The 57,671-nt window shown below is 38.2% G+C and carries 43 protein-coding genes (1 of these 43 cut by a window edge); 26 read left to right on the forward strand and 17 right to left on the reverse strand.

Annotated features, from left to right (window positions below; genetic code table 11):
- The 6 genes from QNI15_RS06340 to QNI15_RS06365 form a co-directional block, all read right to left on the reverse strand.
- On the reverse strand, positions 1 to 39 hold the 5' portion of the coding sequence (locus tag QNI15_RS06340; RefSeq protein WP_314031063.1) for an ATP-grasp domain-containing protein. 678 nt of this gene lie to the left of the window's left edge; 39 of the gene's 717 nt are visible here — the first part of the coding sequence; its start codon is at positions 37 to 39; its stop codon lies off the left edge, out of view.
- A gap of 10 nt (positions 40 to 49) precedes the next feature.
- Positions 50 to 421 carry a VOC family protein gene (locus tag QNI15_RS06345; RefSeq protein ID WP_314004070.1) on the reverse strand — a complete coding sequence of 124 codons (372 nt, stop codon included), beginning with the start codon at positions 419 to 421 and terminating at the stop codon, positions 50 to 52.
- Between the two features lie 40 nt (positions 422 to 461).
- Positions 462 to 1,256 (reverse strand): amidohydrolase, encoded by a 795-nt coding sequence (locus QNI15_RS06350; protein WP_314031064.1) that lies wholly within the window; start codon positions 1,254 to 1,256, stop codon positions 462 to 464.
- Positions 1,257 to 1,414: 158 nt separating this feature from the next.
- Positions 1,415 to 4,036, reverse strand: coding sequence for an ATP-dependent chaperone ClpB (clpB, locus tag QNI15_RS06355; RefSeq protein ID WP_314004065.1), 2,622 nt, complete (start codon positions 4,034 to 4,036; stop codon positions 1,415 to 1,417).
- Positions 4,037 to 4,378: 342 nt separating this feature from the next.
- Positions 4,379 to 5,704 carry an ABC transporter permease gene (locus QNI15_RS06360; RefSeq protein WP_314004062.1) on the reverse strand — a complete coding sequence of 442 codons (1,326 nt, stop codon included), beginning with the start codon at positions 5,702 to 5,704 and terminating at the stop codon, positions 4,379 to 4,381.
- 61 nt (positions 5,705 to 5,765) lie between these two features.
- Positions 5,766 to 6,704, reverse strand: a complete 939-nt coding sequence (locus QNI15_RS06365; protein ID WP_314004059.1) for an ABC transporter ATP-binding protein — start codon at positions 6,702 to 6,704, stop codon at positions 5,766 to 5,768.
- A 349-nt stretch (positions 6,705 to 7,053) separates the two neighbouring features.
- Between QNI15_RS06365 and QNI15_RS06370 the strand changes: the two genes are divergently transcribed.
- The 5 genes from QNI15_RS06370 to QNI15_RS06390 all read left to right on the forward strand — a co-directional run bounded on the left by QNI15_RS06370 (position 7,054) and on the right by QNI15_RS06390 (position 12,755).
- Positions 7,054 to 7,656, forward strand: a complete 603-nt coding sequence (locus tag QNI15_RS06370) for an RNA polymerase sigma factor (RefSeq protein ID WP_314031065.1) — start codon at positions 7,054 to 7,056, stop codon at positions 7,654 to 7,656.
- Between the two features lie 51 nt (positions 7,657 to 7,707).
- A complete protein-coding gene (locus tag QNI15_RS06375) occupies positions 7,708 to 8,553 on the forward strand; it encodes an anti-sigma factor family protein (protein ID WP_314004055.1) in 846 nt (281 codons plus the stop codon).
- A gap of 81 nt (positions 8,554 to 8,634) precedes the next feature.
- The gene (locus QNI15_RS06380; RefSeq protein ID WP_314004052.1) at positions 8,635 to 10,029 is read left to right on the forward strand and encodes a hypothetical protein; all 1,395 of its coding nucleotides are present in this window, start codon (positions 8,635 to 8,637) and stop codon (positions 10,027 to 10,029) included.
- A 65-nt stretch (positions 10,030 to 10,094) separates the two neighbouring features.
- Positions 10,095 to 10,550: a hypothetical protein gene (locus tag QNI15_RS06385; RefSeq protein WP_313985867.1), complete on the forward strand. Its 456-nt coding sequence runs from the start codon at positions 10,095 to 10,097 to the stop codon at positions 10,548 to 10,550.
- 678 nt (positions 10,551 to 11,228) lie between these two features.
- Positions 11,229 to 12,755, forward strand: coding sequence for a tetratricopeptide repeat protein (locus QNI15_RS06390; RefSeq protein WP_314004049.1), 1,527 nt, complete (start codon positions 11,229 to 11,231; stop codon positions 12,753 to 12,755).
- A gap of 69 nt (positions 12,756 to 12,824) precedes the next feature.
- On the opposite strand, the gene QNI15_RS06395 is transcribed toward QNI15_RS06390, so the two are convergent.
- Entirely contained in the window at positions 12,825 to 16,871 is a 4,047-nt protein-coding gene (locus tag QNI15_RS06395; RefSeq protein WP_314031066.1) for a PKD domain-containing protein, read from the reverse strand.
- Between the two features lie 344 nt (positions 16,872 to 17,215).
- Between QNI15_RS06395 and QNI15_RS06400 the strand changes: the two genes are divergently transcribed.
- Both QNI15_RS06400 and QNI15_RS06405 read left to right on the forward strand, forming a co-directional pair.
- Positions 17,216 to 17,656 (forward strand): YbjN domain-containing protein, encoded by a 441-nt coding sequence (locus tag QNI15_RS06400; RefSeq protein WP_314031067.1) that lies wholly within the window; start codon positions 17,216 to 17,218, stop codon positions 17,654 to 17,656.
- Positions 17,657 to 17,906: 250 nt separating this feature from the next.
- A complete protein-coding gene (locus QNI15_RS06405; protein WP_314031068.1) occupies positions 17,907 to 18,608 on the forward strand; it encodes a sulfite oxidase-like oxidoreductase in 702 nt (233 codons plus the stop codon).
- 104 nt (positions 18,609 to 18,712) lie between these two features.
- Here QNI15_RS06405 and QNI15_RS06410 read toward each other — a convergent pair whose 3' ends face one another.
- Complete coding sequence (locus tag QNI15_RS06410; protein WP_314004974.1) at positions 18,713 to 20,605, reverse strand: toxin-antitoxin system YwqK family antitoxin; 1,893 nt, start codon at positions 20,603 to 20,605, stop codon at positions 18,713 to 18,715.
- Positions 20,606 to 20,682: 77 nt separating this feature from the next.
- Positions 20,683 to 21,654, reverse strand: a complete 972-nt coding sequence (locus tag QNI15_RS06415) for a tryptophan 2,3-dioxygenase family protein (protein WP_314004972.1) — start codon at positions 21,652 to 21,654, stop codon at positions 20,683 to 20,685.
- A 669-nt stretch (positions 21,655 to 22,323) separates the two neighbouring features.
- Between QNI15_RS06415 and QNI15_RS06420 the strand changes: the two genes are divergently transcribed.
- Entirely contained in the window at positions 22,324 to 22,749 is a 426-nt protein-coding gene (locus QNI15_RS06420; protein WP_314031069.1) for a hypothetical protein, read from the forward strand.
- Between the two features lie 5 nt (positions 22,750 to 22,754).
- Here QNI15_RS06420 and purU read toward each other — a convergent pair whose 3' ends face one another.
- Positions 22,755 to 23,603 (reverse strand): formyltetrahydrofolate deformylase, encoded by an 849-nt coding sequence (gene purU, locus QNI15_RS06425; protein WP_314004969.1) that lies wholly within the window; start codon positions 23,601 to 23,603, stop codon positions 22,755 to 22,757.
- Between the two features lie 228 nt (positions 23,604 to 23,831).
- On the opposite strand from purU, the gene QNI15_RS06430 reads away from it, so the two are divergent.
- The 7 genes from QNI15_RS06430 to QNI15_RS06460 all read left to right on the forward strand — a co-directional run bounded on the left by QNI15_RS06430 (position 23,832) and on the right by QNI15_RS06460 (position 32,858).
- Entirely contained in the window at positions 23,832 to 25,067 is a 1,236-nt protein-coding gene (locus QNI15_RS06430) for an exonuclease SbcCD subunit D C-terminal domain-containing protein (protein WP_314031070.1), read from the forward strand.
- 89 nt (positions 25,068 to 25,156) lie between these two features.
- Positions 25,157 to 28,261: an AAA family ATPase gene (locus tag QNI15_RS06435; protein ID WP_314031071.1), complete on the forward strand. Its 3,105-nt coding sequence runs from the start codon at positions 25,157 to 25,159 to the stop codon at positions 28,259 to 28,261.
- Between the two features lie 596 nt (positions 28,262 to 28,857).
- On the forward strand, positions 28,858 to 29,109 hold the full coding sequence (locus QNI15_RS06440) for a hypothetical protein (protein WP_314031072.1): 252 nt from the start codon (positions 28,858 to 28,860) through the stop codon (positions 29,107 to 29,109).
- Positions 29,110 to 29,352: 243 nt separating this feature from the next.
- Positions 29,353 to 29,907, forward strand: coding sequence for a hypothetical protein (locus QNI15_RS06445; protein ID WP_314031073.1), 555 nt, complete (start codon positions 29,353 to 29,355; stop codon positions 29,905 to 29,907).
- Between the two features lie 172 nt (positions 29,908 to 30,079).
- Complete coding sequence (locus QNI15_RS06450; protein ID WP_314031074.1) at positions 30,080 to 31,204, forward strand: hypothetical protein; 1,125 nt, start codon at positions 30,080 to 30,082, stop codon at positions 31,202 to 31,204.
- Positions 31,205 to 31,335: 131 nt separating this feature from the next.
- On the forward strand, positions 31,336 to 31,785 hold the full coding sequence (locus QNI15_RS06455) for a MarR family winged helix-turn-helix transcriptional regulator (protein WP_314004960.1): 450 nt from the start codon (positions 31,336 to 31,338) through the stop codon (positions 31,783 to 31,785).
- Between the two features lie 134 nt (positions 31,786 to 31,919).
- Complete coding sequence (locus tag QNI15_RS06460) at positions 31,920 to 32,858, forward strand: DNA/RNA non-specific endonuclease (protein WP_314031075.1); 939 nt, start codon at positions 31,920 to 31,922, stop codon at positions 32,856 to 32,858.
- Positions 32,859 to 32,891: 33 nt separating this feature from the next.
- Here QNI15_RS06460 and QNI15_RS06465 read toward each other — a convergent pair whose 3' ends face one another.
- Both QNI15_RS06465 and QNI15_RS06470 read right to left on the reverse strand, forming a co-directional pair.
- Positions 32,892 to 33,419 (reverse strand): DUF2911 domain-containing protein, encoded by a 528-nt coding sequence (locus QNI15_RS06465; RefSeq protein ID WP_314031076.1) that lies wholly within the window; start codon positions 33,417 to 33,419, stop codon positions 32,892 to 32,894.
- 46 nt (positions 33,420 to 33,465) lie between these two features.
- On the reverse strand, positions 33,466 to 34,146 hold the full coding sequence (locus QNI15_RS06470; protein ID WP_313985905.1) for a hypothetical protein: 681 nt from the start codon (positions 34,144 to 34,146) through the stop codon (positions 33,466 to 33,468).
- A 533-nt stretch (positions 34,147 to 34,679) separates the two neighbouring features.
- Between QNI15_RS06470 and QNI15_RS06475 the strand changes: the two genes are divergently transcribed.
- Entirely contained in the window at positions 34,680 to 36,275 is a 1,596-nt protein-coding gene (locus QNI15_RS06475) for an FMN-binding glutamate synthase family protein (RefSeq protein ID WP_314004953.1), read from the forward strand.
- A 235-nt stretch (positions 36,276 to 36,510) separates the two neighbouring features.
- The gene (locus tag QNI15_RS06480; protein ID WP_314004951.1) at positions 36,511 to 37,566 is read left to right on the forward strand and encodes a fatty acid desaturase family protein; all 1,056 of its coding nucleotides are present in this window, start codon (positions 36,511 to 36,513) and stop codon (positions 37,564 to 37,566) included.
- Between the two features lie 266 nt (positions 37,567 to 37,832).
- Here QNI15_RS06480 and QNI15_RS06485 read toward each other — a convergent pair whose 3' ends face one another.
- Positions 37,833 to 39,356, reverse strand: coding sequence for a GH3 auxin-responsive promoter family protein (locus QNI15_RS06485; RefSeq protein ID WP_314004950.1), 1,524 nt, complete (start codon positions 39,354 to 39,356; stop codon positions 37,833 to 37,835).
- A gap of 229 nt (positions 39,357 to 39,585) precedes the next feature.
- Between QNI15_RS06485 and QNI15_RS06490 the strand changes: the two genes are divergently transcribed.
- Entirely contained in the window at positions 39,586 to 39,843 is a 258-nt protein-coding gene (locus QNI15_RS06490; protein ID WP_314004948.1) for a hypothetical protein, read from the forward strand.
- A 42-nt stretch (positions 39,844 to 39,885) separates the two neighbouring features.
- On the opposite strand, the gene QNI15_RS06495 is transcribed toward QNI15_RS06490, so the two are convergent.
- The 4 genes from QNI15_RS06495 to QNI15_RS06510 are packed head-to-tail and all read right to left on the reverse strand — an operon-like array spanning position 39,886 to position 41,832.
- The gene (locus QNI15_RS06495) at positions 39,886 to 40,185 is read right to left on the reverse strand and encodes a GNAT family N-acetyltransferase (RefSeq protein WP_314031077.1); all 300 of its coding nucleotides are present in this window, start codon (positions 40,183 to 40,185) and stop codon (positions 39,886 to 39,888) included.
- Positions 40,186 to 40,224: 39 nt separating this feature from the next.
- On the reverse strand, positions 40,225 to 40,527 hold the full coding sequence (locus tag QNI15_RS06500; protein ID WP_314031078.1) for a GNAT family N-acetyltransferase: 303 nt from the start codon (positions 40,525 to 40,527) through the stop codon (positions 40,225 to 40,227).
- 12 nt (positions 40,528 to 40,539) lie between these two features.
- The gene (locus QNI15_RS06505) at positions 40,540 to 40,950 is read right to left on the reverse strand and encodes an OsmC family protein (protein ID WP_313985924.1); all 411 of its coding nucleotides are present in this window, start codon (positions 40,948 to 40,950) and stop codon (positions 40,540 to 40,542) included.
- A 24-nt stretch (positions 40,951 to 40,974) separates the two neighbouring features.
- Entirely contained in the window at positions 40,975 to 41,832 is an 858-nt protein-coding gene (locus QNI15_RS06510; protein WP_314031079.1) for a pirin family protein, read from the reverse strand.
- Positions 41,833 to 42,015: 183 nt separating this feature from the next.
- Between QNI15_RS06510 and QNI15_RS06515 the strand changes: the two genes are divergently transcribed.
- The 8 genes from QNI15_RS06515 to QNI15_RS06550 all read left to right on the forward strand — a co-directional run bounded on the left by QNI15_RS06515 (position 42,016) and on the right by QNI15_RS06550 (position 57,434).
- Positions 42,016 to 42,555: an RNA polymerase sigma-70 factor gene (locus tag QNI15_RS06515; protein WP_314031080.1), complete on the forward strand. Its 540-nt coding sequence runs from the start codon at positions 42,016 to 42,018 to the stop codon at positions 42,553 to 42,555.
- Positions 42,556 to 42,670: 115 nt separating this feature from the next.
- The gene (locus QNI15_RS06520; protein ID WP_314031081.1) at positions 42,671 to 43,747 is read left to right on the forward strand and encodes a FecR family protein; all 1,077 of its coding nucleotides are present in this window, start codon (positions 42,671 to 42,673) and stop codon (positions 43,745 to 43,747) included.
- A gap of 128 nt (positions 43,748 to 43,875) precedes the next feature.
- Positions 43,876 to 47,475 (forward strand): SusC/RagA family TonB-linked outer membrane protein, encoded by a 3,600-nt coding sequence (locus QNI15_RS06525; RefSeq protein WP_314031082.1) that lies wholly within the window; start codon positions 43,876 to 43,878, stop codon positions 47,473 to 47,475.
- A 57-nt stretch (positions 47,476 to 47,532) separates the two neighbouring features.
- Positions 47,533 to 49,002, forward strand: a complete 1,470-nt coding sequence (locus tag QNI15_RS06530; RefSeq protein ID WP_314031083.1) for a SusD/RagB family nutrient-binding outer membrane lipoprotein — start codon at positions 47,533 to 47,535, stop codon at positions 49,000 to 49,002.
- A gap of 607 nt (positions 49,003 to 49,609) precedes the next feature.
- The gene (locus QNI15_RS06535) at positions 49,610 to 51,133 is read left to right on the forward strand and encodes a calcineurin-like phosphoesterase family protein (protein ID WP_314031084.1); all 1,524 of its coding nucleotides are present in this window, start codon (positions 49,610 to 49,612) and stop codon (positions 51,131 to 51,133) included.
- Positions 51,134 to 51,860: 727 nt separating this feature from the next.
- Positions 51,861 to 53,120 carry a DUF418 domain-containing protein gene (locus QNI15_RS06540; RefSeq protein WP_314031085.1) on the forward strand — a complete coding sequence of 420 codons (1,260 nt, stop codon included), beginning with the start codon at positions 51,861 to 51,863 and terminating at the stop codon, positions 53,118 to 53,120.
- A gap of 98 nt (positions 53,121 to 53,218) precedes the next feature.
- Positions 53,219 to 54,046: a LytR/AlgR family response regulator transcription factor gene (locus tag QNI15_RS06545; RefSeq protein ID WP_314031086.1), complete on the forward strand. Its 828-nt coding sequence runs from the start codon at positions 53,219 to 53,221 to the stop codon at positions 54,044 to 54,046.
- 409 nt (positions 54,047 to 54,455) lie between these two features.
- Positions 54,456 to 57,434 (forward strand): DUF4132 domain-containing protein, encoded by a 2,979-nt coding sequence (locus tag QNI15_RS06550; protein ID WP_314004927.1) that lies wholly within the window; start codon positions 54,456 to 54,458, stop codon positions 57,432 to 57,434.
- Positions 57,435 to 57,671 lie beyond the last annotated feature (237 nt).

Genomic DNA, 57,671 nt, shown 5'->3' on the forward strand with positions numbered 1-57,671 from the left:
GTAGGGAATAAACAGTGTTATCTCAGAAGGAATAAGCATAGAGGACAAATTAGTTTTTGGAACGAAGTCCTATACGATTTCCCTCAGTATCGATAAAAATAGCTGTATACCCCTGATCTGGCGAGATGAGGCGTTTGGGAAAGAGTATCTTGCCACCCACCGCTTCTACTTTATTAAGAATAGTACTCAGATCCGGATTTGCATCTATATAAATCATTGGTCCTTCAAACGAAGGTTTGTAAAATTCTGCATGTTGACATAATGCTCCGGAAACTCCTGACGGAGAGGCAGGAAAACTGCCTATTTTTAACGCCCCCAAGTCAAGTAGTTGAATCTTGATATCAAAGATTGTTTCGTAAAATATTTTGGCTCTGGAAAGATCTGTAACAGGAATCTCAAACCACGCAAGTGAAATACTCATGGCAAAATATATTAGCTAAGTAAAATGTCAAGATCACAAACTAGATTTTAATCTCATACGTATCGGCATCCAGGTATGCTGGGAATTTTTCACGATACGTCTGAAGATCATTCCTGTCTAGCTCAATAGTTTTGATTACTTCCTCGTATTCGGCATGAAATAATTTTTCTCCTCGATGGCTGATTACTACAGAATCTCCACTGTATGGAATATTTTTTCCATCAGTTCCAACCCGGTTTACACCTACCACATAACTCAGGTTTTCAATAGCTCTTGCCTGTAATAAGGTGTTCCAGTGCAAGCGCCGTGCTTCAGGCCAGTTTGCAACATAAATAAGACAATCATAGCCATTAGATGGGGTAGATAAATCTTTGTTGCGGCTCCATGCCGGGAAGCGGAGGTCATAACAAACTAAGGGTAAAAACTTCCAGTTTTTTATAGTAGGATATATATTTTTAGTACCTGCACTATAGGTTTCATGTTCATTAGCCATTCGGAAAAGATGACGCTTGTCATAGGTTTCATAACTACCATTCGGACGCATCCACACCAGACGATTGTAAAAGTTTCCGTTTTCCTTTACCACAAAGCTGCCCGTAATAACTGCATTCATGGAGGCTGCCATCATCTTGAGCCATTTGAATGTTGTAAAGTTCATTGGTTCTGCTACTGCTGGAGCATCCATTGTAAAACCTGTGCTGAACATTTCAGGTAGGACAATCAGATCGGTTGGTTCTTGTATATTCCTGATTTTTTCTTCCAGAGAATGAGTGTTAGCTCCTGGGTTTTCCCAATGCAAAGCTGTTTGAATCAACGTAATCCGAATGTTTTCCATACTATTTAGTGAGCAGTAGATTAATGTACAAAGATGTGGTTAGCAAATATACTATTCTCTCTGATAAATAAAGATACAAGGTTAGTACCTGAAATACATTTTCAAATAAAAAATCCCCAACAGTAAATGTTGGGGATTATAGTAGGAAGCATTGTATGTTATTTATCTAACTCTGCAGGGATATTTTCAACATTGAAGAATTTGATCGCATCATTTTCTTCATCATAGAACATACCGACCACATCATCTTTGTTTATTTTGCCTGCCAGGATATCTTTTGACAATTCATTGAGTATTAACCGTTGCATTACCCGTTTCAAAGGCCGCGCTCCAAATTGTGGGTCAAATCCTTTTTCTCCAAGTACATCCAGTACCTCATTATTCGGTTCAATATGGATTCCGCTTTCGGCCAACCGTTTCTGGATCTGACGGAATTGAATGTCCACAATTTTCCGGATTTCTTTCTTCACCAGAGGCTGGAACATTACAATTTCATCTACCCGGTTAAGGAATTCCGGACGAATCATCTTCTTGAGTAAATCAATCACCTGCTCTTTGGTATCCTCAATGGTCTTCTCACGATTCCAGTCTTCCATCTTCTCAAAGTTATCCTGAATGATGTTAGAACCCATATTGGATGTCATAATGATAATGGTATTCTTAAAGTTGGCTATCCGGCCTTTGTTGTCTGTTAACCGACCATCATCCAATACTTGTAACAGAATATTGAATACATCCGGATGGGCTTTCTCAATTTCGTCTAGTAAGATTACTGAGTATGGTTTCCGGCGTACTGCTTCAGTCAACTGACCACCTTCATCATATCCAACATATCCTGGAGGCGCACCTACCAGGCGACTCACTGCATGGCGCTCCTGATATTCTGACATATCAATACGTACCATCGCATTTTCATCATTGAACAGATACTCAGCCAGTGCCTTAGCTACCTCGGTTTTACCAACTCCTGTAGTACCCAGGAATATGAACGAGCCAATGGGACGTTTAGGATCCTGCAATCCGGCCCGGCTACGACGAACGGCATCTGCAACAGCCTCGATTGCCTCACTTTGTCCTGCAATTCGTTTACCTAGCTCTTCTTCCAGATGCAACAGCTTTTCTCGTTCGCTTTGTAGCATTTTAGACACAGGGATACCTGTCCACTTTGCTACTACTTCTGCAATATCTTCAGACGTTACTTCTTCCTTCAGCAAAGGCCGGTCAAGAGTTTTTACTTGTTTTTGAAGCTCTTCCAGTTTCTTTTGGGCTTCCACGATTCTTCCATAACGAAGTTCTGCCACCTTTCCATAATCACCGGAACGTTCTGCCTGTTCAGCTTCTACTTTATACTTTTCAATATCTTCTTTTTCTTTCTGGATCTCATCGATCAGACTTTTTTCATTCTGCCATTTGGCTTTCAGACTATCTCGTTGTTCATTCAGTTCTGCCAGTTCTTTGGATAGAATAGCTTCTTTATCTCTATCATTCTCTCTGCGAATGGCTTCTCTCTCAATTTCCAGCTGCATAATACGACGGTTGATCTCATCCAGCTCTTCAGGCAGAGAATCCATCTCAATTCGGAGTTTGGAAGCTGCTTCATCCATCAAGTCAATGGCCTTATCTGGTAGAAAGCGATCAGAGATGTATCTGTTTGATAATTCTACAGCGGCAATCACTGCATCATCTTTAATCCGAACACCATGATGTAGTTCGTATTTATCTTTGATACCCCGAAGGATAGAAATGGCATCCTGTACATTGGGCTCATCTACAAATACAGCCTGAAAACGACGTTCCAATGCTTTATCTTTCTCTACATACTTCTGATATTCCTTTAAGGTTGTTGCACCAATAGCATGTAATTCACCACGAGCCAATGCAGGTTTTAATAAGTTGGCTGCATCCATTGCGCTTTCTCCACCACCACCAGCTCCAATCAGTGTATGTATCTCATCAATAAACATGATGATTTCACCATTGGAGTCTGTAACTTCTTTTATTACAGCCTTTAGACGTTCTTCAAATTCTCCTTTGTATTTCGCGCCTGCAATCAAAAGTCCCATATCCAGAGACATTAATGTCTTAGACTTTAGGTTTTCAGGAACGTCTCCATTAACGATCCGCTGTGCTAATCCTTCAACAATGGCAGTCTTACCAACGCCAGGCTCTCCAAGCAGAATTGGATTATTTTTGGTTCTCCGTGATAGAATCTGTAATACACGTCTGATTTCTTCATCACGACCGATTACAGGATCAATTTTACCTTGTCGTGCCCGTTCAGTTAAGTTAATAGAATATTTCTCTAATGAACGGTACTTACCTTCTGCATGTTGATCTGTCACTTTATTTCCTCCTCGTAATTCTTTAATTGCGTTTTTCAACGCTTTTTCGGTGATACCTGCATCTTTTAGTATCTGTGCTGTACGATCACGACCTGCAAAAAGACCCAAAAGAATATGTTCAACAGATACAAATTCATCTTCCCATTCCCCTAACATACCTTCTGCTTTTTGAAGAGCTGCCGCTGCATCATTACCCAGATAAGGATTCCCTCCACTTACTTTCGGATAAGCCTGAACTATTTCGTTCAGACGTGTCTCCAATGCTTTTTGATTTACATTTAGCTTCTTTAATAAGAAGCCAATCAGATTCTCATCAGATTGAAGTATGGCTTGCAGCAAATGACCAGTTTCAACGGCTTGCTGGCCATGGCTTAAGGCAACCTCAGAGGCCAGTTGAATGACTTCCTGAGATTTAACGGTATATTTGTTAAAATTCATAGTGGTTTAATTTCTAGGGTTGATAGCTATAGTTTTCATAAGTTATAGTATTTTATCCTGTGTAAGCAAATAGAATGATTAGTATCACCACTTTATTTTTTATTTCTTACAAATTCTGGACACTGTCTATCTATCAAATAAAAATCCATTCCTTAAAAAGCTGAAAATATGTCCGTTTTCTTCTGTTTTTAGAGGATAATCAGCCATTTTGGCATTTTGAGCCCATCCTGTATCAAAAATGTAGCAGAATTGTCAGTATAAGTAAAAAAATACCATTATGAGGATAAAAAAAGAGGGTACTTGATGAAAAGTACCCTCTTTCTATAAAAGATAATCAGCAAGTTATCCCTTGTAGAAAAGCCATTTTGAAAGCTCTTTGTAGCTTACTTTTTTTCCATACATCAGGATTCCTACTCTGTAAATACGTGCTGCCAGCCAAGTAGTAGCTAAAAAGCCTCCAATCAATAACGCCATAGATAATGCAATTTCCCACAATGGTGGATTAAATGGCAGTCGGATAAGCATAATAATAGGGGAGGTAAGAGGAATAATAGAAGTCCAGAATGCAATAGAACTATCCGGATTCTGGACAATATAGGTAGCTATTACAATAGAAAAGATAAGTGGAACACTGATAGGAAACATAAACTGCTGTGTATCTGTATCTGCATCCGAAGCTGCACCAACTGCTGCAAATAATGCGCTATACATCAGATAGCCAAAAAGAAAGTAAAAAAGCAGACAAGCAATAATCTTGGTGAAGTTGATAGTTGCCAGACCTTTATAAATATCTTTTGCCTGTAAACCAGGTTTCTTTTGAACCTCTTTCAATTGTGATAGACCAGGTTGGCGATTTTCAACTTGCTGCATCATGGTTTGCTGATCTATACCCAGAGTTTGTGCTGTTCCATAGATAATTCCAAATCCCAACAATAACCATAAAAGAAACTGAGTCAGACCTACCAGAGCAATACCGATGATCTTGCCCATCATTAACTGGAAGGGTTTGACAGAAGAAATCATAACTTCTACAATCCGGTTGGTCTTTTCTTCGAGAATGCCTCGCATCACTTGCACACCATACAGGAATATAGATATATAGATGATGAAGGCTGATATGTATCCAACAATAGAAGAGGCGATTACATTGCTCTCCTGTTCTTTTTCTTCTTCCAGATTGGCGGTATTAACAGCTATTTCATACGATTCAATTTGTTTTAACAGATCTGTATCTATATTGGCTTGTTTCAACTGTAAATCCTGTATTTTTTTCTGGATAGTTTCCTGTACTTTATCTTCTACTTCAATGCTGGCACCTTTTTTGGAAAAAAGTTCAACTTCCCGATTATGCGTTTTATCCAAAATAGATTTTGGGATGTAGAGTACTGCGTAATACTTATCCTGTCTAACTTGTTCCTTTGCAACTGCCAAAGATGTATTGATAGGAGCAAAGCTAATATTTTTGTTGTTTTCAAAGCTTTGGCTAAACAAACCACTCTCATCGATGACGGCAATGGTTCGTTTTTCTCCTTCACGTAACATCAGATAAGCTGGAACGATGTAAATACAGGCAAGGAGAACAGGACCTAATATAGTCATGATCAGAAAAGATTTTTTGCGGACACGTACCAGGTATTCACGTTGTATAATCAGGAAGATAATTCTCATATTTCAGGCTTTTGGTTTAATTGTTTGATAGGTTAAAAAAAAGATGGATCAGTATTAACTATCAAACAGTAATAGCAGATGGTTCAATGGGTGTTCCCATTCCTGTGACACTTCGGATAAAAATGTCATTCATGGAAGGGATATTTTCAATGAATGAATGAATCTGAATTTGTGGTATCAGTATCTGTAATAAATCATTTGGTGTAGCTTCATTGGAAATCTTAATTGACGCCTTTATATGATTTTCTTCGAGTTGTTGCAGATCAAGCAATTGAAATTCTGATGGAAGTGTTCCCAGAGAGCCTTCTCCTTCTAACACATAGGTGTTGGTTCGGTACTGCCGTCTGATTTGTTTGGTTGCTCCATCCAGTATTTTTTCTGACTGATGAATCAATGCAATGTAGTCACACATTTCTTCTACGGATTCCATACGATGGGTTGAAAAGATAATGGTACAGCCATTTTGTTTCATTTGTATAATTTCATCTTTTATCAGATTGGCGTTTACCGGATCAAATCCGGTAAAGGGTTCATCTAGTATCAGCAACTCAGGTTCATGTAGTACTGTAGCAATAAACTGTACCTTTTGTTGCATCCCTTTCGACAGGTCTTCTACATTTTTATTCCACCATTCCTTTATATCAAATTTAATAAACCATTGTTTGAGTTTATCTGTTGCTTCTCGCTTTGTCATGCCCTTGAGTTGTGCCAGATATTGTAGTTGTTCGCCTACTTTCATTTTCTTGTAGAGGCCTCGTTCTTCTGGTAGGTATCCAATACGCTTAATATGGGCAGGGGATAGCTTTTCTCCAGCAAACAGGACTTCACCTTTGTCTGGTGCGGTGATTTGTGTAATGATGCGAATTAGTGAGGTTTTACCTGCACCATTTGGGCCTAGTAAACCAAAAATGCTGCCTTTAGGAATTTCAATGCTTACATCATTAAGGGCTGTGTGGTTTGCATAGCGTTTTGTAATATGGCGTGCTGAGAGAAGACTCATAGAAAATACTCAATTAGAGAAGTTAAGGATGTATTGCCTGAGTTCAGGAAACTTTGGCAAATTAGGGAAATCATTCTTTAATGAAAAACGATCTCTAGGGTAACCTTTTCGGAAAGGTATATAAATAATCTGTTGATTTGTATGGTTATCACTAGAATACTTGTAACACTGATTATGTCTCCATTGTATTTGACTGATCAAAAGGGCAGAACTCATGAGAGTATCTACTGGCAATAATGAGCATGTTCGCCTATAGAGAATGAATATTTCTTAACTTTTTTTATCTTCCTTAAAACTTTTCTGCATCACTGGGCATCTACAGAGTATATTTTAACCAACCTGATCCTGTTTGGAACCTAAACTTTACACTGATTCGTGGATACGTCAAGCCCAGCAAGGCAGCCAAGCGGACTTTAACCGATTGGTGAAGTATTGGTATCCACGCATTTACAACTTCACTTATAAATATTTTGCCGACCATGATATGGCTATGGATATTACCCAGCAAACGTTTATAACTGTTCATAAAAATCTTTCCGGACTTCAATCAGTTGAACAATTTCGTAGTTGGTTATATCGGATTGCTACCAATTGCTGCCATCAGGAGAGTAGAAGGCAAAAGCGAAAAAAAATGTTTTCATTTAGCTTTTGGCAACGGGATTCTGATAATGACAAAGAAATTTCTATTGATGACAGATGGGTTGCTGAAGCAGATGTAGAGACAGAGCGAACAGAAGCAGCAGAATATGTCCTAAAAGCATTACATGAATTGCCTGCTGAACAACGTGTAGTGGTGATTATGAAAGAATATGAGGGATTAAAATTCAGAGAAATTGCTGCTGCATTGGACGTATCCGAAAACACTGTTAAATCCAGAATGTATTATGGTCTGGAAAACATGCGGAAGCAATTGGAGAAATGGAAGGTAACCAAAGATATGATCTATTTTTAAAATACTCTAAAGCCAATATTTAGTAAGATTAAAAGTTGATAAATAAAGATTATGAAAAGTGTTACTAAAAATACGCTGATTGCTTATTTGTATGGTGAGCTTGATGAAGCAGAAGCAGCACAGGTAAAACAATATCTGGAAGAAAATGCGGCTGCCAGACAGGAGTGGGAGCGGTTGTCTTCTACCAGAGTAAAACTTCAACAAGTAGAAGATGAGTCAATTGAAGAACCCATTTTTTGGAAACAGCAGAAAATACAAACAAATACACCTGAAGGGAAATGGAAGAAATGGGCTGTAGCTGCTGCCATCTTTGTAGGAATACTATATAGTGTTGCCTGGATGAACATACGAATAAGCCTGCACAATAATGAACTATCGATAAGATTAGGAAAGGATAGTGAAACCAGTATAAAGGAAGTGGTACCAGCAGCAAATACATTGGCTTCGATTACTACATCAGACACAGCAAAGCTATCACAAATACATACTATAACTAATGATAGTGTTGCCCTCAAGCGAATTGTATTACTGGAGCAAAAGCTTCAACGCCAGATTTATGCTCTTCAGATGCAGCAATCTGTATTGCAAAAGCATCAAACAGGACTAACATCAGAACAGGTGGCTGGGCTAATGAATGATTTACAACAGGAAAACTTCGAAACAATGCAGCAGCTCCTTTCCTCTGCAGGGCAACAACAACAACTATATTCTCAGCAATTATTAACGCAGCTTACTGATTATCTGGCTTCGCAACGCAAAGACGATCTGCAAAAGATTAATGCTGTCTTAAATAACATTGTACAGAATACAGATCAGAAACAACAACAGACAGATTTTCTGCTTACTCAGGTAATCTCCAAATTAAACGAAGGGGAGAAAGACAAAGAAGCAAACTAACTAATCTTGATACTCTTCTTATTTGGCGCCAGATAGGAGAAGTAAAAGGGAACTCTCAATTACAATATAAAAAACACTACTATGCTATCATATACAAAAAATATAACACGTCACATTCTGAAAATCACAGGATGTATCACAATGGTTTTATACTCGGTTGTTGTACAAGCTCAGAAAGTAGCAGACACCACCCGGTTTCAACGCGATGAGGAAGTTCTGAGAACTGTTTTACTAGAATACTTTAAAGAGGCCAATCCTGATAAGAAATCCCAGCGAGTAATAACACAAAACGGAGAAGTGCATTATTTTCCTGGATTTGGATTATTGATTTCTGCCCCCACTTATACAAATTCTTTAGGGGTAAAAGTCATTAATGGTGATGCTTACTACTATAAATTTAATATGGATGAAGAAGATAGTGATGACGATGATACTAATAAAACACCACCCGCTACTAAAGTTATAGAAAAGGAACAGATCATAACACTTATGAAAGGATTTCTGAGTAGTTATGGAAATTTATTTGGTTTTGTAAAGCCAGGAGAGAAGATATTCTTTTATTACGATAAGAGATATGACCAGGAGAGGAAATATAATTCTCAGGACAAAACAGCAAAACCTGAACGTATATTGTTTGAGTTTAGCCAGGAAGACACAAGAATGGCTGGTCAGGACCTGGCTGCTAAAACAAAAGTAACTGTAGAACCTATTGATAAAACCAGTAAACCAGAATATGAGATAATGGGCAAGATCTTTACCAATCTCTTCGGAAATGGGTTTGATAAATCATTTGTTACAGCAGATAATAATTTTGTGTATTTCAATGGATTGGAAAAAAGCACTACAAAGGAGAGATATGAATTTTTTAAAGGATTAGGAGTTATTTATAACTTCTCTGTCAATTACAATAGAAGTTTAAAGATTTATGGAGTTGCTACTATGAATACAAGTAGTGATGTCAGTTCAAATCACAAGAGCATGACTATCACCAGACCTGCAATTGCTGGAAGTGGTGCAGTTACAATAGTTTCAGAATCAGAAGAAGAAGTGACAACTTCTGCAAAATCTGAAAAAGGAAAAGCAAAGAATAAAAGTAAAAAAGAAGATAAATCTTTAGAACCTGTACAAGTTATGGGTACCGCCTCTTCCAGTGAGAAGACTGGAAAAAGCAAGGATACTCAGACAAGTGTACAAGACTATGCTAGCTTTATTAATGAAGTAAAAGCCTATATGATTGAATATGGTCGTACACTTCGGACACTAGCTCCAACCGAACGACTTGTGGTAAATATTTCTATTAATACCTGGAACAAAGAAACTATACCGCAAAAAGTAGAGCTTTCCGTACCGAAAACGGTATTGGATGAATATGATAAACAAGGTTTAACTCTGGCAGAAGCAATTAGTAAAATCAGGGTTAGTGAACAAAAACATAAAGCATCTTCACATAATATTCAATTTCAATGGTCTAAATAGAAAGATTAGTATTACCTTGGATTGGAAAGGCACAATGTTTTTGTAAATACTAAAAAGAACATATTATGGAACTTACAGAATACAAAAAGCAAATTATCCAATCTTGTCGTAAAGCCTTAGAGGCTTCCGAACAGGTAACCCAACAGACTATTACTCAGAGAATAACAGATGCTACAGATAGTGATGAAGAAGGATGGAGTGACAAATATGAGTCAAAAGATGAGGAAATGATTGAGGATAACAGACAATTAGAACCTCATATGGATTTTCTACGTCAGGAATTGGTACAATTGGATGGAATTGACGAAGTTGCTATCAATGCTGAAGTAGGAAAATGGGCTGTTGTTATTACAGATTCTATTCATTTCTTTATTGGAGTAAGTACACCATTCAAAGTAAATGGAGAGGATTTTATGGCTATTTCCACTAACGCTCCTATTTACTCCGTTATGAAAGGTAAAAAAGAAGGAGATAAATTTAGTTTTAATGGAAAAAACTATAAGATAAAGCAGGTATTCTAAGGAGTTTATTAAAATAGTTATAAAAGTGCCTTGTTAGTCTCATATATTATCTGAGATTACCAAGGCACTTTTCTTTGTTTATAGTTTAGCTCACAACTTTGAAAGATATGAGAGATAAAAATATTCAAATCATAGCATAATATGTAAATACTATACACGTGTAAGGTTCTGTGATAATTTTACATTATTTTGAGTTGTAATTGTTTGGTGTTACCTGAAATCATGCTGATAAATTTGAGAAAGGGATAAATAGGACTAAGCTAATGGGTTGAATATTAAGTATATGGTTTTTAAGCTATAAGTTTAGTCTGATTTTATTGCAGATGGAAGAAAAATACATTTTATTCATTTTCAATTATCAATAAATTATGAATAAGTTTTTCTTTACGTTTGAGAATAGATTTTTTTTTGAGTAAATATTACTGAATTGATGAAAGTTTTTTAATAGATTCAAATGCTCAAGTCATTATTGATCAGTATATTATTCCCAACTAAAGGATATTCAGTAAAGTAGGTACACTAGTAGCTGCTTAAAACTGTAAATAGTTTTCTTTAGTGATCTGTTGTGTCTGAATATAAGCAGGCTACTAAATTGTAAAAATAGTAAAGTATTATCTTGGAAAGAGGTAACACTAATTTGTGTATAAACGAAATCACTGCTCCTTTAACTTTCATCAAATGAATAAACATTTACGGGCAATTATTCTTTCTTTTCTTTGTCTGCAAGCGATTGCACAGAGTAATGTTAAAGATAGTTTGTTGGCATCCTTGAAAAGATCAGAGATAGAACAACGTAGCTTCATTCTCATGGAATTAGCTGAATTATATCAAACTTCTGATCCTGATTCATCCATAGTGTTGGCTAGAGAAGGCTTGGCTCTGGCTCGTCATATGAAGAATGCCGATAATATAGCCTTGGGTCTTTACCGGATAGGAGTTGCGCATCGAATGAAAGGAGAATACAAGAAGTCAGAAGAATACTTTCTGAAATCACTCGAAATCTGTAAAACTATAAATAATGAGAAACTTATCGCTGCAAACTTAAACAGTATCGGCATTACGTATGTAGGGTTAGGGATATATAGCAAGGCATTGGAATTTTATCTACAGGCTTTGAAGAAAAGAGAAGATGTACATGATTGGAAGGGAGTTGCAGCTACTTTAAGTAACATTGGTATTGTTCATACACAACAGAAGAATTTTTCCAAAGCCTATAATTGTCATACACAAGCATTAAAGATACTGCATTCTATACCTGATTCCCGTCAGGATGCAGCTGCGGTCCTGGATAATTTTGCCTACTTATATAAAAAGCAGAAAAACTATGCAAAAGCATTGGAAACCTATAATGCTATCTATAACACATTTATGTTAGTAGGAGATAAGGTAGGTGTACACTCTTGTTTATTGAATATGGGAGATATTTATTTGGAACAAGGTAATTCAATAAAGGCATATGAATATTATTCTCAGGGATTACATCTGGCGCAGGAGATAAATGCAAAAGATGCTATCGCTCAGGATTTGATTGGGTTATCAAGAGTTTATACTATTACAGATAAACTTATTGACGGATTAGCTGCTGCAGATAAGGCTTTGGAATTGGCTAAAGAAAGTGGCGCAAAACAGATTGTTAAAGAGGCAAGCCTGATGTTATATAAGAGGCATAAAGAATTAAAAAACTATAATAAGGCTTTGTATTATTTTGAAGTGGCTCATGCTGTGGATGATAGTATTCTGGTGACAGAAAATGCCAAAGTTGGTTTTGCCTTGCAAGCTAATTATGATCTGGAAAAGAAACATACCCAGATGGCATCAGTACATCAGATCGCACAGAAAGCATTAACAAAATATGCTCAGCAACATTACCTTTTTCTGGGAGTTTTATTGGGAATAGGGATAATTGTTTACTTATTGATTCGTAATATTCTACAGGAACGAAAGATAGATCAATTATTAGTAAAGCAAAAGATGTCAGAGTTAGCCTACCTGAATGCACATAAAATACGTGGACCCGTTGCTTCGATTCTAGGGTTGGTTACCTTATATAATCGAACTAACCTTGCTGATGATTTTAACCAGGTTGTTATTAGTCATATTGATACTTCTGCAAAAGAACTAGACCGTATGATACACGAAGTGGCTAATAAGACCCAGTTGGTATATCAAATGCACGAACAGAATGGAGAAAGAATTGAGTTGTAAATTAAACAGCTAAAAAGAAAAGGGATTTATAACATAAATCCCTTTTCTTTTTAGCTGTCTGTACTGAAATTAGTCAACAATAATTCGTTTAACTACTTGCTGATTATCACCAGAGAATATAACTACATATAACCCCTTACTATACAAGGTAAAATCAAATTGGGATTCATATGGGATATTTATTGTTTCATAGACTTTAGTTCCTGCAGAGTTATAAATCTGCATTTTTACTTTTTCTATTGTCAACCCAACACTACGAGTGATGTTTATAAAAGATGTTGTAGGGTTAGGTGAAACTTTTATGGCATCAGCTAGCTGATTTGTATTGCCAATAACTATCAGCTTTTTAGAAAGAGTATCAGAATTACCTACTGTATTGGTTGCCTGCAAAGAAACTATATATGTACCTTGTTTTGTATAGGTATGTGCAGGATTTTGTTCTGTGCTTGTTGTACCGTCTCCAAAATTCCATAGCCACTTAACTGCATTGTGACTCGAATCTGTGACTTTCAACATCTCATTCAATGTCAGATCAAGTGTGTCTTTATTAATAGAAAAGTTGGCTATATTCGTACGAATGACTTGAATAGTGTCCGAATACATATCAATACATCCGTTGATATTAGTCGCCTGCAAAGAAACTATATATGTACCTTGTTTTGTATAGGTATGTGCAGGATTTTGTTCTGTGCTTGTTGTACCGTCTCCAAAATTCCATAGCCACTTAACTGCATTGTGACTCGAATCTGTGACTTTCAACATCTCATTCAATGTCAGATCAAGTGTGTCTTTATTGATAGAAAATTCTGCATCAATTTGTAAGATTTTTATCGTTACAATAACAGGGTCACTTTCTATTATATAGTCAGATGCTGTAACATAAAAGATAGTATCTTTATAGATTCGTCCAAGATTAAATGAAGTGCCAATCGCTAAAAAGTCGAAATTTGTTGAATATAGTCCATATACAGTTCCGTTAGAGGGTTTTAATATAACCGAGTCTCCAGCACATATTGAGACTGGCTGAACTACTGGTTTAGGACTTAAAATTCCAGGAAAAACTTTTATAACCTGAGCAACACTATCCTGACACCCCTTTGCATTTTCGCTTACTAAAGTTACTCGATAATCACCTTTTTTTGTATAGGTGTGTGAGGGATTTTGTTCTGTGCTTGTTGTACCGTCTCCAAAATTCCATAACCATTTCACTGCATCTGAAGTCATATTGGTAACCTGCAGAACATCCTGATCTGCAATGCCCAATGAATCTTTATTTATTTTAAAACGTGATTCAAATATATTGACACTTACAGCCACAGGATCACTTTCATATAATGAATCGGCATTGGTTACAAAGAATGTAGTGTCTTGTTCCACATTATCTATTTCCAGTTCGCTTCCTATAGAGAGTGCTTTTAATGTTCCGTCTGCTTGTTTTTGGTAAAATTTAAATGTCTGACCAGGTGAGGGTGTAAGCATAACTTTTGTACCCCGACAGGTTGTAACATTGGCGATTACAGGTTTAGGACTACGATTGATTTCAATAAATTTGGCTAAAGCCGCATCTGCACTTTTCTGTAAGTCAGCTAAATTATTACCACCTAGTATCGCAAATGCTACCACTACAGAATCTCCATCCGCCAAATTTTCGATTTTAGCTGCCAGCATATGAGCAATATCATCCGTTGTGGTAGCTGTTTGGGCACGCCCAACCCCACTGCTGATTGCCTGAAATTTTTCTGTGTTGGTAAAACCATCAAAGATGTTTATTCCTGATGTGTTGTCAAATGCGTAGTAATTAGGTGTTTGTTCTGTTAGTAATCTGACACCTGCATAAGGGAAACTGCCTGTAGGGTTAAATGCATAGCCTAATTTTCTGCCAGAATCCCAGCCAGCCTGATTTTGCTTACGTTCGCCTATTTCCCAGTCTGCAAATAGACCAGTGTATAAAGAATCAAGCTTACTGCCACTCTTATTTGTTATTTTATATTCAATAATTACAAATTGATCATTAGGGGCATCTTTCCATGCATAAGTCTGGTGTTGTATTTCAACTCCAATTCTATCTTCTTTATACCAGTTTTCCTGAATAATACCTCCTGTGAGAATATCTGTTAATTTATAGTCCTGAAATTCTACATTACGAACAGACTCAAAATGTTGATTGGTATTATATTCGGTAGCTTCATTCCGGATACAATCTGAGACATGGGTTTCGTCTGTTGCAACAATCAATCCTGCCTCAAATAAAAGTTGTTGATTTTGTATACGGATCCCGTTTCCTTTCCCCTGCTGGTTGGCAGCAATCCCTGAACTCCAAAATGAATAGGCATCTGAGAAACCTAATCTCCCATTACTGGTGGTAGTAATTTTGGTTTTATTGATATTTATATCCAGATAATCTGGATTAATAAATGTTGTCCATGTAAAACTTCTAGTATAAGAGCCGTCTGTCACTGTTGCTGTAAATGTAACTTCTGTATTAGCAGGTACATCACTCCCAACTGTAATCTGGAATGGCGCTGTATTGGCAATACTGGCTCCAGTGGCTACAGCCCCAAAAATGATTGTAGGATTGGATATGGTAATATCGGAAGAATTGGATGTCAAGCTGATTTGAGCATTCGTTAAGGGAGATGCTATATTTTTGATGTTTACAGTCAATTCATTTGTTATACCAGAAAGTAGATAGGGTTGGTTTTTGGCATTTGTACTGCTAATTCCTGTAAGGGTAATGGCTTTGGAAACAGTCGCTGTCAATGCTTTGTATACATTAAGACGCCCACTACCTAACATCCCAATGTATTCACTATTACCTGCTAAATTATAAATATCATCTGTAGTGGCAATTAGGCGTTGTGCTATTTCTGTTGCTGATAATTCTGGATACATAGAGCGAACCAGTGCAGCAGCACCTGCTACTATTGGACTTGAATAAGAGGTACCACTATCATAACTATACGAATTGCCATCTACAGGACTGATTATATCCTGTCCGGGAGCAGCCAGATCAACTTTATCATTGAATGCTGAGCCTCCCTGTGTTCCCCAACGCAGGTCAGTAGAACCTGTTGCTGCCACAGAAATGACATTATCGTAAGATGCTGGCCACCAATAACGAGATACTTTACTGCCTTCATTACCCGCAGATGCACAGATTACTACATCATGATTAATAGCTGCATAATTGATTACGTCTTGCTCTAAGGAAGAAGCGGGGCCAACTCTTCCCCATGATAAGTTAATAACTTTACAGCCCTTCTCTGCCAGATAAACCAAACCTGCATATCCGGCAAAGTTCTGAGTATATGTATCAAAAGCAGTTATTGGAATAAAAGGACAATTTATGGCTACACCTGCTATACCCAAACCATTATCAGCCTGTCCAGCAGCACACCCTGCTACTCTTGTTCCATGATTATTGGCCAATAAGTTAGTGGAGTTTTGTATAATATTCCATCCTGCATAGTTATCAGTATAACCATCCTTATCATTATCTATACCATCTACTGGATCTGCAGTATTAAATGAGACTTTATTTTTAATATCTTCATGGTTAATATCAAAACCAAAATCAACAATGCCAACTACAACATCTGGACTTCCTTTGTGAATATCCCATGCCTCATAGGCTCTAATATTTTTTAATGCATATTGGGCACCTGTAGTTATCAAAGGGTCATTTGGTGTATAGAGAGGTTGGTAACCTATATAAAGAGGTTCGGCATATTCTATTGTTGAATCTGATAGTAATGTATTTATGGCTGACTCCAGATCTTGCTTTTCTGGTAATTCAATCCTATAGATTGTTGAAAGATCGACAAATGATTGTCCATTTCGGAGACGAGCTTTTGATGTGCTAGTACTTTGCTGAGTTGGAAAAAACTTTTTGATCTCACTTACTCCTAACTTTTGTATTGTGCCATTGGTTTTGGGAGAAGGCTGTATTGTACGACTGTTGGCACTGGTAGTTGATCGTAGTTTTACAACAACTGTATGTGCCGCATAGTCAGTTCGCTTTAGCGATCTGTCTAATGTGAAATGCCTTGTTTGGGCAAACAGCTGCCCTTGAATAACCCAAAGGCATAGTGTAATCAGTAAAATTTTAGTTTTCACAGCTGTAGTATTTTGGAACAAATGATTACTCAAAGCACTCTATCAAACAGGTTTCTCCATTTGAGCTTTGTTCATTACAAAAATACTAGGTTGGAAAGCGCTTGTGCTGTGCGTTATTTGGAGGAAACATACACTTAACAGGTTCTGTCATTTATCGTGAATAGCACCTTTACAAAATCCTGTAAGAATATCTAAGAAATAAGTTATTTTCAGATAAAAAGAGACGTAGCCTTACCCGGGATTTTTATGTCTTTATTTGTTTTATTGCATTTCCTGTTAGTAAATTTCCCGCTCTGAAATACAAGAATATAAGAGAGTAACCTGAGAATATATTTTAACTTTTTATGACTGCACAAATTGAAAAAGTAACAGGAATGATTCATCAGTATGTTGAATCAATTGGATTAACACAGGAACAGGTTTTTGATTTTGAGAAAAACACATGGCGATGGCGTAAAGGATCTGCCAGTATCGAGGTTTTTATTCAAACTATTCGTTTTGATAATGGTGGGAGTAGGGATTACCTCCGTATTTTCTCTCCTCTTCTACAAATTCCAGCCAATGACCTGCTTTCTTTTTATCGGCATTTGTTGCAGTTAAATGATACAAATCTGGGAGTAAAAATTTCCATTATGCCTAATAGTAACTGGGTATATGCTACCTATGAGCGGGATATTCGGGGGATGGACTATCATGAACTAGCAACCTGTATAGCTGATATGGAGTATTGGGCCGATACACTGGATGATGAGTTGAAAAACGCATTTCCTGACTGGAACAACTGATATGATAAATCTGACAAAAACGTAACTGCGTTTTATAGTGAAGGTACACTGATCCATTATAAATATGTATATTTTATGTAATTCTTCTGTGTATATATTTATCTGCTGACTTTTTATTGCGTTCCTATTTAAAATATCTGGAGTCATAAATAGCATTCTTATGATTGAGAATATGTGTTAGATTCTCTTTCTTAAACTTTTTGTTGGTTGTAAAGGTTACAAAAACATATACACTTATCCATACACTATTATGTCAGATGAACAAAGCTCTGAAAAACTGGACCGTATTATAGATGCGCGTATGAAGCTGAAGGCTCGTTTTGAAGAAAAGATGAAACAGACTCCTTCGGTTTCTGATAATAAACCTTTGGGTACCGGGCCTACCAACAGACATGGTATGCCTCAGGTGCCTGTTGGGCAGCATGTAACTGAAAAGTGGCCTGTGTTAGATTTGGGATACCAACCCAATATTCCATTAGACAAATGGAGGTTAATTGTAGATGGTGAGGTGGAAAATCCTGTAATGCTTACCTGGGATGCATTTATGGCTTTGCCTCAGACAGATGATACCTCTGATTTTCATTGTGTCACTACCTGGTCAAAGTTAGATATGCACTGGAAGGGTGTTCGCTTTATGGATTTGGCTGCTTTGGTCCAACCTAAGGAGACTGCTACACATGTTATGTGTTATGGATATGATACCTACACTACCAATATTTCTTTAGAAGAAGCTTTGAAGCCAGATGTATTGCTGGTTCATACTGTAGATGGCACCCCCCTGCCTCTTGAACATGGAGGACCTGCTCGGGTTATTACTCCTCAATTGTATGCATGGAAGGGGTCAAAATGGATCAAACGAATTGAATTTTTATCCGCTAATCGTTTAGGATTTTGGGAAGAACGTGGTTATTCCAATACTGCTTATCCCTGGCGTAATGATAGATATAGCTGATTAGTAAAATAAAATACCTCAAAGAGATCCTTTGAGGTATTTTATTTTAGTTGAGTTTTTTCAGGAGACTTCTTGGAAAGATTACTAATTTGATCAAAGAAAAGCTAAAAAGCATAACCTAGCATAATACCTAATCGCAAAGTCAACAGAAGTTTAGATTTAGGCACATTCTTAAAAATAGTATCCCATTCAGGTTTATTACTCCATTGAGGATTATAATGGCGATAGGCGATACCTAGTCCTGCAAATCCATCTAATGTAAAACGATTGCCTTTATTCTTCTTATTTGTTCGGCTTGGATCTTGTAAAAAACGATCCCCAACCATAAAGCTATACTCATATCGATTTTCGTCTGCCTGAATAACAAGATAAGAAGAATTTATATCTTGAACATTGGCCTGATGGTTAATACCCGTAAACCGGAGCTCATGAGCTATATAGAGCATACCAAGGTTGCCATCTGGTTGATAGAATTTTTGTTTAATGCCTATAGAAAATCCTCTTGAATATTCTACATTATCTGCAATATTATCATTGCTGGTAAAAAAAGGGTTTCTGTAAATAGTGGCTGTAAATTCATATCCAAGACGTTCGTGCATATAATACTCAACTGACAAAGGTAGACTTGGATTTGACTGCCAGAACATAGCCAATGGATTAAGACCAACAATAAAGGCACGATATTCATTCGGCTTTGATATAAAATGCCAGTTGTGTTTTCTGGGAAGTCGTAACGAAGGTTTATTGTAAGGTTGATTTACACGTGTTATAGTATCTGTAATGATTACAGAATCAGTTGGGTTAATACTGGCAACTGGTATTTCATTTTCATAAAATGCCTCATAGTAGCCAGCAACGCCTCCATCAGGTTTGTATAATGTCCAGAGTCCTACACGTTTGTCATTTTCGAGATGACCCTCCATACGGGGCTTTCCATCTTTATAGATACCCTTATATAATCCTTTGCCATCAACGAAGACACACTGGCCTTCCAATGTTCCATCATCTTCATAAAAATACTGCCATTCACCTTCATATAAACCGTTCCGAACGGAACCTTTGGCTTTTAATTTGCCATTTTCATGGTATTCTATATAATTGCCATCTTGTTGTGTATGATTTAAAGCTCCTCGTGTAGTCCCATTTGTATAAAATAGATTCCAGATTCCATCTTCTTTTCCTCCAGATTTTTTTCCTTCCGCTGCTATGGCTCCATTGGGATGATAATACTTCCATTTGCCTTCCTGTATTCCATTTTTGTATTCTCCTTCCTGAATCAATTTTTCATTTTCATCATAAAACTGCCACAACCCTTCTCGTACTCCTTCTTTTTCTGGACCCTTGGCTTTGAGTTTTCCATTTTCGTAATAATAACTCCATAGGCTGTCACTTTTTCCATGGGTAAGTAATCCCTGCATGCGAATAGTACCGGATGCATAAAATTCCCGGTACCAGCCATTATCATTATTTAGTGTGGCTTCTGCTTTCTTTTTACCATCCTCATAGAAATATTCCCACAATCCTTCTTTGTGATCATTGATATAGGTACCACGGTTTTTCAGATTCCCACTCTCATAATAATAACTCCATTGGTTGGTGCGAATCTCATTTTGAAGGGTTCCTTCCATTTGAAGGTTTCCATTTTCATAATAGTAGCTCCATATACCATTTTTCCTGGCATTCTGCCAATTGCCTTTTATTTTTAGTTTACCATTTTCATAATAATAGGTCCAGTTTCCATCAGGAACTCCTTTCTTATAAGTCCCTCTGGATCGTACTTTCCCATTTGCATAGTAATTTTCGTATGGCCCTTGTAAATAAGGAGGCTTGGTGTTGGAAATAGTATATTTCTCTTTTACATGTTCTTTACCTTTATCATAATAGGTAATTACCTGTTTGGTCTGAGCTTTCACGACAGGGCATAAGAATAACATGAGCCATATACTTACAATGGCTAAAAGTGTACTATTTACCGTTTGAGAATCGGTAACAATCATCTGCTCAAAATAAAATTTGCTAATTCTCCAGTTTGAGTTATTTGTCTGGAGGATTTCTAAAATTAAAAAATAGGCTATTAAATAGTTTGAATAACCTCATCTACCCAACTCTTGCCCCATTCAACTTTTTCTTCTTCCGACCACAGTTCTGGGTAGAAAATACGTTTTTGGAAGCGTGGAGGAAGGTATTGTTGCCAGTTGGTTCCGCCAGTTGCTGCAATTACTTTTTGATCTTTGTGAAGATAACGGGCTGCTGATTTATAATGTGCCAGTGTCCAGTTTACATTGGCTAATGCATCAAATCTGCGTAGAGCATTAATTAATTCAGAACTTTCGCCTTGTTCTAATGTAATCTTTCTATAACGCATCCAGAGGTTTTTACTCTCATACTCTTCAGCTAATTTAATTAATGTTTCAGCATATTTTTTCTCAAATTGCTTAAGAGTTAACGTCTTTTGCTTAGTTGCCAGTTCTGTAGCTCCCATTTTCCAATACAAATGCTCATAAAGCTCAGCAATGGTAGAATCAGAAGGAAGTTGATGGCGCTGCTCAATTTCGACCAGATTACGAAATCGTGTTGCTCCAATCTCTATCATCCGGTATTGCACAGATTGAAATCCGCTTGCAGGAAGCAAGGACATTCGATATTGTAAAAACTGAGACTTATCCATTCCTTCAATCATTACATCAAAGGATTGCACGAGAATCTCAAAGTAACGGCATATTCGTTTTATTCTTTCTGTAAAGAATGCTATCGTCAGTGCTTCGTTATTGGCAATTTGCTGTATCTCCCATAATACCAATTTAAAATAAAGTTCGGTAGATTGGTGAAACGTAATGAATATCATCTCATCTGGGAAGTCTGTTCTGGGATTTTGCAGAGATAACAACGTATCCAGATGGACATAATCCCAGTAAGTCAGATAGTCTGCATAGAGCAGACCCTGCAGATAGGAAGGCATATCCTGACCCATTGCTGCATATTTTTCTTCCAGGGCTTTTAAAAGTTCGTCTACCTTTTGTTGTGAATTTGTTGAGTTCTGCTCCATATGACTTATATATCAAAGACTATACAATTCCGAGTATGTTTCTCAGAGTTGGAATAAATGTAAAGTTTTCAAAATTACACAAAATACATTCGATATGATTTTTTTGATCCTATTTATTGATCCGTTAGACAATTGTTAGGTTACATATTGCTCAGTTATAGATTGTTATTTTATGAGGCATTAGTAATAGAATTAGTATACTGATCAACGTAAGATATAGACGAATTGTGTATCTAAGACAAGATTTAGTGAAGTGGGATTATTTTAATAGATTAAAAGGATAATTTGCAAATAAACTCTATCTGGTTTGTATTTATTGAATTTTATTAAAAATTTCCATTTTTTAAATGTTGAAAAATTATTTTATTATATTGAAATGGTTTTCTTTTATACTTATTTTGACATACTTTGTGATATATAAACTATGCTCTGTCTCTGTAACGAGGGTTTAGCAAAAATTTTTGCAAATTCAAATACTTACAATTTAATTGTGACATTGACCCATTTTTTAGCTGTACAGGCAGAGCATTTTTATACTAATTTCCTTCTTCAAAGAAAAAGCGGGTATGGATATGGCTTGTGTTTGAGGAGAATGACTACATGTGATAGATACTAAAATGATACCTGGTTCTTTGTAAATAAATTATTTTGATGGCGATGGTAATTTCTATGGATGTTTCTGCTACAGAGGAATTGTATAGTGACCAGTATACTACTGTCTATTTTTTGTTAGTTCAAAAAATAGCTGTTGTTAAAGTACATAATGCTTTTGTACCCATGAGCAACTATAGAGAAGCCTTGAGGCAAATTGCAGGATTTGCAGAACAAAGGCAGATAAATAAGTTGATTATTGATGCCCAGAACTTAGTGGCTTACCATCGTCCTTCAGTAGATTGGAGCTTTACAGATTGGAAACGGCAAGCATTTAATTATGGACTTTCTGTCTATTGTTATGTCTTACCTAGAAATGAAGAATATCAGAAGAAGTTGAAAAATGAGATACAACGGATTAATAATGCGAATCCAGAGCTTGGATTCTTAAAACAGATCCGAATTTCTTTTTGTGACTCTCTGGATGAAGCTATAATGGAATAGTTTACCTATTCAAATATTATTGTCTTATTTCCTTTGATAAAGACGCGATCTTCCAGTACAAGTTTTAGTGCTTTAGCCAGTACAATTTTCTCAACGTCATGACCTGCCTGCGCCATATCTGATGCCGTTTTGGAGTGATCAACATGAATAACATCCTGCATGATGATAGGACCTTCGTCCAAATCCTCATTGACAAAATGTGCTGTAGCGCCTATAATCTTTACACCTCTTTCAAATGCTTGTTTGTATGGATTGGCTCCAATAAATGCAGGCAGGAACGAATGATGAATGTTTATCATTCGATTGGTATACTGGCTTGTGAATGCAGGCGTTAATATTCTCATATACTTAGCTAGAATTACATAATCTGGTTGATATAATTGAATGGTTTTCAGTACTTCTGTCTCATGATCTTCCCGTGATAGGTGTTCATGTGAAATAAAATGAAACGGAACAGAGAATCGTTCTGTAAGTTCTTGCAGCAGGGTATGATTGCTGATAACTGCAAGTATATCCATAGTAAGATCCTGAAATTTATTACGTATCAGTAAGTCACTCAAACAATGGTGTTCTTTGGTGGCTAAGATAACTACCTTTTTTGTTTGGGTTGTAGTAAGAGAAATTGTGCTATTATCAGGTAGAAGACCTCGTAAGCCCTGTAAAATTTTATCAGGCTGAATATTGCCGGAAAACTCTGTCCGCATAAAGAAATGACCAGTTGTACGATCTACAAATTCATCATTTCGGATTACATTTGAATCATGATGATAGAGTACCCCTGTAATTTTATGAACCAATCCCTTGGCATCAGGACAATCAATTCGCAAAATATAAATAGAATTGGCAGCAGACATGTGAGAGTATGATAGTATAAACTTCCGATGATAGTTGTAATGAGGGTCTTATACTGCAATGATACAGGATTCCTGGTGTAGATGATGTGTGTAAAAGGTGGAATTTTATTTAATTATTTTTTAACGCAGGATTTTTCTGGGATAAGTCGGATATTTGCAAAGGCTACTCTACTCTTGTTACAATCCAAGTAAAATGTAGAGATTTCTGTATTTAGACTCTTAATGATCATGCGTATTTTGCATACTGCAGACTGGCATATCGGACATCGTCTTCATGATAATGAACGATATGATGAACACCAACTGTTTCTGGATTGGTTGTTGACAGTTATAGAAACCTATGAAATAGATCTTTTGATAGTTGCCGGAGATATTTTTGATAATGGATATCCTTCACATGAATCACAAAGCCAGTATTATCAGTTCTTACGTGGTCTGGCTCAAACTAATTGCCGAAATACAATTATAGTTGGAGGGAATCATGATTATCCTGGAACACTGAATGCACCACGGGATATTCTGGAATTGCTTAATATTAAGGTTATAGGAAAGGCATTTCGGGAACTTAAATACCAGATTATTCCTATCCATGATTCACAGAAGGAATTGCAGGCAGTGGTTTGTGCGGTTCCTTATCTGCGTGACAAAGATATCCGGCAAGCGATTGTAGGAGAGAGTTATGAGCAGATTGAGGAACGAATTAAGGAAGGCATTATTAAACATTATCAGCAGTTAGCAGAAGAAGTGACTTCTTTTCGGTCTACTAATGTTCCAATTATAGCTACAGGTCATTTGTTTGCACTGGGTGGAGAACCTTCGGCTCCCTCTGAAATGAGAGAATGTAGTGAAAAACCTATTCATATTGGTACCCTGGGAAATATTTCGGCTGCTGATTTTCCGACTGTTTTTGATTATATCGCTTTAGGACATTTACATCGGCCGCAACGAGTAAATCAGCAGGATCATATTCGTTATTCCGGTTCTCCGCTTCCATTAAGTTTTAGTGAGTTTACAGATAAAAAGACAGTTTTGGTGCTGGAATTTACAGACAATAAGCTTACGGAGGTTGTTCCTGTAGAAGTTCCACAATGGAGACGCTTGGTGCGATTTAGAGGTACATTTGAAAAGCTGGAAAAAGATATCAAGGATTTTGATGATTCGGGGCAATTAATGCGTGTCTGGGCAGAAATCAAGGTGGAGCTGGATTACTATGAACCTAATATTGTACAAAAACTTCAGGACCTTATTAAAGATCGTAACATAGATATACTGAAACATCAGGCTATTTATACCCATACACATTTGTCACTGGATGAACAGATTGGTTTGGAAAAGGCTTTGTATGAATTAAGTCCGGAAGAGATCTTTGAGAAAAAATGTGAAAGCGAAAGTCTTGATCCTGAAAAATATCCGGAGATGTTACAGGCGTTTCGGGAATTATTGGAAGATGAAGACCATTCCTGAGTTTAATTCTGTTTCTGCGATTTATTAAAACTTACAGACAACCAGTTTTATTGGTTATCTGAATACCACCTACTGCTTATAATCAACGAATGAAAATTTTAAGTATCCGCCTGAAAAATATTAATTCTCTTAGAGGCGAGCATTATATTCCATTTCATGAAAGCCCAATTGCCGATTCGGGTCTATTTGCTATTGTTGGGCGAACCGGTGCAGGGAAAACATCTATTCTGGATGCTATTACCCTGGCGTTGTATGGTTATGCACCACGATTTGGAATTGATAAAGCAGAGAAGATAATGAGTTATCATACTACGGATTGTTTTGCTGAAGTAGAATTTGAAACCAAAGAAAAACGATACCGTAGCAAGTGGTCATTATGGCGTAGCAGAAACAAGCTGGATGGAGATCTGCAACCCCCAAAAATGGAATTAACTGATCTGGAAACAGATCAGATTATGGAATCTAAACTGACAGATGTTCGGGAAAGGGTAACTGCTTTGACAGGTTTAGATTACCAGCGTTTTTTGCGGTCTGTAATGCTTGCTCAAGGTGATTTTGCGGCATTTCTGAAAGCAAAAGAAAGTGATAAAGGTGAACTTTTAGAAAAAATTACAGGGACAGACTTATATACCAGACTTTCACAAAAAGCCTATCAGCGAAAAAAATCAGAGGTAGAGAAGTTAAAAGATTGGGAGCGGAAGCTGGATACCACCTCTTTGCTGACCGAGATACAGCAAGATGAAATTCGTAATAAGCTTGAGATGCTTACCAAGCAAAAGGGAACTTTATCTGAAGAACTTAAACTTTTGGAATCCCAACGCCAGTGGCTTGCCCGTATCCAGGAACTGACCGCTCAGCGTAATCACATACAACAACAGATTTCTACACTGGAGTTAGAGAAAACTAACCTCAAACAGGAGTTTCGTAAACTGGAATTACACCAAAAAGCTGTATCCTATCGAACTCCTCTTGCTGAAATTCAAGTGCTTCAGTCTACTATCTATAATATAGAGAAAGATATACGTGAGTTGTATTCAGTTCTGCCTGTTGAAGAAACAGCTACACTGGAGGCTGAACAGGCTTTGGCAAATATTCGTCAATATATCTCCGAATTAAATGCAGAGCAGGAGGTGAGTCTGCCTAGATTGGAAAAAGCTATTTTGCTTGAGAAAGATATTGAAAACTTCCAGCTACGATTCAATGAAATTCAACAGGATTTGACTGAGCAGAAAAAAAAGGTTCAGTCAATGAAACCGGTGCAAGACTTTATCGGGATTTCGAATGACAGGAAAGAAATTGAGTCGCAAAGCAAAAAAATTGCAGCAGCTATACAGGAAAGAATCCAGACATTACGGGAGTTACTAAAACAGCAGGATAAAGAATCACTCACAAATACCGAGATACAATTAGGTGAAACACTGGAGGTATGGAATGAGCAACTGAGTCGATCAAAATACTATCTGGAAGAGTTTCAGTTGCTGGAGCAATTACGACATCAGTTCAGACAACTAAAAGAAACTTCAGAGCAGAGCGAAAAGGAGATAGAAACTTTACAAATCCAGGAAAGTTCTGCCAAAGAGAGAGTAGCAGATTTGAGAAAAATCTATGAGCTGGAATTGAAAATCCAGAACTATGAGAAAGCACGTATATTATTGAAACCTGGCGAAGCATGTCCATTATGTGGCTCCGTACATCATCCCTTTGTAGAGAATGGATATACTCAACAGGTGAATAAGGCTCAGCAGGATCTGGAATTCCAGCAGACAATTCATGATGAGATGGTTAGAAAAATTCAGTCAATGAAAGAATTGCTGAGTCAGAATAAGGGAAATATGCTACTACTGGCTGAACAAGGAAAGAAGGATAAAGAAAAACTGGATAGAATTCGTTTGGAGTATCAGAAAGCTGCAGATTTTTTGGAAAATAAAATAGATATACAGGATCTGGATTCTATTCAGAGAATGATAAAAAATGTTGCGGATACCAGAATAAGCCTTCGTAGCCAATTACAGATATATGATCAATTGCAAAGTGAGGTTACTTATCTGGAAGAGAAATATAAGCTCAATCAGCTGTGGTTGCGATTAATAGATGATACAGAACAGCTTGAACGTCTTAAGACCGAACGAAGACGTTTGATAGGAGATAAAGATCCTCAGCAAGAAAAGAAACAGCTTGTTCAAAAGATGAAAGTTGCAGAAGATAAGAAGCAAACTGTTGAATATCAGTATAATGAAAAGGTTAATTCTTATAAGGTAAAGACCCGGCAGTTAGAAGATAGGGAGAAAATGCTGGAGCATGAAGTGAAGCTGGTTTCACAGAAAGAAGAAAGGTTATTAAAGAATCTGGTGAAAGAATCTTTTGATAGTATCGAAGCGTTACGGGAAGTACTATTGGATGAAGAGACTGAAGCTATTCTTCTTAAAAAGAAAGATCAGATAGATACATTATTGAACCAATTGCATGGAGCCTGGAAACAAACAGAGAAAACATTAGAAGGTTTAACAAATGAAGTGCTTACCGACCAGGACTATACTCAGATACAAACACAGATAACTGCCTCTCAAATTGCCCTTGAACAGGTAATTACTGAGCATACATTGCTTCTACAGGCACTTGACAATCACACCAAGACTGCCCTGAGGAACAAAGATGTCGAAACTGCCATTCTCAATCAGAAAAAAGAACTGGAGAGATGGTCAGCACTGGATAGTTTGATTGGTTCTGCCGGAGGAGCAGAGTTTAACACCTTTGCACAAGGACTTACCTTGGCTCAATTGGTACAGTTGGCTAATCGGTATCTGGATCAGTTAAATCCACGTTACCAGATTCGTCGTATTCCAAAAACAGATTTGGAATTGGAAATAATAGATCGGGATCAGGCAGATAATATTCGTCCTGTTAAGACACTTTCCGGGGGAGAAACCTTTCTGGTAAGCCTTGCATTAGCGTTAGGATTATCTGACATCGCAGGACGGAAAACACGTATTGAATCTTTGTTTATTGATGAAGGGTTTGGAACGTTAGATCCACAGGCATTAGATGTTGCCATTACAACTCTGGAGAATCTGCAGGCTACTGGTAAGATGATTGGAATCATTTCACATGTGGAAGCCCTGAAAGAAAGAATCACTACACAAGTGCAGGTAGTACGTCAGCCGGGAGGAAATAGCCTGATACGAATTGTAGGATAAAATGTTTACTTTTTACTTAAAAAATCATCAATATATATGGGATAGATTTGAAGTGACTTTTTGTCTTACTTTTTAGTAAAAAATATTGCCTGGCTGTATAACTTTTTGCATTAATATATCGTTAAGGTTAATAAGTGAGTAGATGTAACTTTTTCTGCTTTTAAAAAGTGAAATGAGAATATATGGCACGTGTTTTGCCTCACAAAAGCAAGGTGAAAGAGGATTTGTGAATAGTTTGAGAAAAAAAATCTTTTTTAGTTGATGTAAGGAAAGTTAGTGAAAAAGATATATCTTTACTTAACTCCTAGCCCTGGCAGAGATAATAAACTAAATTGTAACAGAATACCTCAGTTTGATTGAGCTGGAATCTTGATTAAATGTCAAGTAAGAAAATGACCAAATTTAGAGAAGTAAATAGTATATCTATAATTATTATACAAAAGGTTGGAATTACGGCTGGTGATACAAATCTATAGATATTAAAATGTGGTAATTTCCTCCTACCTTTGGTACAAAGATTGTAAATATATTACTAACCGGCTGATCAGATGCATAACACTTATTTAGAAACCGGCAACACAATCACAAAATCGACCATGGAAACAATTGCAGAGCAATCTATTCTGTTTTTCAATGGATTAACAGAAAATGTAGTCGCTGAAAATGAAAAACAGTTAATGATTCTAAAAGAAATACAACTTTTAGAACAAAAAATTGAAGAAGTAACTAATATACTTTGTAAGGCAACTTTATCTTATATGGTTCGCTTTCAGCTAAAAGATGACTTGGAATACTATAATGAAATGATTGAGAGAAAGCGACAGCAACTACACTCCCAGTCAATCTGATAATCTATTGGATGTATATATTTACCGAATGTAAAAAGCCCTTTTAAGGGCTTTTTTTTTGAGTATATATTTCCACAAACGGGTATTTTATTCGGCAGTTCTATGTATAGTACAAATAATAAAAAACTCTATGTTTTAACTATTTTAAAAATTATAAAAATTTTACATGCTTTTTATGTTTAATTTATTCTTGAAAAAATAAAATTTTTATATATTTGGTGGAAAGCCCAACCACTTCTATCGTTGAAAAAAGTAGTATCCATATTTTTATTATGTCTACTTCTGTATTATACAGTAGGGTATCATTTATTTTTACACTTTCGTCAGCAGAAAATACGTTCAGAGTTAAGAACTATTCTTCTTACCAATCATCAACCTGAAAAAGATTGGTTAATAGTTCCTGTTCCTATTACAGTATATCATCAGATTGATCGTGATTTTGAACATGTGGAAGGAGAGTTTGTATATAAAGGGAAGGTATATGAAAAAGCAATGCAGCGTATTAAAAATGATACATTGTTTTTGTATTGCGTGAATAATAAACAACAGGAGCAAGTCAAAAAAGAGCTGTCTGATTATTTGATGAAATATGTAATTGACTCAAAACAGAGTGCAAAAAAGCATTCTCATGAGTTGACTAAAGTGTTTGAGAAAAGTTATTACCTGTTAGCTGAAATAACTTCTTTTAAATATCTGTCTGTAAGGCAGATGCTGAATTTTTCATCCTTCATTAATTTGTTCGTTTCGTCTGTAGCAGTCAAAATACAAACACCCCCACCTCGTTATCACTCTATTTGATTTAAGGCAATTCCTTATTGTTTCTCTGATTGCTGTAACGCCTTTTATTACATAGAAAAGGTAAAGGAATGTCTTTGTCTTACCTGATAAAACACTGATATACTATACAATATCAGTAGAAGTGTCCTATATACTTACAAATTTTTCAATTACATCTTACCACTTTATATTTATGAACCGTATTCTACTCACTATTGGTGTATCCTATATATTTTTTATACTAACCAATCTGAATGTTTTTGGACAAGGATGTGTAGCTGTCAGACATATGAGTTGTTCTGCGCCAGCTATGTCATCCTCAGATTTATTTAAGCAAAGTCAATACAGTAAGTGGCAGGTTTCTATGGGATATAGATATTTGCATTCTTTCAGACACTTCAAGGGCACTGAAGAGCAAAAAGAGCGGATTGCTAATGGTACTGAAGTAATAAATGATTCCCATTCTTTTGATATTGGCTTGAATTATCAATTTACAAACCGATTATCTTTTGCCGTAAATCTACCTGTTATTATAAACGATAGATCTTCCTTGTATGAGCATTATGGTAATAGTGTAACAGACAATCCTTCACAGGCTCGGTTTCATACCAAATCAAATGGGATTGGAGACATGAGATTATCTGTAAATTACTGGGTACTAAATCCTGATAAACATACAAAGAACAATATACTGTTTGGAGTAGGAGTGAAATTGCCTACAGGTAATTCAAATGTTAAAGATGATTTTCACAAGTTAACAAAAGCAGGACAGGATAGTATAGTAAATAAGGCTGTTGATCAATCTATTCAGTTGGGTGATGGAGGAGTTGCGTTGAATCTTGAAGTGCAAGGGTTTTCACAATTAGCATCAAAAACTACACTTTACTATAATGGTTTTTATATGTTTAATTTCCGTGAAACAAATAAAACCCTGAACCGTGGGACTCTTATTGGAGTAGATCCTATTATTGCTTATCACTCAGTGGCAGATCAGTATGCTGCACGTATGGGAATTAATCAAGCTTTTTCTTTCCTCGAAGGATTCTCTTTAATGTTAGGCGGTAGGGTAGAAGGAGTTCCTGCTCATGATGTTATTGGTGGAAGTAAGGGATTCCGTCGTCCTGGATATATTGTTTCGGGAGAGCCTGGTATAGCCTATATGAACAGTAAATATTCATTAACATGTACTGTTCCTGTAGCTCTTGCCCGTAATAGAATTAAAAGCTATTATGATTTACAAGATCCTACCGGACAACGTCATGGTGATGCGGCTTTTGCAGATTATTTCATCTCAGTTAATGTAACAAGACGTTTCTAAATTAGATTGTGTTCATGTAAGATCAGGAATTATCTTCCAGCTTATGGAGGGTAATTCCTGATTTCTTTTATACTATGTGTTGCAACATTAAATGTATATACATATATTTGTATGAGAAAATTTAATAATTTATGGAATTGGAGAAAGAAATTCAACAACCTCGTTTTCAAAATCAATTTCAGAAACTCATACTAAATATAGTATTCACTGCGAATTGGTTGGATTTGAGGCAGATACAGCTTTTAAAGCCTTATGATGTATCCCCTCAGCAATATAATATTTTACGAATTTTAAGAGGGCAACACCCCAAGGCGGCTACAGTATCGTTATTGACAGAGCGTATGTTGGATAAGAGTTCCAATGCTTCGCGTTTGGTTGAAAAGCTAAGAGTAAAAAAACTGCTGGAACGGGAAGAGTGTCCAGAAGATCGTCGTGCTGTCAATGTTAAGATTACTGATAAGGGACTGGAATTACTGAAAAAGCTGGATCCCCTTATTGGCGAAGTAGAAAAATCAATGCATATGATTACAGAAGATGAGGCTAAAGCTTTTAATGATTTCCTGGATCAGTTAAGAGACTAAATACTGGATACGATGGGCAGGTAATTTGGGTAAGACTTTAAATCTATACTTTAGGATGTATGAAATCAAAACAGACAGTTCTGGTTTTAATGGTTGTATTATTTATTTTGCAGCCTGAACTGTAGTTTTGATATATGGCAAAATCAAATACCTCCAATGCATTGTTTTGGGCTATCATTCTGGTAGGCATTTTTGTATTAATTGGTAATTGGAAAGACTTTTTCGGAAAGGGTACTTTCGGAGGTGTTTCTTTTCCTAAGGAAGAGAAAAAGTCTACCTCAAAAAGAGGCTCTAAAGATAAGAATACGCCATCGGAAGAGGAAGAAGATGACAATGAGGTTGCTGAGCCTGCCACCGGAGCTGACTTTGAGAAACGTGCTGATTTTGTGTACCCTACAGGGCAAAAGGTAGAGGTTATAAAACATTCTGCTTATGCATTGGGATACTCAGAAAAGTATGAACAACCTGCATGGGTTTCCTATCGTCTTACAAGTAGTATGGTAACGGGCAATAACAAACGGGAAGATAATTTCAGACCTGATCCGGATGTTTCTACTGGGTCAGCTGTTCCTGAGGATTATCGTGGGTCTGGATATGATAGAGGGCACTTAGCCCCTGTGGCTGATTTCCGTGCTTCGGCAAAATGGATGGATGAGACATTTTTTATGAGTAATATGAGCCCTCAGTTGCATGAGTTCAATGCCGGTATATGGGAGAAGCTTGAATCAAAAGCAAGAGGATGGGCCAGACATAATAAAGTTATTTATATTACTTCTGGCCCTATTTTGAAAAGTGGATTGCCTACAATCGGGCGTTATAATAAAGTGGCCATACCTGAGTATTACTACAAGGTAATATATGACATTCGTGAACCAGAGGTCAAAGCCATCGGTTTTATGTTTCGGAATGAAGGGACTAAAAAACCTCTTCAGAGTTTTGCTATGTCTGTGGATGAGGTAGAACGCCGAACAGGTCTTGACTTCTTCCCTCAATTGCCTGACGAATTAGAAAAAAAGCTGGAAGGTTCATTTAATGCAAGCCAATGGTTTGATAAATCTAAAAAGGACAGATAAAGTCTGACCAGACTTTATCTGTCCTTTTTAGATTTATTGAGGCTTAATTGGTACTACTATATCTGTCCGATCCCAGATGAGATGTATATCTGCTCCAGTTGATTGTGGTTTAATCGTGATGGTGAAGTTTTCTGTAGCGCTAGGCAGTGTAGCTGCAGGCACAGATACTCGTAAGATATCCTGTTTCTCATCATAATTGGTTCCCCATTGACCTGTTTCCTTATTAAAGATAATTGTCCATTGATTTGGATCAGGAATTGTCCATAAAGTATAATTACCCGATGCAAGTGGTTTTCCTGCCACAACAACATCTGGCTCAAATGTTATGGTTGTCGCTTCATTGGCACCTGTTCTCCATACCTTCCCATAAGGAACTAGTCCTCCAAAAATCTCTCTTCCTTTCTTTTGTGGTTGGGAGTAGCTTACCTTAATTTCCAAATCATCTGTTTTAAAAGTTGTTGTGGTTTGTGGACTATGTGACTTAGTCCAGGTTTTAAATCCCCAGAAAGCAACTCCCAGCACCAGTATAATAATTCCAAGTAGTATAAAAAGTTTCTTCATGTTGAGTTATAGATTAAACGATGAATAGTTTGTCAGAGATAATTGATTAGTAATCCTCACCACGACGATATCTTTCCATAATAGGTTTAAATAGTTCACCAGTGGTAGGTGGAGTGTAGGATATAGCATTAGCTCCATACTTGATTACCTCTACAATATTTTCGGGTTGTTTGCCACTCGTTGCAAGGATCGAAATATCTTTGCTGATACTTCTGATTTTTTTGACAATATCAACCGTTTTGGCAGCGCCTGAAACGTTAAAAATATCCACTCCTGCTCTTAGTCTGGCTTCAAAATCTTCATCTTCAGAAACAACAGTAATCACAATTGGTATTTCCAGTGTTTTTTTTAGCTTTTTGATTAAACTATTGGGGGTAGGTTTATTAAGTACAACTCCCATGGCTCCCTGAAATTCTGCATCCAAAGCTATTTCAACTGCACGTTCTCCTGTTGTAAGACCGCCTCCTACACCACAAAAAATAGGTTTGTCTGCAGCGAGTATGAGTGCATGTGTAATGATGGGTTGAGGAGTAAACGGATAGACAGAAATAACCGCATCTGCATTGCAATTACGGATAATTGCAACATCTGTAGAAAAGACAAAAGATCGCAAAAGCTTTCCGAAAATACGTATTCCTGTACATTGTTCTATTTCTTCTGGCAATCGGATTACATTTTTCCGGAGAAAGCCGTTGTATTCGGGCACTTCCTGTTTTTTGGATTTCACAAGTTGTAAAAAAAGGTTTGTATTGATGAAGGTTAATTCTTCAATAAGAATACTATACTCTAGTTTTAGAGGTAGTCAAGATGCTTATATATAACTAACTTTTTACATTTTTATTCAAATATAGTTCAATATAGAGATAACTTTTGCTCTACTGCTTTATGGTATAAAGACAAAGTTAGTTGTTTCTGGTTTATTCTAATGATTTTATGACTCACCAGACTGCCTTCATTTTTGTTTTAATAAATTATTTTATTTTCTATTCTATTTATCCCCATTTGTACAGAAAAATTATGAGCCAGGTCACATTGTCACTTTTCAAGATGAGATATGTTTATACCAAACAGTAGAGAAAAAACGGAAACATAACTAATATTGAAGATCTAAGGTAGTAAGGCACCATAAATTTATCTCTTGCCGAACTATAGAATAAAGTAAAGGGAAAAAATAAAAAGTACCATTTGAGCTTCTTATTGTATATGAAAGTTTAAAATAAATCCCTTTTTTGCAGCGATTTACTATCTCTGGAATTTACTATGCGTAATGAATTTATTGCCTTTTCAATTATCTCTGTAGTTTTGATTGGAGGTGTTGCCTGGTGGTTATGGCATCCATTAGCTTACACCTATATTGTGTTGCTTCCTGTCATTGGGATAGGTTTCTATGATATGATTCAGACACGTCAGGCTATCAAGCGTAACTTTCCTATTTTAGGAAGAGGACGATACATTTTTGAAAGCCTGCGTCCAAAATTGTATCAGTACTTTATCGAGTCAGATACCGATGGAACTCCATTTAGCCGTACTCATAGATCTATTGTATACCAAAGAGCTAAAAAAGAATTGGATACAACTCCTTTTGGAACACAATTGAATGTATACGATGAAGGATATGAATGGATGGCTCATTCCATTGCTGCATTGGATAAAAAATTACTGAACCATGATCCCAGAGTGCTTGTGGGCGGTCCTGCTTGCAAACAACCTTATTCACTGAGTATATTTAATGTTTCTGCCATGAGTTTTGGCTCATTGAGTAAAGCTGCTATCATGGCACTTAATGGTGGGGCAAAGATAGGTGGCTTTGCACACAATACAGGAGAAGGAGGCATTAGTCCATATCATATCGAGATGGGAGGAGACTTGATTTACCAGGTAGGAACTGGCTATTTTGGTTGTCGAGCCGACGATGGAAATTTCTCTCCTGAGCGCTTTAAAGTTTCTGCTGCGTATCCAAATGTGAAAATGATTGAGTTAAAACTTTCACAAGGAGCTAAGCCTGGTCATGGTGGTATATTGCCTGCTGCTAAAAACACACCTGAAATTGCAGCTATACGGGGTGTAAAGCCACATACTCAGGTAGATTCACCTCCCTATCATCGTGCATTTACTAACCCTCTGGGTTTGTTGAAGTTAATTCAACAGATGCGGGAATTGTCAGATGGCAAACCTGTTGGATTTAAACTGTGTATAGGCCACAAACATGAATTCGTAGCTATTTGCAAGGCCATGATCGAAACAGGTATCACACCAGATTTTATTACAGTGGATGGTGGAGAGGGTGGAACGGGGGCTGCACCACTGGAATTTTCAAACTATGTGGGAATGCCGTTCAAAGAGGCTTTGGCGTTTGTATATGATACCTTAGTGGGATTTGATCTGAAGAAGCATATTACGATTCTGGCTGCAGGTAAAGTAATTAGTGGATTTGATATGGTAAGAGCCATGGCTTTGGGTGCAGATGCCTGTTATAGTGCTCGTGCTATGATGATGGCATTGGGTTGTATTCAGGCTCTGGAATGTAATAATAACAAATGTCCTACAGGAGTTGCTACACAAGATCCCGAATTAGTTAAAGGTTTAGTGGTAGAGAATAAACAAGTACGGGTTGCCAACTACCATCAGCTCACAGTAGAAAGTTTCGTAGAGTTAATGGCTGCTGCCGGATTAAAAGAACCTTCACAGATTACCCGTAGACATTTGAGCCGGAGAGTATTTATGAATCTGGTAAAGCGGTATGACGAAATTTATCCTTATGTGCCAAAAGGGAGCCTTTTAGATATAGATACCTGTCCTCAGGATTATGCAGAACTAATGAGATACACCAATACAGATAGTTTTGCCATGCAGTAAGTAGGTTGTCACAATTTAGGAAATTCTTCTTTTCTAGAAGAATTCTGATGGCTGTAGCATTTATTTCTAACTCAATGTATGTTTAAAAGTATTCTATTCGTTAGAAAGTAATAGAATACTTTTTTATTTTCGCTAATCTTACTCTGGTTGAGTAAACGAGAGTAAGCGGCCAGTTTTGATATGTATCAGACTAATGCCATTTTTTCAGACTTAGCGATCAAAACTTTTTTACTTTATGCGCACACTGACAAACCTAAACGATCCCATTTTTATACCTAAAGACAATTATACTCCATTGGATCGCTTTTTTCTTCGGCTTCTTGCTGATGAAAGAAATCTTCCTTTTGCTTATCTTACTTTAAACATTAGTTTAACCTTATTACCTGTTGGCATTTTGCTTTTTATGCCATTTATCACAGGGTGGGTATGGTGGAGTCTGGTAGTTGTTTATTACTATTTTTGCCATATCCGGTACAAAGGTCCTTTTGGATTAATGCTGCATTGTGTTAGCCATCGGCCTTTGTTTAAGAAAGAATATAACTGGCTTAATCATTATCTTCCCTGGATAGTTGCTCCTTTTTTTGGACAGTCGCCTGAAACGTATTTTAGTCACCATATTGGAATGCACCATTCTGAAAACAATCTGGAAGATGATAAAAGTAGTACGATGTTTTATCAGCGGGATAGTCTTCGTAGTTTTCTGAAATACCTGGCCAACTTTTTATTTCTTGGGATATTTGAGCTGGTTGACTATTTCAAACAGAAAAAGCGCCGGAGTCTGATGCGTAGGGCTATTACAGGAGAGGCTGTGTTTTATATTCTGTGTATTGCTCTTTGGTTTGTGCGCTGGCAGGCTGTGGTTGTAGTATTTATCATACCTTTTCTGATAACCCGTATTATTCAAATGATAGGAAACTGGACTCAGCATGCATTTCTGGATGCTGCTGATCCGGGTAATCCCTTTAAAAATAGTGTGACTTGTATTAATACCAAATACAATAAAAAATGCTGGAATGATGGCTATCATGCGAGTCATCATTTTCGCCCTGCTATGCACTGGACTGAGCACCCCACATTTTTCCTGAAAAACCTGGATAAATATTCGGCTAATCAAGCTATTGTCTTTGAAAATATTGAATTTCTGGGGATTTTCTCATTGCTGATGAGAAAACGATATGACAAACTAGCAACATACTTTGTAAATGTAAATAATGCATTTTCTTCTGATGATGAAGTAATAGCACTCTTAAAGGAAAGAACACAACGAATACCTCTTCCTGTCAGTGCATAGGAAATCGGATACATTGCTTTTTGAAGACTGTATGAAGTGATTAATACAGTCTTTATTTTTTATTAAGAAGTGGTTTTGTATACATCAACCTTTCTCAAATTGCTGTACTAGACAGATCTTCCATTGCAGGACTACTAGGTGCTGTCTGGTTTATTTTGTTCGTTCCAAAGAGTTCAACATCTTTACCTCTACTATTGTAAACAAGAAAGGAGAAGCTACTAACCGCTTCTCCTTCCATAGTATGACAATAGTTCTGGGACTAAATGTTAAGCTATTTCATTCACCATTTCCAGAACCTCTTCAATATGTTCGCGATTATTAGACAATCTAGGTACTTTGTGTTGACCTCCCAACTTTCCTCTTTTTTTCATCCAGTTGTAGAATGTTCCGCTTGGCAGGCTGTGTACAATTGGCATTTGTAATGCCATATCCTGATAACGTTTGGCATCATAATCTGAATTGATGCTACGAAGTGTGTCATCTAAAATCTTTGTGAATTTTTCCAGATCTTCAGGCTCTTTTTCGAACTCTATAGCCCATTCATGTCCGCCTTTCCCTGTTTCTGTCATATAGACAGGAGCAGCGGTAAAGTTTCGGATCAGGGCATCCGTTGCTTCGCTTGCTTTGGTGATGGCAGCTTCTGCATTCTCAATGATGACTTCTTCCCCAAAGGCATTAATAAAATGTTTTACTCGTCCAGTGATGCGTATGCGATACGGATTTACCGTGGTGAACTTGACCGTATCTCCAATCAAATAGCGCCACAGGCCTGCATTGGTAGAAATGACCATTGCATAGTTCTTATTTAACTCTACCTGGCTTAGAGTAAGTGCTTTGGGATACGGATTCTCGATTTCTTCCAGTGGAATAAACTCATAGAATACCCCATAATCCAGCATAAGCAGCATATCATTCGTGCCTAGCCGATCCTGAATACCAAAAAAGCCCTCAGAAGCATTATACAGTTCCAGATAGCTCATAGATGGGGAAGGCACCAACTCTTTATTGAATAGATCTCTATAAGGATCAAAGGCCACTGCTCCATGCGCAAACAGTTCCAGATTGGGCCATACCTCCAGAATGTTCTTTTTACCTTTTAACTCCAATATACGACGGATCAGCACAATAGTCCAGGTGGGAACTCCCAAAATACTGGTCACATTCTCATCCATAGTCACCTGAGCCATCCGTTCAATTTTTTCTTCCCATTCATTCATCAGAGCAATATCAAGTCCTGGGGTACGAATAAACTGAGCCCAGATAGGCAGGTTTTTCATGATAACAGCTGACACATCTCCATAGAATGATTCAGGATTACGTTCGTTGGTTTGATAACTACCTCCAATAGACAATCCTTTTCCCATAAATACTTTGGTGTCAGGTTTGTTATTGACAAAGATGGTCATCATATCTTTACCACCTTTAAAGTGGCAGGCTTCCAGTGCTTCCTGAGAAACCGGAATAAACTTACTGCGTGCATTGGTGGTTCCTGAAGACTTGGCAAACCATGTAATTTCAGAAGGCCATAAAAGATTTTGCTCCCCACGCATCAACCGTTCAATATACGGATACAAGTCCTCATAGGAGGATACTGGTACACGTTGCTGAAAATCTTCGATTGAATGAATAGAATCATAATCATATTTCTGACCCCACTCCGTATCTCGTGCCTGATTTATCAAATTGACAAACTGTTCCTGCTGGGTATCATGGGGATACATCATGAAAAGCTCTATCTGACTGATGCGCTTTTTCATGATCCAGGTAAGAATGCTATTGAATAGTTCCATGGGTTGTAATGATTTACTTGCTTTAAAGAGGCGAATACTAGTGTTGTTCAGTGTCTGTTACTTCCTGAATAGAAATAAAGAAACTTACCAAAGTACTAAAAAAATATTCTATTTCCCAAACTGACCTATATAGGATGAGTTGCGTAAGAAAATGAAGTAAAAGCAACATTTTTACAAAAAAAATGGATTTCAAATGCATAAACTAGCTTTGAAATCCATTCTAATAACTATGAAACTGTTTAAACAAATTAGTAAAGGCTGCAAATGCATATTTTGTGATGCGCCTTTCTGCCCCGTCGTTGGTGTTATCACCAACGACCACTTTACCCTCATGCAAGTTGGTGATAACACCAACTTGGGGAAGCTGCAAAGGCCGATTTTAGGCCGCGATTTCATCCATGTTGAGGGACGACGCTGGCTATGTTGCGATTGGTTTATAGGCAACTCTCTCGTCTCGCTCCAAAATCTGCTCGTTGAGCTTCTTTAAAATTTGTTTAAACAGCTTCTATAAACGATAGATATTTATTATTTAAGCTGTTTGTTTATTCCATATGTCAGCATACTCTTCCGGATGTCTTTTGAATTGTGCATGCACATATGGACACAAAGGAATCACTTGCAGGTTATTATCACGAACGTAGGCTACCATGGTATCAAGAAGTTGCTTGGCATACCCCTTGCCTGATTCTTCCGGATCTACTTCTGTATGATAAACCGTAAGATTTGTTCCGGAAATGCTAATGACCATTTCTCCGATTTTTTTACCCTCATCATATAAGTTAAATGATCCGTGTTTGCGCTCGTTTAGTTCTAACTTTATTTCTGCCATAGTGTATAGATTTTGTGGTGTGTTACGATTAAAAGGTTGTTATTGTTTATGATAACCCGGATCGAGCTGTTGCTGATACTCCGGATGCTTCTTGATAAACTCTGCTACAAATGGACAATAGACCATCACAGGCTTATGATGCTTCTGGGCATACGCAAATGCGCCTTTGACCAATGCACTGGCAATACCTTTTCCTTCCAATGCCTTAGGGACTGTTGTATGCATAAAGGCAATGCTATCCTTATAGAAACGATACGACATAGAGGCTATCTCGCCATCTGCTTCTATCTCAAACTGCATGTTTGTTTCATTATTTCGAATAGAATAGGCTGTGTCAGACATAGTGAGACTGGGTTAAATACTGTTATCTTCTTCCAGTACAGTATGAATATGAATAGGATGTGTTAGTATTTTGTGAATAGAACAACGATCTCCTATCTCCAGCAACCGCTGCTTTTGTTCGTCTGTCAGGTTACCTGTCAGACGGATACTACTTTGCATAGAGGAGGTATTTAACTGAGTGTCACGTAACAGCGTTACCTGCACATCCGCATGTTCCAGTGGCCATTGTTTACGATCTGCATACATGCGGAGGGTAATGGTTATACAGGCAGCCAGAGAGGCACATAACAACTCACCTGGAGAAAACCCTGTGTTCATACCACCCACATCCAGTGGCTCGTCGGCCATGATCTGGTTGTTGCTGCCAGACTGAATGGTGGTTGAGAAATGATCTTTTCTGATCTGTGCTTTGACAATATTCATCAGCAGTGGGTAAATAAATGAAACTCAATAATCCAGTGTACCAAATAATCCGTTCTTATAATCTTCTATGGCCTGATCTACCTCTGCCATTGTCGTCATGACAAAGTTATCTTTGGCTGCAACAGGTTCGTCGATAGGTTCACCTGACAGAAAGAGAATGGTAGCATCTGTATGGGTAGTCAAAGAAAAGGCATCTCCTTCTTTTTCAAAAATAATAAGGTTATGTTTCTCTATAGTGGTTGTACCATCGATCAGTATACTACCATCCATGATATATACCAAAGTCCAGTAGCCATTTACCACAGGAATCCGGATTGTTTTGCCTGCCCGTATTGTGCCCATGGCGGAAGTAATAGGCGTGTAAGAAATGGTGATAGGACCTGTCTGATTATCCAGTGTACCACTAACCAGCCTGATATCGACGCCTTCTTCTTCAAAGATGGCAGGCATTGCTTCTTTAGCCGCATATTGATAACGAGACTCATCCCATTTATGTGAAGCCGGAACATTGATCCATAACTGTATCATTTCATTAGTACCTCCATTGTGATGGATGTATTCTGATGGACCCTCACTATGCAGAATGCCTTTGCCGGCAAACATCCACTGCACATCGCCTGCATTCAGTATCTGGTCATTACCTGTACTGTCTTTATGATGAAACTGTCCTTGCAAAATATAGCTAACTGGTGCAAAACCTCTGTGTGGATGAGGATGAATGCGATTCTCAGAGCCTGGTGGAATGGTGTCAGGCCCTCCATGATGTAAAAGGATAAAGGGGCTGGCAAACCGGAAATCTTTGTGTGGTAGTGGTTGTAATACTTTTTCTGTAGGAGTAATCAGCTTCTCTCTTCCCAAAAGTATGTGGGCTATTTTTTTCATTATGGTGTGTGGTTAAAAATAGAATTAGTCAATTGGTTCTGTTTGGGTTTTGAATATAGGTGTGTAATACATACAATCCAAACTATCTGTGTCTACCAGGCTTCTGGTGTCAATTTAATGATTTCATAACACAACTCTTGGAGAAGGATGGTAAAGGATGCTTTAGTTTTGCTTTTTTATTGCATGGAATCGACTTACCTCAATGAGTTGTTTGATAGAATGCGCCAGGGAGATCGCCTTGCGCTTGATAAGTTGTATGGGCATTGCTACCATCGACTGTGTGACTTTGCCTGCCAGATTGTAAAGAGTCCTGATTTGGCAGAAGAGGTGGTTTCGGATGTGTTTTTGCTAGTGTGGCAGAAACGAGAGTCCTTGACTATTCAAACAACGTTGAGGGCTTACCTGTATAGTATGGTTCGAAACCAGGCGCTGCTTTATGTCCGGAAAGAGAATATATATCAGCCGTTAGCTGATGAATTTGAAAATACACAAGCCGAGTATTATAATCCGCTGGAAGCCCTATTGTTCCATGAACTGGACTTTCACATTGATTCACTGATCAATCAATTGCCTGAGCCTGATCGGCTAATCCTTCGTTTAAAACTTTCCGGGCTGAAATATGCTGAAATTGCACAAGCTATGGAGCTATCCGAAAAAACAATCGAATACCGATTGTCTAAATCCATTGATTTTCTCCGGAAGACCTATCAAAAGAGCAAATAACTGTTCTCAGATCTGTATTTATCCTGATTGCAGATAACATTTTCTTAACGATTTCTTAACCTGTTTTTTCAGGGGAATGACCTTCTTTTTCTCTCATAGGTGTGAATAAACAATTATGTGGAAAGAAGAAAATTTTGAAAGACTGCTCCGGTATTGGCATGGTAAGAGCTCTCCGAAAGAAGAAGTTGAAATTCGCCAGTGGCTTGCCAGTGAACCCGAAAATGAGGCTTTGTTTGAAGCTCTTAAAGACTATTTTGAAACCATAAGACTAGAGGAAACAACCTATGACGTTTCTGATAAAGGCTATAAACGTTTGTCAGACAAAATAACAGACTGGGAAGAGTCTGTCAGGATTGAGGCTGATTCTGTGACTAAAGATGCTACTGACGGAGTAATATTATCTATCGGAAGGAAGCTCTCATACAAAAAGCTACTAGCTTCGGCTGCTGTGGTGGCAGGACTTCTTTTTGGCGGACTCTATATATGGAAAATAGGAATACAGATTTCCGAACAGAGTAACATTGTCTGGGTGACGAAAGAAACAGGCCGGAAACAGCAGGAAAAAGTTACGTTGCCTGATGGAAGTATGGTTTATCTGAATGTCGAAAGTCGCATAAAGTACAATCCAGACTCCTTTACCCAGGAGAGAACCATCTACCTGGAAGGAGAGGCTTTTTTTGAGGTGACGCCTGATAAAAAAAGACCCTTTCGTGTCAAAACGCCAACTTTAACTACACAGGTGCTGGGTACCTCCTTTAATGTGCAGGCCTATCGTAACTTAAATGGAAGCAAATACGAATCTACCCATGTAACTGTGGCTACCGGAAAGGTGCGGGTTGTAGATAGCTTGCAAGCAGAGTTGGGACAATTGCTTCCGGGTGATGAACTGATTTATGATAAGACATCTCATTCTGTTGAGACTCGTAAAGTAGATCTGTCAACTGTACGTAGCTGGCAAAATAAACGTCTGATATTCAAAGATACACCTATTGCCGAGATTGCTGCTCAACTGGAGAGATGGTATGATGTATCCATTGTGATTGACAATCCGGCTTTGTATTCCTGTCATTTTACAGCCACCTTCAACCAGCTAACATTAGAGCAAACATTGGAACTATTATCTATCACCACAAACCTCAGTTATCAGCAGAATGGAAAAACAATAACGCTTAGAGGAAACGCGTGTCAATAAAGAGACCGGATCTGCTGGAACAGATCCGGTTTCAAAAGAAACGCGGCTGGCTAATCAGGTATGGTGCCTGATAAAACCAACAACTTATTTTTAATAACCCTTCACAGCCATTAAAAACGATCAAAAGTATGAAAAAAAATTATCTTCCCGCAATCGGGATGTGTTTCGGTATCTCTATGCCCAGAGGTAGAAACATGGGGATAGCCGTACTTCTGGGTATTTTCAGCAGTCATATTGCCATCACAGGCAAGGGAATGACATTACAGACACAGATCCATCAAATTGCTGCAACTCATGTATCTCAGAAATTGAACACACAGGGCTTTGCAAAAAATAGTACGTCACAAAAAAATCAGGAGCCTACCGGGTTGATAACTATTACTCTGCAACAGGTTTCACTTAAGCAGGCTTTAAGTGAGATTGAGAAAAAGACCTCCTATACATTTATCTACAATGATCAGACACTGGAACGGACTGGACTGGTAAGTATTCAGGAACAAAATCAATCGCTTGCTAAAATACTAATCCGAATCCTTCAAAATACGAACCTGACGTATCAGGTGGTAGGACAATCCATTGTCATTTCGCCGCAGGAACACAAAACCCAGAAGAGTGAAAAAGATTCCCGTGTAATACGTGGACAAGTAACAGATGAAGAAGGACAACCATTACCAGGGGCTAGTGTCGTAGTGAAAGGGACTGTAAGTGGAACACTGACAGATGTAAAAGGCGAATATTCGATTACTGTACCAGAAAATGCTTCGGCACTTCTATTCTCCTATATAGGATACCAGTCTACAGAAGTTGCAGTAGGATCTCAGAATACAATCAACGTTCGTCTGGTAGCGAATAACAATAGCCTGAATGAAGTAGTTGTAACTGCTTTGGGGATTAAACGGGAAGAGAAAGCATTAGGGTATGCTACCCAAACATTGAACAGTGAAGCGATAAATGATGCCCGTTCGAATAACTTCGTCAATGCGCTGTCTGGAAAGGTAGCTGGTTTGACATTGGTATCTCCAGGTTCTGGTCCTGTTAACTCAGTACGGGTAAAACTCAGAGGTGACAATTCGATGGACCCTAGCAAAAACAATGCGCTGATTGTATTGGATGGGGTGCCGATGAGTAGTGGAATGACCACATCCGGTGTGACAGATGCATATGGCGCTGGTTCTGGTAATGATGTGCCTATTGACTTTGGGAATGGCATTGCTGATATTAACCCGGATGATATTGAAAGTATCACTGTACTGAAAGGTGCCAGTGCAACAGCCTTATACGGTTCACGTGCTGCTAATGGGGCATTGATTATTACTACTAAATCAGGTTCCCGTAAAGAGAAAGGAGTAGGGATTACAGTTAACTCTAACCTTAGCTTTAATAGTGTTTTAAAATGGCCTGAATACCAATATGAATATGGACAAGGTACTGGCAAGACAATGAGTCCTGCATCAGATTTGTATTATTCGTATGGGGCTTCTGCTGATGGCGCTAGTACAAGTGGAACCAGTAGTGCTTTCGGACCTGCTTTTAATGGACAGAGCTATTTTCAGTATGATCCTATATTAGAAGGTCAATCAGCTGAGCGGCAACCTTGGAGACCCTATAAAAATAATATCAAAGACTTCTGGAGAACAGGTTATACATTAACCAACAATGTGGCTCTGGAAGGAGCGAATGACAAAGGTTCTGTGCGTGCATCTGTAACTCATTCCAAAAATGAATGGATCATGCCTAACACAGGTTTTGAGCGTATTACGGCTGCACTTAGTGTCAATTATAAAATTTCCGAGAGGTTAAAGATTGCTTCAAAAGTAAACTATACCCATAAGTCCAGCGACAATTTGCCTGCAACTGGATATAACAACCAGGCAATTGCCTATTTTATGATCTTCCAGAACCCGAATGTGGATCTGAACTGGTATAAGCCACGCTGGAAGACAGGAAAAGAACAGGTAGACCAGATACATCCTTTTAGTTCGTATATCGATAACCCATACCTGATTGCCTATGAAATGACCAACTCACTGAATAATAATACAGTAGTTGGCAATATGTCAGCCACGTATACATTGTCCGATAAATTGGAACTACTGGTGCGATCCGCTATAGATCTAAGTGATGAGGACAGAGAACAGCGCAGACCTTATAGTACCGCTAACTTCCAGAGAGGATATTTCAAGCAACAAACTATCTTAAGTTCTGAAGTAAATACCGATGCGCTTATTACCTATAAAGAGAAGTTGGGTAATCGTATAGCACTGACTGCTTCTGTAGGTGGTAATATCCGGAATCAGAGGTATCGCAATGTGAATGGATCTGTAGATGGCTTGGTGATTCCTGGTGTATACAAACTTTCCAATGGGGTGAACCAGCCATTGATGACCACCAATAATTCTGTTCGTAGGGTTAATAGTCTGTATGGATTGGCATCGTTTTCATATGATGAGAAAATTTTTGTGGATGTAACTGGACGAAATGACTGGTCGTCTACATTGCCTTCACAAAACAATTCCTTCTTCTATCCATCCGTTAGTACCAGCTTTATTCTAAGCGATTTGTTACATCTGCCAGCAGCGGTTTCGTTTGCCAAGCTACGTTTGTCAGCTGCTCAGGTGGGTAATGATACTGACCCTTATAAGACCCGTAAATACTATGGACAGAGTGATTTTCCGGGTTCAGGATCATTGTCTACAACGCTCTTTAACGTAGATTTCAAACCGGAGATTACCACCAGTTATGAGGTAGGATTAGAGTACTTTATGTTTAACCGTCGTTTGGGACTGGACTTTACCTTGTATCAAAACAGCACAAAAAACCAGATTCTGGATGTTCCGCTTGATCCTACTACGGGTTATACCAAAGCCGTGTTGAATGCAGGTAAAGTGCGTAATCAGGGTGTAGAACTTGTATTGAGTGGCAGACCGTTGGATCATACACAACTGAAATGGGATATTACACTGACTTGGGCCATAAACAGAAACAAGGTATTGGAACTGGCAGAAGGGATGACAGATCAACAGGTGATCGGAACAGGTGGGAATGCTACCATTATTGCACGTAAAGGGGGTACTACCGGCGATATTTATGGATTTGGATTTATGAGATCGCCTGATGGACAAATAATTTATACAAAAGATGGCCTTCCCGCCCGTCCTACTGAAATACAGTATATAGGTAATGCCTACGCAGACTGGAAGGGTGGTATCCAGAATACGTTTACCTTCAAAAACTTCCGGTTTAGTGTGCTGGTAGATGGACAATATGGAGGTATTGTATATTCTCAGACACATCATAAAATGACCGAACAAGGTAAGCTGAAACACACACTGAGAGGTCGTGAAGACGGATACATTATCGGAGAGGGTGTAGTAGATAATGGAGATGGTACGTATACGGCCAATACCAAAAAGGTTACAGTGGGAGATTACTATGCAGATTATTATCGCCGGGCAAATGTGGAATCCAATTCTTTTGATGCTTCTTATATCAAGTTACGTGAGGCAAGACTTGAATATAGTTTGCCTAAAGTATTGTTACAACGTTCCAGGATCTTTGAACAGGCCAGCATTGCATTCTATGGACGTGATCTGCTGATGATCACCAACTTCCCAATGTTCGATCCGGAAACAGCTGCTTTGAATGGAGCAACCATACTGCCTGGAATTGAAATGGGGCAGATGCCTTCTACAAGAACTTACGGAATGAATCTTACACTAAAATTCTGATGATCTGATTGATGTCCTATAGAATAGATTTTCAATAGATCCTTTATGCAAACTAGTATGAACAGACAACGACCACATTCCATACAAAAATTTATCATTGCATTAACTATTCTGACAGGATGGTTACTCAGTGCCTGTACTGGCAATTTTGATGAGATTAATACAGATCCTAACCGTATTGAAAAAATCAGCCCTGGTACACTGTTGAATCCGATTATCTATGAGTTGGCTAGCTTTAATACACTTCGCTCGGATGAATTTACGTTTGACCTGTTGCAGGTTTCTTTACCCTTTCCAAGTGTATCCGGAGGTGTTCACCGCTATGATATTAGTGAAAATGCAGGTGGTTCTACCTGGAACACATACTATCGCTGGATTACCAATATTCGTGAAATGCAGACTGCTGCTGTAACAGCTGAAGACCCTAACTATCAGGCTATCGCTCTGACATTAAATGCCTGGGTCCATTCACTGCTGACAGATGGATTTGGGGATGTTCCGATGACAGAAGCAGGCAAAGGTGAAGAGAAAATATTTCAGCCTACCTTTGACACACAGGAGTATATTTATACTACCATACTTAAAGACCTGGAAACTGCCAATGACTTGTTTGATCCTTCCCGGTCAATGATCTACGGAACCGATATTCTGTATGCCAATAATGTTTCGAACTGGCAACGGTTTTGTAACTCATTGCGTCTACGCTTATTGCTTCGGGTAATGAAACGTAATCCGGAAGCTATCCAGACTGCCCTTATAACTATGCTGAGCAATCCAGATACCTATCCGGTATTTACCAAAAACACAGAAGCCGCTGTGCTGAAAATCACAGGTGTGACACCCAACGTATCACCCTGGGGACGTGCCGTAGACTTTACCAATGCACGCGCTGCGGCAGAATTCTTTGTTGACAATCTGAATCAGTTCAATGATCCACGTCGTCCTATATTCTTAACACAAGCACGAAGCAGCAGTGATGGAAAGACTACTATTGGGTATAAGGGTATACCGAGTGGATATGCCGGTGGTGAGTCGCAATTTGACTTTTTGCCTTCCAATCTGAATGTGAACCTGGTGAAAACGGATGTTGGCCCTATGCAGTCAGTAATGATGACCTATGCTGAAGTAGAATTCATCAAAGCAGAGCTAGCTCAGAAAGAAATTTTTGGCGAAGATGCTCAGGTACATTATGAAAATGGAGTGAAAGCTGCTATTGAACAATGGGGTGCTGTTTTACCAGCGGATTACTTTGCCAATGAGCACACCCAATATGATGGCACATTAGATAGGATTATGCTCCAGAAGTATTATGCCTTATTCTTTAATGATTATCAGCAGTGGTTTGAGTATCGCCGCACTGGCTTGCCTAAATTGCCTAAAGGAGAAGACATGCGAAACAACGGCATTATGCCAGTTCGGTTCCGATACCCAACTACTGTACAGACAAACAATGCTGCCAACTACAAGATCGCTGTAGAGAAGATGGGAGGCGATAATATCAATACCAAAGTCTGGTGGGAGAAATAATAACTATAAAGAAAAGATAACCTGAGAAACTCTCTTCTCTATATTCATGAAAGGAGTGTTCTCTCTTCCTGTTCTTCTGCAAGAATCTTTCCGTCACGGCGGGCCACGTGTGGCAAAACCGGAAGCATTTAGATTTTGAGTTTATTTCTCTCAGAAACCAAGCAGGGCTCTATTTGTCACAAGATTCTTTCAGAAGGACAAAAGAGAGTAAGAGCAGGTAAGGAAAGAAAGATATTGGATAGTATAATAAAGGAAAAAGCTACAAAGAGAGCCAAACTGACTTTAAACGCGAATCGTCGTAGCTGTGCGCTGGCCTTCTTTCTGCCGCGAGGAAAGCCCATGGCTTTGCGGGTAGGAGGTTCGGCAGAAAGTGTCCTTTTTTGCTTCGTTTTTTGGACAAGCAAAAAATGAAGAGGCCACAAGAAGAACGATGTAAGCGGCAATAAACTAAGCTAGGGAAAGGGAAGCAAAAAATGAGAGAGTTGGTGGAAAAGGAATAAATAATAAACAAATTCAGAAAGAGATGCTTGTTTGGGAAACAACCTTACATCCAAAACTCAGAATGACTCATGTTTCTACCATATATAACCTTAAAAACTAAATCATCGTGCTAACGAAAAGAAGAAGTTTTCTGAAATCAATCGGTCTGGGAGGACTCGGACTGTCGTATGTACACAACCTGGAAGCTCACACTCCACAAGTGGGTACACAAACAACAGATGTATCAGTGGTTCGGCTTAAAGGAAAAGTACAGGCAGATGGAAAAGGACTGGCAGGCGTGGCTGTGACAGATGGAATCAATATCACTACGACAGATGCCAAAGGCAACTACGAATTGTTATCCAACGCCTCAGCTGAGTTTGTGTATATTGCTACACCCCGGGGATATGAATTTGCCAACCAAAACGGAGTAGCCCGATTTTATCAGCCTGTAAAGGCCGTCAATGGAACATTCCAGGCTACGTTTACCCTGGCAAAGCTGACACAGGATGATACACGTCACAACTTTATCGTATGGGCAGATCCTCAGATGATCTCCAAAGAAGATGCTGAACTGTTTCTTCAACAATCCGTTCCGGATACCCGCAAGTTATTGGATAGCTATAAGCAAAAGAATAACGGACAAATGCCACCTTTTCATGGTGTAGGATGTGGAGATCTGGTGTGGGATCATTTTGAACTGTTTGAAGATTACCAGAAAGGTGTGACAGCAACAGGAATTCCTTTCTTTCAGGTGATTGGTAACCATGATATGGATCTGACTGCCCGTACAGACGAGCATTCCGCTAAAACATTCAAATCTACTTTTGGGCCAACCTATTATTCTTTCAATCGCGGGGAAATCCATTATGTAGTACTGGATGATGTATTTTTTATTGGTACTGCTAAAAAATACATAGGGTATCTTACAGAGCGTCAACTGGCCTGGCTGGAACAGGATCTGGCATTGGTCAAAGCCGGGACAACCGTTGTAGTCTTTATGCATATTCCTGCCAACACGGGTGATCAGCGTCGTAATAAAGCAAAAGAAGAACCCATTGGGGGAGTAGTGGCTAACAGAAAGGAACTGTATCGATTACTTCAGCCATACAAGGCACACATCATGTCAGGTCATACGCACTTTAACGAGAAGATTGTGACAGGCGATAATCTGGTTGAACATGTGCATGGTACTGTTTGTGGAGCCTGGTGGACGGGGCCTGTCTGTTTTGATGGTACGCCAAACGGATATGGCGTGTATGAAGCCAATGGAAGCACTATCGAATGGTATTACAAGTCTGTTGGACATGAAAAAGATCATCAGATGCGGTTGTATCCGGTAGGGGCCTCGAAAGAAAAGCCAGATCATGTAGTCGTGAATGTATGGAACTGGGACCCTGCCTGGAAAGTAGAATGGCTGGAAGATGGAAAGCCTATGGGACCCATGACGCAGGAAACAGCCTTTGATCCCTTGTCTGTAGAACTGCACGAAGGAACTGCCAAACCTGCCAAACACAAGTGGGTAGAACCTCAACTGACAGATCACCTGTTTTTTGCCAAACCTTCTGCTTCTGCCTCAAAGATTAAAGTTCAGGTAACTGACCGATTTAAAAATACCTATACACAGGAAATGGATGTGAAACGTAGCTAATAGATTGCTTCTTACTTAAGTAAATCCCCGTAACAGGGGATTTTTTATTGGTAGGAACTACCTCCACTTAGTAAAAAAAACATTTTTGCTCTAATAATTTTTTAATTAATGCCTTCACAAATTACTGGCAATTAATAAATACTATTGAGGATTACAGCCAGGTTCAGTATCTAAGTATCAAATAGGTTACACTGGTTACACTTAGTTACACGTTAGGTTACACTTTAATTGCTTGATAATGAACGAAGTTACACTAGTTACACTTTTTTGCCATTTTTCGTAAAAGTTCCCAGAAAGAAAAGCAAGTATACTCCCTTTATATATACTATATACTATATTAATATACGTATGTGAGAAACAAGTGTAACTAGTGTAACCTGCCTCATTTACAGGGTTTTAGAGGTGTAACTGCTAGTGTAACCAAGTGTAACCTAGTGTAACTCGCCTTAATATCAACTACTTACTACATAAGCTATACAGCTACCGCTTATATAATTCCCTGAATTATGCATTTATAATTTTATGATTTAACTCCTACACTTTCTGCAGTGTTCGTATTTCCTCTCCTGACTAATATATACTTCATTCTACTTCACAGATTAGTTTTTCTACTTCGCCTTTTTTAGGTCGATTAGGCAAGCATACAGAGTGATAAGCCCTGTTTCTTTGCAGAAACCCAATACCACTTACAACCTATCTAATCGAATAACCCTAAATCATTCTATCTATGCAATCATCCGGATTTCAGCCCCTTCAAACACACGAACGTATCCAGCTAATAGATGCGCTGCGAGGGTTTGCTTTAGTAGGTATTCTGATTGTGAATATCCCATCTTTTTCCCGCTCCGAATGGGGACCGGCTGAACAACAGATACAAAACGGTTTTAGTGATATACTGTTGGTACTGATAGATACAAAGTTTATCACTATTTTCTCTCTGTTATTTGGTGCAGGATTCTTTGTGCAGCAACAGCGAGCAGAGAAGTATGGCATAGACTTTACTGCCTTTTATATTCGACGAATGGGTATCCTGTTTGTGCTTGGCTGTGTGCATGCCTATCTCTTCTGGTTTGGTGATATAGTACGCCATTATGCCTTGCTGGGGATAGCTTTGCTGGCAGTAAGTCATTTGTCTGCAAAAGCCACATTACGGTTAGCTCTGATCTTCGTCGTTTTCCTGACTCCTTTACTTTTTCTGTTGAATGGCATATTACCTGTGCATACTACTCCTGATACTATTGATGGAATGCCTTTATCGGCCTTTGTATACAAGTCGTTTACAGAGGGTTCATACCCTCAGATACTAAGGGCAAACTGGATCATTGATCCATTGCATAACTTTATACAGGATATGCCATTGACATTAGTCTCTATGTTTGGGAAAATGGTGTTGGGAGTATGGCTGGCAAAGATTGGCTTCTTTCGTAATCCCGCTGAACACGAGACGTTACTTCGGAAATGGATGATCTGGGGGAGTACAGCAGGTGTAATAGGCAGTATAGGTTTCTGGGCTATCAAGAAAGAGATGCTGCCTATACCTGAGATGGGACTGGTGGTACTTGTTTTCCCTATATCGGCTTGTCTGGTACTTCATAGCCTTTTTTATCTGGCAGTATTTACTAAATTATACCATCGGATGTTGGGCGCTGTCTTGCTTCGCTACCTGGTACCTGTAGGTAGAATGGGATTAAGTAATTACTTTGGTCAGACAATTCTGGCTTTCGGTTTGTTCTATGTAACAGGCTGGGTAGGATATGCAGACCCGGTTGGTTTGACAGGACTTGCCCTGCTTATTTTTGTGATACAGATACTGGTAAGCCACTGGTGGCTTCGGTATCATGAATTTGGCCCTGTAGAATGGATCTGGAGGACTTTATCCTATATGTGGATTGACAGAAAAACGAAGACGAGAGTTTCTGATTCCATATCTGTATCTCCAAATCTGATAGGAGAGAAGCTTACAGAAAATAAGCCACTAAACGAATAATTCGTTACAATGATAATACACTTTGACTGCTAATGAAGTCTATACTCGTATTGAAGACTGTGTTTTTGCCAAAAAATGATCATAAACTGTCTGTAAAAATGACACGCCAGCGGTGGTTGCAGATTAGTGGGGCAGCATTCTTTGCATTGTTTCTGGTGACTTTTAACAGCAGTCCGCTGGTAGAACTGCTTCGCCGACAGAGCTATTACCGCGATCTGAGTATTACTTTTGGCGCTGCATGGCTTATTATAAGTTATGTAGGCTGGATTACGGGCAAACTCGATAGCTACATTGACTGGCAGTCCGATAAAAGACAAAGGCTTTTACTACAGATACTCCTGGGAATTACAGGTGCTTCACTGATAAGTTATGGAATCGCTTACTTTCAATATAGATTTATTGATCCTGAACATGTTTTTGGTACAGAATCATTTTTGCAGACAGAGTTACCGGTCATTGTACTGCTGATAACTTTTTGCAATATTATCTATGTAAGTATTTCCTATTACCACTGGCAGGAACGTAGATATATAATACAGACATTACCTGTTGCAGAAAAATTAGAACCCAGTATATCTTATCTTTCTTACCTGATAGTCACTAACGGACAAAAAAGCATTCAGCTGGCAGTGGAGCATATCGCTCTTATTTATCTGGAACAAGGAATTACCTGGATAGCAACTTTTAACAACACCCGCTATCACGTGGATGAACCACTTCAGAGTATTGAAGATAAGTTAGATCCCGGTTCATTCTTTCGGGTAAATCGTCAGACCATTGTGCAGCTTTCAGCCTGTTACTCCTTTCAGAGCATGGAATATGGCAAAATCAAGCTACATCTGGTACCTCCTTTTACTACTGAATTAACCATTAGTCAGAAAACAGCTCCTGCCTTCCGGAAATGGATGCAACGGTTGAATACCTAGACAAGAGGAAAGCAGCCAGATATGTAGCTACAGAAATGGCAGATTATTTCAGCCTAAACTATGAAGGACGGCTTCTTCTCACTACTGTCGTTACTGTAAAGAAGCCTTTACTAACTGATTTGTTAGATAAAAGTAATTCCAATAGATAAAATCTTACTTAAAAGGTACAATGCAGTTTGACTTGGAATATTTACTCATTACAAGCAAAAAACATAGTTCAAGGCATTGATTATCACAAGTTTTTCTTGTTAAAAATCGACTCATACCGTTGGCTCACAAGTTTACTCCGTTTGCTTGTTGCCTTTTTTGTTTTCATTATTGCGTCATGGTGTGACAAGAATTCTGTTCCGATACTTAGAAGCACCCCAAATAAATCTATTTTTAAACAACCTCTAACACACAATCAGCAATGGCATTTACAAAAGAACAACTCGAAGCCGATCTAAACTGGGCAGTAACCCAATGGATACCTGGCTATACAAAAGTGCATCAGGAAATACAACAGATCATAGATTATTTATTAGGCAAAAGCACAGTCGTTGCGGGTTTCAGTGAGTGGAGTCTTTATTATGAACGGTTTACTGTAGATTTGCTTAGCCAGCCTCTGGTTTGGGATGAAGGAGATAAAAAAGTTTTGGAACTGATCACCAAGCCTGCAGTCTTTAAGGTAATGGCTAGGGAGTTTTTTGATGTATTAGAAGAAAGAATCAAAAGACATCCGAATGAAGATCTGTATTGTGAAGCCATCGAACATCTTAAAGCATACAAGCTTGATGAAGAACAACTGCTGGACCTTGTTATTGGTAAAAGTAATAATGGGGCGTTTGGTTCTCAGAGCTCTGGTTATGGCAATATAGGTTACGAGTTTTTTGACAGTGCAGAATCCTCCAAAGCAATAGGTAAATACCTGGTATCTGTTTATCCTAAATTTGAAAAAAAAATCAATAGATATCTGACAGGCTATCGAAGTAATTCTTTCCTTATCTATATTCTTCGCCATTCGACTATTGACCCCCGTCCATTCTGGTATAATGAAGAAGAAGGTAAATTGTATCTGCAGGTAAACAATGTGGTAAATACACTTACTGTTTTCCTAGATCGCTATGAGGGAGAAGCATATGAAGCATTTCAGCATGGAGAAGTGTATGACTACTCAGGTAGTGGAACGTATAATGCCACTAAATATCTCATTATAAAAAAAATGGCAGAGCTTTTTCCTGAAAAATATTATCAGGAACAACTATCGTTTGCATTTGATTTCCTGGAAAAAGCAAATGCAGCAAGTGTACAGAAAGACTACCGGGGAAGATGGAATGGGAATGCGGTAGTGATTATTCCTAACGCTGAAATTGAAAATGAATATACCCGAAATTCAAGAAAACGATTTTTGGTAGACCTGATTAGTGAAGATTTATTTGTGTATGATAAAGTCAAGGCCACCGAGGCTATTATTCAGTATTTTACAAACGCAGAGTCACACCAAATTCCTGTCGAAGTATATACAACAACAGATAAATACCTGGCCGAAAAAAGTGTAGACTTACTAGCTATTGTATTAGGGAAATACAAAGGAGAAGCAGGTGATAATATACTAGATTCACTCCTGTCTATACTTGAAAAATATGACTTTGCAGCACATTATGACAAAATATGGGCTATTACCAAAGACAAATACAAAGGTATCCGTTTTAAAGCAATTCAAACGCTACAAAAACTGTTGGGCGAAAAGGCAATTTCACAGGCAGAGGTTTTACTTAAAACATCAAAAAACGCAGATCAGCGTCAGTTCATGGCACTGCTCTTAGCCATGATAGGTACAGAAAAAGCACTCCAAATTCTGAATGATGCCCTGGAAGGTGAAAAAAATGATGATGCCAGAGATGTAATGCTCCAAACCTTAGGTGAACAGCGGTATACCAATGTAACAGAAGATTCGATTGCAGAAATGGTGTCTTCTGCCAAGAAACGGGGAAAATTAGATAAACCCGTTGAAAGCTGGCTTAATGAAGCAGAGTTGCCTAAATTGAAATACAAATCCGGTAAAGAACTTGATGCAGAAACAGTCCGTTTTGTATTGTATCGAATGAGTAGAGCGAAAGAAATTCGTCCTGATATCGAAGCCAAACCAGTCTGGCTACTTATAGATAAGCAAAGCAGTACTAACTTCGCTAATGCCATTCTCCAGTTGTATTTATCCAAAGGGGGCGATGCGAAACAGAAATATTGTTTGACACTGGCAGGAATGCTTGGTGATAACACACTGGTGGATACACTTCGCAAGCAAATCACTGAATGGGATCTAAATAAACGTGGCAAAATGGCCGAATATGCTGTAGGAGCCTTAGCTCTTATTGGAACGAATAAAGCACTCAGAGCAGTAGAGCTTTTTTCCAGAAAGGCCAAAAATGGCAATGTGATGAGTATGGCTAGCCAGTCGCTGGCAGTGGCGGCAGAAGAATTAGGCATGGACATCAACCAGCTTGCCGATAGCATTGTACCGGATCTTGGATTTGAGGGTACATTTAAACATTTCACAATAGATGGTGAGGAATACAGAGCTTTTGTGGGAAATGACTTTAAGATTACCTTTTTTGATAGTGATAACAAAAAGCTAAAAGCAATACCAAAGAAAGCATCCAAAGAACTTCAGAATGAGTTTAAAGAACTCAGCAAAGAGTTAAGGGAAGTGGTGAGGCTACAGTCTGGACGGATGGAACGCTATCTGATCACACAGCGCAAATGGAAAAGTGAAGAATGGAGCAAGTTTTTTCTCTCCAACCCTATCATGTTTGTCTATGCAATGCGGCTGATATGGGGAGCATTTGATTCCCAAAACCAGTTGCTCTATACTTTCCAGTGTATGGATGATGGTACACTAATGAATCAGAACGATGAAGAAATAGAACTCTCAGAAGAAACATTTATTGGAATGATTCATCCATTGTCTTTATCAGACGAAGAGATTGATTTCTGGAAAAATCGCCAGTATGAAAGTAATATCGAACCTATATTTCCTCAGTTACATCGTCCTATTGTTAAATTAAATGCAACAGATGTAAACCTGACCCATTCCGAAATACTTCAACAAGTACCTTTTAAGGCACAAATCAGGCATGGTTGGGGACGAGGAAGTGTTGGAGATGGAGGCATGATTGAAGACTTTCGTAAATATTTTTTGGATGGAGCAGTTTGTGCTGTATTGGATGTATATAATATGGATGTATTTGGTTATATGGAAAACAGCACATTTGGAGATGTATACTTCATCGAAGGAAACTCTTACAGAAAAAAAATGGCCTTTGGAGAAGTTCCTCCTGTTGTTTATTCTGAAGTAATGAGCGAATTGCAGCAACTTGTTCCTAAGAAAACAGAAGTTGAAGTCGCATAATAGCCTATGAGGTTGTTTAGGATAATTTATAAAAAAGCTCAATGAGCAGATTTTGTAGCGAGCCTCACTTTCCCACCATTCAGGTTGGCGTTATCAACAACCTGAATGATGGGAAAGTGGTCGTTGGTGATAACACCAACGATGGGAAAAGTGGCAGTACATGTATTTTTAGTTCTTATAGAACTCTATAATTATCTGCCTTTGCAACCTTATACAATTATCCTAAACAACTTCTTG

It is taken from the genome of Xanthocytophaga flava, from assembly GCF_030068545.1.
Classification (GTDB): domain Bacteria; phylum Bacteroidota; class Bacteroidia; order Cytophagales; family 172606-1; genus Xanthocytophaga; species Xanthocytophaga flava.

Excerpts from the sequence above, each read along its gene's own strand:
- QNI15_RS06490 (WP_314004948.1), top strand. The coding sequence starts at position 39,586 with ATGAAACTGTTTAAACAAATTAGTAAAGGCTGCAAATGCATATTTTGT.
- QNI15_RS06430 (WP_314031070.1), top strand. The coding sequence starts at position 23,832 with ATGCGTATTTTGCATACTGCAGACTGGCATATCGGACATCGTCTTCAT.
- QNI15_RS06475 (WP_314004953.1), top strand. The coding sequence starts at position 34,680 with ATGCGTAATGAATTTATTGCCTTTTCAATTATCTCTGTAGTTTTGATT.
- QNI15_RS06515 (WP_314031080.1), top strand. The coding sequence starts at position 42,016 with ATGGAATCGACTTACCTCAATGAGTTGTTTGATAGAATGCGCCAGGGA.
- QNI15_RS06455 (WP_314004960.1), top strand. The coding sequence starts at position 31,336 with ATGGAATTGGAGAAAGAAATTCAACAACCTCGTTTTCAAAATCAATTT.
- QNI15_RS06545 (WP_314031086.1), top strand. The coding sequence starts at position 53,219 with ATGACACGCCAGCGGTGGTTGCAGATTAGTGGGGCAGCATTCTTTGCA.
- QNI15_RS06350 (WP_314031064.1), bottom strand. The coding sequence starts at position 1,256 with ATGGAAAACATTCGGATTACGTTGATTCAAACAGCTTTGCATTGGGAA.
- QNI15_RS06525 (WP_314031082.1), top strand. The coding sequence starts at position 43,876 with ATGAAAAAAAATTATCTTCCCGCAATCGGGATGTGTTTCGGTATCTCT.
- QNI15_RS06375 (WP_314004055.1), top strand. The coding sequence starts at position 7,708 with ATGAAAAGTGTTACTAAAAATACGCTGATTGCTTATTTGTATGGTGAG.
- QNI15_RS06380 (WP_314004052.1), top strand. The coding sequence starts at position 8,635 with ATGCTATCATATACAAAAAATATAACACGTCACATTCTGAAAATCACA.
- QNI15_RS06385 (WP_313985867.1), top strand. The coding sequence starts at position 10,095 with ATGGAACTTACAGAATACAAAAAGCAAATTATCCAATCTTGTCGTAAA.
- QNI15_RS06400 (WP_314031067.1), top strand. The coding sequence starts at position 17,216 with ATGACTGCACAAATTGAAAAAGTAACAGGAATGATTCATCAGTATGTT.
- QNI15_RS06405 (WP_314031068.1), top strand. The coding sequence starts at position 17,907 with ATGTCAGATGAACAAAGCTCTGAAAAACTGGACCGTATTATAGATGCG.
- QNI15_RS06520 (WP_314031081.1), top strand. The coding sequence starts at position 42,671 with ATGTGGAAAGAAGAAAATTTTGAAAGACTGCTCCGGTATTGGCATGGT.
- QNI15_RS06510 (WP_314031079.1), bottom strand. The coding sequence starts at position 41,832 with ATGAAAAAAATAGCCCACATACTTTTGGGAAGAGAGAAGCTGATTACT.
- QNI15_RS06485 (WP_314004950.1), bottom strand. The coding sequence starts at position 39,356 with ATGGAACTATTCAATAGCATTCTTACCTGGATCATGAAAAAGCGCATC.
- QNI15_RS06365 (WP_314004059.1), bottom strand. The coding sequence starts at position 6,704 with ATGAGTCTTCTCTCAGCACGCCATATTACAAAACGCTATGCAAACCAC.
- QNI15_RS06500 (WP_314031078.1), bottom strand. The coding sequence starts at position 40,527 with ATGTCTGACACAGCCTATTCTATTCGAAATAATGAAACAAACATGCAG.
- QNI15_RS06465 (WP_314031076.1), bottom strand. The coding sequence starts at position 33,419 with ATGAAGAAACTTTTTATACTACTTGGAATTATTATACTGGTGCTGGGA.
- QNI15_RS06360 (WP_314004062.1), bottom strand. The coding sequence starts at position 5,704 with ATGAGAATTATCTTCCTGATTATACAACGTGAATACCTGGTACGTGTC.
- QNI15_RS06435 (WP_314031071.1), top strand. The coding sequence starts at position 25,157 with ATGAAAATTTTAAGTATCCGCCTGAAAAATATTAATTCTCTTAGAGGC.
- QNI15_RS06550 (WP_314004927.1), top strand. The coding sequence starts at position 54,456 with ATGGCATTTACAAAAGAACAACTCGAAGCCGATCTAAACTGGGCAGTA.
- clpB (WP_314004065.1), bottom strand. The coding sequence starts at position 4,036 with ATGAATTTTAACAAATATACCGTTAAATCTCAGGAAGTCATTCAACTG.
- QNI15_RS06530 (WP_314031083.1), top strand. The coding sequence starts at position 47,533 with ATGAACAGACAACGACCACATTCCATACAAAAATTTATCATTGCATTA.
- QNI15_RS06420 (WP_314031069.1), top strand. The coding sequence starts at position 22,324 with ATGGATGTTTCTGCTACAGAGGAATTGTATAGTGACCAGTATACTACT.
- QNI15_RS06410 (WP_314004974.1), bottom strand. The coding sequence starts at position 20,605 with ATGATTGTTACCGATTCTCAAACGGTAAATAGTACACTTTTAGCCATT.
- QNI15_RS06540 (WP_314031085.1), top strand. The coding sequence starts at position 51,861 with ATGCAATCATCCGGATTTCAGCCCCTTCAAACACACGAACGTATCCAG.
- QNI15_RS06480 (WP_314004951.1), top strand. The coding sequence starts at position 36,511 with ATGCGCACACTGACAAACCTAAACGATCCCATTTTTATACCTAAAGAC.
- QNI15_RS06345 (WP_314004070.1), bottom strand. The coding sequence starts at position 421 with ATGAGTATTTCACTTGCGTGGTTTGAGATTCCTGTTACAGATCTTTCC.
- QNI15_RS06450 (WP_314031074.1), top strand. The coding sequence starts at position 30,080 with ATGAACCGTATTCTACTCACTATTGGTGTATCCTATATATTTTTTATA.
- QNI15_RS06390 (WP_314004049.1), top strand. The coding sequence starts at position 11,229 with ATGAATAAACATTTACGGGCAATTATTCTTTCTTTTCTTTGTCTGCAA.
- QNI15_RS06440 (WP_314031072.1), top strand. The coding sequence starts at position 28,858 with ATGGAAACAATTGCAGAGCAATCTATTCTGTTTTTCAATGGATTAACA.
- QNI15_RS06415 (WP_314004972.1), bottom strand. The coding sequence starts at position 21,654 with ATGGAGCAGAACTCAACAAATTCACAACAAAAGGTAGACGAACTTTTA.
- QNI15_RS06505 (WP_313985924.1), bottom strand. The coding sequence starts at position 40,950 with ATGAATATTGTCAAAGCACAGATCAGAAAAGATCATTTCTCAACCACC.
- QNI15_RS06495 (WP_314031077.1), bottom strand. The coding sequence starts at position 40,185 with ATGGCAGAAATAAAGTTAGAACTAAACGAGCGCAAACACGGATCATTT.
- QNI15_RS06460 (WP_314031075.1), top strand. The coding sequence starts at position 31,920 with ATGGCAAAATCAAATACCTCCAATGCATTGTTTTGGGCTATCATTCTG.
- purU (WP_314004969.1), bottom strand. The coding sequence starts at position 23,603 with ATGTCTGCTGCCAATTCTATTTATATTTTGCGAATTGATTGTCCTGAT.